The organism is Pseudomonas sp. MWU12-2345 (genome assembly GCF_023242385.1).
GTDB lineage: Bacteria > Pseudomonadota > Gammaproteobacteria > Pseudomonadales > Pseudomonadaceae > Aquipseudomonas > Aquipseudomonas gingeri_D.
In genome coordinates, this window is the sequence record NZ_JALLJA010000026.1 from 1 (window position 1) to 57,671 (window position 57,671).

A 57,671-nucleotide genomic window follows, 5' to 3' on the forward strand; every position below is an offset into this window, starting at 1 on the left:
ACAGAATTTCCCGTCAACGCTTATTTTCACTTTTCTGTCATAAGGCCGGTTTTCGGGCAACCAGACGAGGAATTCGACGTGTCACCAGCGGGACACGCAAGACCAATAGCAATGCACCGATAGAGGCATACACCGTCCATTCCTTCAGATCCGCCCGCACGATCCACAGCATATGCAGCAACCCCAACCCGAGAATCACATAAACCAGGCGATGCAACTTCTTCCAGCCCTTCCCCAGGCGACGCTGGCTGTAACGGTTCGACGTCACGGCAAGCGCCAGCAAACAGAGGAAACCCAACGCACCGACAATGATGTAGGGCCGCTTGCGCAACTCGACCGCCAGTTGCGACCAATCCAACCCGAGCACAAACACCAGATAAGCCACCAGATGCAGCACCACATAGGCAAAACACCACAAACCCAATTGTCGGCGCACCGCGATCCAGCCCGGCCAGCCACTGAGTTTCTGCAACGGCGTCATGCTCAAGGTCACCAACAACAGAATCAAGGTGCCCAAGCCCAACCGATCCACCATGACCTTTCCCGGATCCGGACCCAAGGCCAGGCTCCAGGCCTGATACAACCAGAGCAACGGCCAGATCGCCGCCGCAATAAAGACGCCCACACGCCAGAACGGATATCGCATCAGTAGTTCTTCCGCAGATCCAGGCCGGTATAGAGAGAGGCAACCTCATCCGAGTAGCCATTGAACATCTGCGTCTCACGCACATTGGGACTGAACAGTCCGCTGGGCAAACGCCGCTCCCGGGCCTGGGTCCAACGCGGGTGGTCGACGGTAGGGTTCACATTGGCATAAAAGCCATACTCATCCGAGGCAATGCTTTGCCAGGTGGTCTTGGGCTGCTCTTCCACCAGGCTGATGCGCACAATGGATTTCACGCTCTTGAACCCGTACTTCCACGGCACCACCAGACGCAACGGCGCACCATTCTGATTCGGCAGTTCCCGCCCATACATACCCACTGCCAGAATGGCCAAAGGGTTCATCGCCTCGTCCAGCCGCAAGCCCTCTACATAAGGCCAGTCGATCAGGGCGAAACCGGAACGCTGGCCCGGCATGCTCTTGGGATCCTGCAGGGTTTCGAAGCGAATGTATTTGGCCTTGGAGGTCGGCTCGACCTGCTTGAGCAGCGCCGAAATCGGAAAGCCGATCCAGGGAATCACCATGGACCAGGCCTCGACACAACGCAGGCGATAGATGCGCTCCTCCAACTGGTAAGGCTTCATAAAGTCCTCCAGGGCATAACGCCCCGGCTTGCCGACTTCACCGTCCACCACCACCGACCAGGGTTCGGTCTTCAGGGAGCCGGCGTTCTGCGCCGGATCGCCCTTGTCGGTGCCGAACTCATAGAAGTTGTTGTAGTGGGTCGCATCCTTGTAGGGGGTAATCGCCTCCCCCTTGACCGTCACCGCGCCCCATTTAGTCTCAGGCAGTTTCCCGGCAAACCAGGACGGCGCATTCCCCGCGTCCACATCGGCATAACGCGCCGCTTCGGCGGCACTGGCCCAACGCGGCAGACTGCCGATCGCCAGTGCGGCGACGGAAGCGCCTAGCAAGGTACGACGGGAAAGATAGAGGGATTCAGGCGTGACGTCCGATTCTTTGCAATCGGATCGCTTGGGAAGCTTGATAAACATGGCAACTCCGTAGCATTGGAGGACTGATGCACCAATAGACTACGGAGTCTGCGGGAAATTACATCACTCGCCGGCTTTGTGCCGACGAAGATGCAACAGGTACTGGATAGGACCCGAGGCCGCATAGGCGAGGAAGATCAGCAGCAGGATGCGTGGCGGATCGCTGAACACCACGGCGAACACCAGCACCACGGCGAGAATCGCGACAAACGGCACGCGCCCCTTGAGGTCCAGCTCCTTGAAACTGTTGTACTTGATGTTGCTGACCATCAGCATCCCGGCCGCCGCCACCAGCAAGGCCACCAGGAACGACATCTTCGAACCCTGGATCCCGTAGTCGCTGAACGCCCACACCGTCCCCGCCACCACGCCGGCCGCCGCCGGACTGGCCAGGCCGATAAAGTAGCGCTTGTCGGCGGTGCCGACCTGGGTATTGAAGCGCGCCAGACGCAATGCCGCGCCAGCCACATAGATGAAGGCCACCATCCAGCCGACCTTGCCCATATCCCCCAGCGCCCAGCCGAATGCCAGGAGTGCCGGGGCGACGCCGAAGGCGACCATATCGGACAACGAGTCATACTCGGCGCCGAAGGCGCTCTGGGTATTGGTCATGCGCGCCACGCGACCGTCCAGGCCGTCGAGGACCATGGCGACAAAGATCGCGATGGCGGAAAACGCGAAATACTTGCTCGCCCCCGCCGGGTCCCCGGCACTCGCGGCGCTCTGCGCACTCATCGCGCTGATGATGGCGTAGAAACCGGCGAACAGGTTCGCGGTGGTGAACAGGTTCGGCAACAGATAGATACCGCGATGGCGGACTTTCTGGCCGTCGGCGTCATGCCCCTCTTCGACATGTTCGTCGATGGGGAGCAGGCTTTCGGCTTCGGAGCCCTGACCAGGCTCTTCGGGACGTTCAGTCATGATATTACCTTGCAGCTAAATGAAGGGTTTCAACAGCACTCGGCGACTACGATGGGAGCGCAAAAATATCCCGCTTTATACCAGAAGCGCCCTGGCCTGCGGGAAAACCCGGGCCAGACAGGTCGATCAGCCCAGGACAACGTGAGGCAGGAATCGACTGCTGTCCTTGGTAATCAGGCTGTCGTCCTCACGAATGCCGATCCCGGCGGCCACATCCCCCACCACCCATGAACCGATCACGGTGTAGCTGTCGCCGAACTTCGGCAAAGGGGAAAACGCCTGCAGGATATAGGGCGCATCCGTGTAAGGCCCATCCTCAGCCACCACCTGGTCATCGCCGGTACGGATCTCGATGTTCGCCCCCTCACGGGAAAAGAACGGTTTGCGCACCCAGCCCTTGGGCACGGGCCGCCGCGGGTTCTGGTCGACATAAGCGGGCAACAGGTTGGGATGCCCTTCATGAAACTTCCACAGCAGCGGCAAAATGCCTTTGTTACTGACAATGGCTTTCCAGGCGGGTTCGATAAATTGCGTGTCGCAACCGGGCACCGCCTGGCCGAACACCTCGTGGAAGATATGTTCCCAGGCATGCAGCTTGAACAGCCGTTCGATCCAACGGCCGTCCAGATCGACAAAGCGACCCTGGGCGGTGAGGCCGATGTCCTCGATATCGATATGCCGTGCCTCGATCCCCGCATGCGCGGCCATCTTGCGCAGAAAATCCGTGGTCCCGCGATCCTCCTCCGATCCCGACATCGCCGAGAAGTAGAAAGCCCCACCGGCCGGAAAGGCCGCGAAGGCCCTGACCAGATCTTCGGCGATGGTGTTGAACTGATTCGCCTGCGCCGGCAGCACGCCCCGGGCGATCTGTTCCTCAAGCCAGAGCAACTGCACGGAACCGGCTTCGAGCAGACTGGTGGGGGTGTCGTAATTGGCTTCCAGGCACTTGGCCGGACCGCTGCCGTCATACGCCAGGTCGAAGCGGCCGTACAGATGCGGATGCCCCTGCTTCCAGGAATCGCGGACCAGATCGAAAAACGCCGGCGGAATGGCCAGGCCCGTCAGCAGTTCTTCACTGTCGACGACGCGCTCGACCACATCCAGGCACAGGTCATGCAGTGCCTTGGTCGGCGCTTCCAGGTCGCGGGTGATCTGCTCTTCGGTGAACAGGTAATAACCGCGCTCATCCCAATAGCGCTCGCCACCGATGGTGTGGAAACCGAACCCTTCGCGCTCGACACTTTCGCGCCAGTGCGGACGCTCTGCGATACCAATTTTTTTCACCCTGGCCGCTCCCCTCAACCGCCGGAACTGAAAATGCTGCTGCTCTTGCCGCCCCAACCACTGCGTGCGGTCGCCTGGCTGCCGAAGCCGCCACGCGAGACCGTCGAGGACACCGAGCCGGAACCGCTGCCCAGGCTTTTGCCGAGAGTGGCCGGCGTGTAGGTGTTGGTGGAACTGCTGCGGGCCTGGGTCGAACGGCTGAACGACTTGCCCTGCTCGATCTGCTGCGACAGCGTCGAACTGCCATAGCTACCGCGATTGTCGCGATTGTCGTAGATCGGCTGGGAATAGTAGCGCCCGCCGCCACCGCTGTTGCTGAGCAGATTGCCAAGCAACAAGCCGGTCAGCAGGCCGCCATTGCCACCGCCGCCCGACTGCACGGCCGCTTGTTGCTGGGCCTGTTCAAGGTCCTTGCGCGGCACATCACCGGACATCGCCAGTTCAAAGCCGCCCATCTTCGGCATGTACTTGCCGTCCGGGGTGATCTGGCAATAGCCGGGAACGAAGTCGCTGTCGCAGGAGGCCTGGTCGTCATAGGTCGGCGCGATACGCCGGTGATCGGCCAGCGCCTGCATGAAGGCGTCGGAACAGACCTCCACCGGCACTTTCGCCGCCACACACTCCTCGACCGACTTGAAGTTGCTCTTGGCGTTGAAGGCAACGGTATCCTGGGACGCACCGCAGGCGGAAAGCGCCAGCGGAAAGGTGCCGGCCAGCACCAGTTTTACGGAGCTACGGGTTCTCATCGAATCATCCTTATCCTTGCCCTGGGCTCAGGTCGACGGTGTCATGCAGGCCGAATTCAACAGGCCGACACTGATGGCTACCGAGGCCGAATAGATCGCCGCCGCCATCTCGCCGCGCACAATACGCCCGGACAGCCCCTTGAGCACCAGGCTGGTCACGACAAACGCCAGCAACTGCACCACGGCCGCGATCAACACCCAGACAACGACGTCGACGACACTGATGCTGTTGGCGATGATATTGCTGGCCGGCAGGGCAAAACCCACCAACGAACCACCCAGGGCCACCGCCGCGGCGGTATTGCCCTCACGGATCAGGGCGAACTCCTTGTGGGGAGTGATCAGGGTGTAGATGAACTGGAACAACACGAACAGAACAGCCGCCACCGCCATATAGATGATGAAGCCGAATACCGCGGTGGCGTTGAGCGACAGGCGCAGCGCTTCGAGCATGATGATTTCCTTGTCAGAGAACTTCGATATCGGTGATTTGCAGCGTCACGCCAACGGCGGTGGACAGGGTGATCACCCCCTCCTCGTCTTCCTCGACCGAAAAGAGCAGGAACTCCCGACGGTTGAGCAGGCCGATCTCGCGGGAATAGAGCATGCTCAGGTGCTTGATCGAGTAGGCACCGTCCGGGCTCTTGACGAACTCCTGCATGGGTGTGAGTTCGGTCTGCCCGTCCTCACCGCCCCATTGCCGCCCATACTCCTCGCCTTCGAGTTCGTAGAGCGGCATGCCGATCTTCGCATTCGGGCCGGTCAGTTGCAGCAACTGTTCCTTGCTGTTGATCGTGGTGACGTCGTGGTAGCCGAACAGGATAAGGTCCTGAATATCCTCGGCCGCGGGGCCGTCCATGACCACTTGCAGGAAATAATCCTCGTTATCGAGGTAAAACCGCTGCAAGCGCATCGACTGCCCGAGGTCGATATCGCCCACCGCCCAGACTTTCTCGTCATCGGGCACCACTACATGGGACTGCCCTTCAAGCATCAGCTTCAAGGAGCGATCCAGGCAGAGCATCCGCCCCGAGGCCAGCCCCAGGGGGTTGCCCGGCGCTACCGAGGTAGCCCCCGCGGCAGGCTTCGGCGCCTCGAAGCCCATGGCGCGCTTGATCCAACTCATCGTGTCTCTCCTTTCTGTCGCAACAACGCACCGGCCCGTTTTCCAGACGGCAAAAAGGGCAAAACGCTGACGCGCTTGCCCCAAGCCCCGAGCTTACTGACCCGAGCCGGGATTCTGCCTGGCCTTCAGACGCGCCAACACATCACTGCCGCTGCCCGACCTGGCGCCGATACCGGCGTCCTGCAGACGACGCTCCAGATCACCGCCGTTGGACTCGTCGGCCAATTCCTGCGCCGCATCCAGCTTGGCGTCGCGCTCATCCTGGCGTTGCTTGATACGCGCCAGCGAACCGACCGCCGTTTCCAGCTTGCCATTCGCCCCGCCGGTGGCCGCGGCGGTAGCAACACGGGCCTGCTGGACCGTCTCGCGGGCCTTGGCCATTTCGACCTGCTGCTTCAACCCCTTGATCTGGTTTTCCGCCTTGATCACCTGGGCATGCAGCATCTCGACCTGGGCGCCGAACTGATCGGCCAGGATTTTCTCCTGGTCGCGCAGGGCCTCGATCTCGGCCACCTTGTTGGCGCACTCGCCGGCCAGGCTTTCCACGCCCTTGTCCAGCGCGGCCATGGCCTTGCCTTCCCAGTTGGCGATGTCGTTGTTCAGGCCGTCGAGGCGCTGTTGCGACAGTTTGTAGCGGGCCTTGATGTCCACCAGGCCGTTCTTGGCCTTGGCCACGGCATTTTCGGCGTCGCGCTGTTCCTGCTCGAGGATACGAATGGCGTTGGCGTCGACAATGGTCTCACCCACCTCGGAAACACCACCACGAATGGCCGTTATGACTTTCTTCCAGATACTCATCGAAAACTCCTTGGGGACTTCATTAAACGTGGATGTGGTCTTCGAACGCTTCCACCGCACGGATCACGTTCTCGGCCAGGGTGAAGATTTCCTGGACGATCACGGTGATGGTGGAAGCCGCGCTCAGCGCGCCGAACATGCAGTAGACCTCGGTACCGTCGCCGACCCGCTCGATGCCCACGGAGGACAGAGGGAACAGGTCGCGACTACGCAGCACCAGGCCGTTGAAGACCGCTGGATCCTTGACCCGGCTCACTTCGACCAGGGTCGCGTCCACCAGGATCTGATCACCGGACACCGCCAGGTAGAGCGGCAGGTCGCCGAATTCGGTCATGCTCAGCTTGATGCTCTGCTCGGCGTTTTCGGCGAGGGTCAGCACAATCTCGCCACTGGAGACGACCTCCAGCTCCGACAGCGCCTTGTGCAGCGAGTTGATCGTCCAGTTGATGTTCTCAGTCATGAAAGCCTCCAGTTTGATCCGTTCACCCAGGAAGGGCTGGCGTAGCGCCTTTTCGATACCCCGCAGGGCCGTCGCATTCTCGGGAAGAATCCAGAATTCCCGCTTCACCAGCCCGGCGTCGCGCAGCCGCGTGCGCATATCGCGAACGTAGTCGGCGGTAGTCTTGGTCTTGGCCGGTGATGACGTTTTCTCGCCCGTGAGGGGCTTGTCATCCGCTGTTTTTTTACGGGGCATCTGTCCTCCGAAAAATCTTACATGTAAGTAAATTACGTCCTTTACCTGGAATGTTCAACATCTGACATGAAAGCTTTATGTGACAAAACAAAACGCCCCGACAAGTCGGGGCGTTTGGGTGCAGCCTTTACCGGCGCTCAGCCCCGAGGGGCCAGGCAGCCGGTTGAGCGTCGACTCAGTTCTTGGCTTTGTCGACGATCTTGTTCGCGCCGATCCACGGCATCATCGAGCGCAGTTGCTCGCCGATGATCTCGATGCCGTGAGCAGCGTTGTTACGACGCTTGGCGGTCATCGATGGGTAGCCGGTAGCACCTTCGCTGATGAACATCTTCGCGTATTCGCCGTCCTGGATGCGCTTCAGAGCGTTGCGCATGGCCTGGCGGGATTCGGCGTTGATGACTTCAGGACCGGTCACGTACTCGCCGTATTCGGCGTTGTTGGAGATCGAGTAGTTCATGTTGGCGATACCGCCTTCGTACATGAGGTCAACGATCAGCTTCAGTTCGTGCAGGCATTCGAAGTAGGCCATTTCCGGCGCGTAGCCCGCTTCAACCAGGGTTTCGAAACCGGCTTTGACCAGCTCGACGGTACCGCCGCACAGAACGGCTTGTTCGCCGAACAGGTCGGTTTCGGTCTCGTCCTTGAAGGTGGTTTCGATGATACCGGTACGACCACCGCCAACGCCGGCGGCGTAGGACAGCGCAACGTTCTTGGCGTTGCCCGAGGCGTCCTGGTAGATCGCGATCAGGTCAGGGATACCGCCGCCTTTGACGAACTCGGAACGCACGGTGTGGCCTGGAGCCTTCGGCGCGATCATGATCACGTCGAGGTCGGCGCGTGGCACGACCTGGTTGTAGTGGATCGCGAAGCCGTGGGAGAAGGCCAGGGTGGCGCCTTTCTTGATGTTCGGCTCGATTTCGTTCTTGTACAGCGCGGACTGGAACTCGTCCGGGGTCAGGATCATGACCAGGTCGGCAGCGGCAACAGCGCTGGCAACGTCGGTCACTTTCAGGCCATGGGCTTCAGCCTTGGCAACGGTGGCCGAGCCTTTGCGCAGGCCGACAGTCACGTCAACGCCGGAGTCTTTCAGGTTGCAAGCTTGTGCGTGACCCTGGGAGCCGTAGCCGATGATGGCGACTTTCTTGCCCTGGATGATCGACAGGTCGCAATCTTTATCGTAGTAAACCTTCATGAAATTCCCCTTTATATCCAGGCCGTTCAGGCCGTTTGCAAGTTGGTTTAGATGCTGAGTACTTTGTCGCCGCGCGCAATACCGGTGACGCCACTACGGACGGTCTCCAGGATCGAGGCGGTGCCGATGGACTGAATGAAGCTGTCGAGCTTGTCGCTGGTACCGGTCAGTTGAACGGTATAGACGCTGGCGCTGACATCAACGATCTGACCCCGGTAAATATCGGTGGTGCGCTTGATCTCGGCGCGCTGGGCGCCAGTGGCCTTGACCTTGACCAGCATCAGTTCGCGCTCGATATGAGCACTTTCCGAGAGGTCCACCAGCTTGACCACTTCGATCAGCTTGTTCAGGTTCTTGGTGATCTGTTCGATGACTTCGTCATGCCCGACAGTGGTCAACGTCAGACGCGACAGGGTCGGGTCTTCGGTCGGGGCCACGGTCAGGCTTTCGATGTTGTAGTTGCGTTGCGAAAACAGGCCAACCACACGGGACAGAGCGCCAGGTTCGTTTTCCAGAAGCAAGGAAATGATGTGCCGCATATTAGGTACGCTCCGTCTTGCTCAGCCACATATCGCGCATGGAGCCGTCTTTGATCTGCATCGGGTAGACGTGCTCGCTGGTGTCGACCTGGATATCGAGGAATACCAGGCGATCCTTCATGGCGAACGCTTCTTCCATCTTCGGCTTCAAGTCTTTCAGATCCGTGATACGGATACCGACATGACCGTAGGCTTCGACCAGCTTGACGAAGTCAGGCAGCGATTCCATGTACGAGTGCGAGTGACGGCTGCCGTAGCTCATGTCCTGCCACTGGCGGACCATGCCGAGCACACCGTTGTTCAGGCTGACGATCTTCACCGGCAGGCCGTATTGCAGGCAGGTCGACAGCTCCTGGATGTTCATCTGGATGCTGCCCTCACCCGTGACGCACGCGACGTCGGAGTCAGGGAAACTCAGCTTCACACCCATGGCCGCAGGGAAACCGAAGCCCATGGTGCCCAGGCCGCCGGAGTTGATCCAGCGGTTGGGCTTGTTGAACTTGTAGTACTGCGCCGCGAACATCTGGTGCTGGCCCACGTCGGAGGTCACAAAGGCATCGCCCTTGGTCACTTCGCACAGGGTCTCGATCACGGTCTGTGGCTTGATGATGCTGCCGTCGCCCTTGTCATAAGGGAACAGGCCGCGGTCGCCGCGCCATTCGTCGATCTGCTTCCACCAGCTGGCCACCGACTCCTTGTTCGGAGTCTCGCCGATTTCCTTGAGGGTCGCGACCATCTCGGTCAGCACGCTCTCCACCGGCCCAACGATAGGCACGTCTGCCTTGATGGTCTTGGAGATCGATGCCGGGTCGATGTCGATATGGATGATCTTGGCGTTCGGGCAGAACTTCGACGGGCCGTTGATCACCCGGTCGTCGAAGCGCGCGCCCACGGCCAGGATCACATCGGCGTGGTGCATGGTCAGGTTGGCGGTGTAGCTGCCGTGCATGCCGAGCATGCCGACGAACTGCCGGTCGGTGCCAGGGTAGGCACCCAGGCCCATCAGGGTATTGGTGACGGGCAGGTTGAGCATTTTCGCCAGCTCGGTCAGCGGCGCGGAGCCACCCCCGAGGATCACGCCGCCGCCCGCATAGAGCACCGGACGCTTGGCCGCCAGGAGCATTTCCGCCGCCTTGCGGATCTGGCCGGAGTGGCCACGTACCGCCGGGCTGTAGGAACGCAGCTTGGCTTTTTTCGGGAAGACGTATTCGAATTTCTCGGCCGGGTTGGTCATGTCTTTCGGGATATCGACAACGACAGGACCAGGACGACCGGATTGCGCCAGGTAGAACGCCTTCTTCATGACTTCCGGGATTTCCGAAGCGTGCTTGATCATGAAGCTGTGCTTCACGATCGGCCGGGAGATACCGATCATGTCGGTTTCCTGGAACGCATCGGTGCCGACCAGGGTGCTTGGCACCTGACCGGAGATGATCACCATCGGAATGGAGTCCATGTACGCCGTGGCGATACCGGTGATGGCATTGGTTGCGCCAGGACCGGATGTCACCAGGACCACGCCGGCTTTACCGGTGGCACGGGCGTAGCCGTCGGCCATATGGGTCGCGGCCTGCTCATGACGAACCAGGATGTGGGTGACATCCGGCTCCTTGAACAGGGCATCGTAGACATGAAGGAGAGCACCACCCGGGTACCCGTAGATGTACTTGACGCCTTCGTCACGCAAAAAGCGGACGAGCATCTCACCGCCAGATAAAAGCTCCACGTTGTTCACCTCTAAAACGCCAGAATACCGTCCACGCACACTGGAGGACGGGTCTTAATAGGTTTACTTCTCAGCAGAGCATGAGCGACGGTGGTCGCCGACTACGTCAGCACTGACTGAGCAAGTATTGGGAGTGCCCCAAATGTTGCGGGGGTTTCCCACCCAGCGCGAGGTAACGCGTTGCGGGTGTAACAGGTCGGCGCGGATGTGCGCCTCATGATCTGCCGAGTGGGCCTGCTTCTGGCAGCCCCTCTACAGCGGACTTTGGATTGTTCTGATTCGTCCGGTCCAAGTCAAGTTATCTTATGAGCTTTCTTCGAACTAAGCACATGACAACGCAGAAGAAAACCTTTCACAAGGGAATGTGCTACGTTGCTTATCGCATTGTCTGACAAGGAAACCTGATGCGTAGAAGCATTCTGATGGCGGGCCTGCTACTCGCCTTGAGCCCGCTGTGCCAGGCCGGGCCGATCTACAAATGGGTCGATGCCCAGGGCCAGACGCACTTCGATGCGCAGCCGCCGGCCGGGCAAACGGCCACCGTGGTGACCCCGGCGATCGGCAACGTCCCGGCGCCGCCACCGCGTCCCACCGTGCCCGCGAGCACGGCGGTGGGCGACCAGCAGGCCGTGGACGCCAGGGTCAAGAAGCAGATTGCCGATCAGGAAGTGGTGCGCAAAGCCTATTGCGAGAAAGCGCGGACCAACCTGGCCCAGCTGGAAAACAATGCGCGAGTGCGTGAAGAGGTCAATGGCGAAGTGCGCCGCCTGACCGATGAAGAACGCCAGACACGCTTGATAGAGACGCGCAAGAGCATCGAGGAAAACTGCTCGTAACTGTGGGAGCTGGCTTGCCAGCGATGACTGCCGGAAGATCGATGCAAGACTCAAGGGCCTCATCGCCGGCAAGCCAGCTCCTACAGGTCAGCGGGTCTCGGCAATCAGCTGGTCAAACTGCGCCAGCAACCGCTGCAAACCGCGCCCCTGCCCCGGCCGCTGGGCATAGACCATTTCGGCCATGGCCAGAATCCCGGACGCATTGGGCAGCGGCAGATCCGCCTCGAGGATCAGCTTCATCCTCGGCAGGAAAATCCATTGCAGCCACTGCTCGAACTCCAGGGTATCGACACTGAAGGGCTCGACACTGGCCAGGGCCTCGACGCTGGGCGGCTCCTCATCCCAGCAGCCCTGGGCCCGCAACTCCCGCTCGATCAGCAGGAGTTGCTCGGCAATCAACGGAAAACGTGCATCCATCAGTAACCAGCCTTGGCCTTCTGCTGCGCCTGGGCGGCACCCGCGGCATCACCCTGCTTGCTCCGCGCCTGGGCAATGATGCCCCAGAGGTTGGCTTGCAGATCCGGACGGCCGTTGGCGAAGCTCAGGCCGCGACGGGCCAGTTGCTCGGCTTGCGGCGCATCACCCTGGGCCATGCGCACCTGGGCCAGGCGATAAAGTACTTGCGGTTCACGCGGTGCCACGCGCTGGGCGCGCTCAAGGCTGGACGAGGCACCATTGAGGTCGCCACTGGATTGCTGCTGCTGGGCGGTGGTCAACAACGCCAGTACCGGACCGTCCAGTTGCTCGTCAGCGGACAAACCACCGCTGTTGTTGTTCGACGGAATACCGCTCGGCGCCACCGGGCTCGGCATGTTGTAAGCGCCCTGATTGACCGGCGGGTTGTACGCGCCCTGGTTATAGGCACCCGAGTCACCCGGCACGGCCTGGATCGGCGCGTTATTCGAAGGGCCTGGGGTAATCGGCCCAGGGGTGAACGGCTCGGTACTGATCGGTGCCGAGGTTGTCGCCCCACCACCCGGAATCATCACCACCACGCCGGAATCCTGCGGCACCGCCTGGGTCTGGCTTGGCACCGGCCCCTTGGTGACGGTCTTGCGGAAACCGCCAGTGGACGAGATCCGCTCGTTGTTGGAGACCGCGGTCCCCGAATCGACCACCGGGATCGAACCCCGTGGCACGCTGGAACAACCACCCAGCACGGTCAGTGCGGCAAAAGCTGGAATCCACCACTTGTTCACGTCAAACCCTCTTCGCTCAATTCAACCAGCCCTTGACCCAATCCATCACTTCGGTGGCCGGCGCAGGGGCCACGCCACCACACGACGCACCGGGTACCGGTTCACTGCCGCGAATATACGGCATCTGCACCGCGCCCGGGCAATTGGCATCGGAGCCTTGCCCGGTATGCGGATCGACCCAGGCCTGGACCACGTTATCCGGCTGCGGCATATCCAATGGCAGCGGATCGGCCTTGCGCATGAAACTGGTCCAGACCTGCAAGGCGCCACTGGCACCGGTGAACGGTGTCTTGCCGTTGTCATCGCGACCGAGCCAGACCACCGCCAGCAGGTCCTGGCCGAAACCGGCGAACCAGCTGTCCCGCGAGTCGTTACTGGTACCGGTCTTGCCGGCCAGGGTCAGGGTCTTGGGCAGGACGTTGTAGACCCCGCTCCCGGTACCCTCGCGCATCACCCGCTGCATGGCCGCCTGGATCAGGTAGATCGAGCCCGCGTCGAAACGCTGCTGGATCTGGAACGGATAACGTTTGAGCGGCTGGCCCTCGGCCGTCAGGACACTGCGAATCCCGCGCATCGGCGTATTGAAGCCGCCGTTGGCCAGGGTCTGGTACATGGTCGCGATATCCATCGGCGTCATGCTCGCGGCGCCCAGCAACATCGACGGAAAGGCCGGGAACTCGCGGGTGACACCGAGGCGTCCGAGGGTCTTGAGGACATTCGGCACGCCGACCTCCAGGCCCAGTCGAGCGGTCGCCAGGTTGTAGGAGTGCGCCAGGCCCTGATAAAGGAAAACCGTGCCGTGGGAACGACGCTCAAAGTTCTTCGGTGTCCAGACCTGTCCGTCAGCGCCTTTCACCGAGAAGGCTTCGTCCGACAGCCAGCTGGTCAGCGTGTACTGGCTGGGTTTCTCCAGCGCCGTCAGATACACCGCCGGTTTGATCAACGAACCGACCGGGCGTACCGCGTCCAGTGCCCGGTTGAACCCGGCAAAGCTGGACTGGCGGCTGCCGATCATGGCCTGGATCTCACCGGTTTCCGGGTTGGTCACCACCATGGCCGCCTCGATATCGTCGCTGCCCTTGCGCCCGGCCAGGCGCTTGAAGGTGTCGTTGACCGAAGCCTCGGCCTTCATCTGCAGGATCGGGTCGAAGCTGGTGAAGATACGCAGGCCTTCCTCGGTCAAGTCTTCGTCGCGGTAGTCTTCGCGCAGTTGCCGCTTGACCAGGTCGAGGAAGCCGGGGAAGGAACTGTCCGCCAGACTGCCACGGGCGGTCACCCCCAACGGCATTTTCTTCGCCGCCGCGACTTGCTCGGCGCTGGCCACGCCCTGCTGCTCCAGCAGGTCGAGCACCAGGTTACGTCGTTCCAACGCGCGATCCGGGTAACGTCGCGGGTTGTAATAGGACGGCCCCTTGACCATGCCCACCAGCAACGCCACCTGATGCAACTTCAGCTCCGCCAGGGGCTGGCTGAAGAAGAACTGGCTGGCCAGGCCGAAGCCGTGCACCGCGCGCTGGCCGTCCTGGCCGATAAAGACCTCGTTGAGGTAGGCCTCGAGAATCTCTTTCTTGTCGTAATGCAGCTCCAGCAGCATGGCCATCATGGCCTCGGTGAGCTTGCGGCTCAGGCTGCGTTCGTTGGTCAGGAAGAAGTTCTTGACCAACTGCTGGGTCAGGGTACTGCCGCCCTGGCGCATCTGTCCGGCCGAGGTATTGACCCAGATGGCCCGGGCAATCGACTTGGGCGAGACGCCGAAGTGATGATAGAAATCCCGATCCTCGACCGCCACCAGGGTGTCGAGCAGGTACGGCGGCACCTGGTCGATCTTGATCAGGATGCGGTCTTCGAGGTTCTTCGGGTACAGGCCGCCGATCAGCAGCGGCTCAAGGCGCACCACCGAAAGCTTCGCGCCATTGAGCGAGGACAGCTCGGCCACATAGTCGCCGGAGAAGCGCACCCGCACCGGCTGGGCCGACTCCATGCCTTCATAGAACTGGAAGCCACGGGTGTTCAGGTCCACGGTATTGCCGTTGACCGCCGCCGCCCCCGGGCCATTGGCCACGGGTTCACGACGATAACCGAGGGCATCGAGTTCGGTGAGGAAGTCTTCCTTGCTCAGTTTCTGGCCGGCGAACAGCTCCAGCGGCCGGGCATAGACCTTGGCCGGGATGGTCCAGCGCTTGCCGGAGAACTTCTCCTGCACGATGGCATCGAGGTAGACGGCAAAACCGGCCAGCACGACGAGGCCCACCAGGCTGAGCTTGATCGCCCAGCCAAGCCAGGGGCGCAGGCGGCCGGCGGGAGGTTTGGATTTGGCGCGGGAACGGGGGGATCGGGTACGAGTCATGGCGGCGGATTATACGCACTTTATTGATGATCAACATGTACGTCCGGCGGTTTGCACCTGAGCCCGCAGCGGCCATAATGACCGCTTTGAATTTACCGCCCTCTTGAAGGATCACCAGTGAGCCAGTCCCTGATTACCGCCCTGCAAAACCCGGCCCTCTACCCGCATCCGGTGGAAGGCTTCCAGGTTATCGAAACCCATATTTCCTGGGTCCTGCTCACCGGGCCCTATGCCTACAAGATCAAGAAACCGGTCAACTTCGGCTTCCTCGACTTCACCGAACTGAGCGCTCGCGCACATTTCTGCGCGGAAGAGCTGCGCCTGAACCAGCGCCTGACCCACGACCTGTACCTGGAAGTCCTGCCGATCACCGGCAGCGTCGAGGCCCCCGTCCTGGGCGGCAGCGGCCCGGCCATCGAATATGTGCTGAAAATGCGCCAGTTTCCGCAGAGCCAGTTGCTGAGCACCCTGCAGGCCAACGGTGAACTGACCACCGTGCACATCGATGAAATGGCCCAACAGATCGCCGCGTTCCACCAGAGCGCCCCCGAAGTGCCGAAAGATCACTACCAGGGCACTCCAGAAGCGGTCATGGACCCGGTCCGGCAGAACTTCGAACAGATCCGCCCCTTCCTCAGCGAAAAGGCCGACCTGCTGCAACTCGACGCCCTGCAAGCCTGGGCCGAAACCAGTTTCGAGCGCCTCAAGCCGCTGCTGGCCCAGCGCAAGGCAGAAGGCTTCATTCGTGAATGCCACGGCGACATCCACCTGGGCAACGCCACCGTCATCGACGGCAAGGTGGTGATCTTCGACTGCATCGAGTTCAACGAACCTTTCCGCTTCACCGACGTCTACGCCGACACCGGCTTCCTCGCGATGGACCTCGAAGACCGCGGCCTCAAGAGCCTGGCCCGACGCTTTATCAGCCAGTACCTGGAACTGACCGGCGACTACCAGGGCCTGGCCCTGCTGAACTTCTACAAGGCCTATCGTGCCCTGGTGCGCGCCAAGGTCGCGCTGTTCAGCATGCCGGCCGAAGATCCGGTGCAACGCGCCAGCAGCATGCGCCAGTACCGCAACTACGCCAATCTGGCGGAAAGCTACAGCACCATTCCGTCGCGCTTCCTGGCCATCACCAGTGGCGTCTCCGCCGTCGGCAAGAGCCACGTCGCCCTGCGCCTGGTGGAAGCCCTGGGCGCCGTACGCCTGCGCTCGGATGTCGAACGCAAACGCCTGTTCGGCGACCAGCAAGTCGAAAACAACGTCGGCGACGGCATCTATAGCCGCGACGCCAGCGTGAGCACCTACCGGCGCCTGCATGAAATCGCCGACACCGTCCTGCGCGCCGGCTTCCCGGTGGTGATCGACGCCACCTATCTCAAGCGCGAGCAACGCAACGCCGCCGCCCAGGTTGCCGAAGCCACTGGCGTACCGTGCCTGATCCTCGATTGCAACGCCCCACAGGCCGTGATCGAAAGCTGGCTGGCCCGGCGCCAGGCCGATGCCGTCGACCCATCCGACGCTACACTGGAAGTGATCGCCGCCCAGCAAGCCAGCCGCGAGGCCCTGAGCGCCGATGAAGTACTGCGCACCAAGCGTGTCGAAACCCATGAAAGCGGGAGCCTCGACGCCCTGGTCGAGCAGATTCGCCAGCGTCTGCCGGGCCTGTAAAAACTATTTCAGCCGTGGGGCCGCAAGTGCTTCACGGCTGAAACATAGTGGCATTATACTGGCGTCATAATTCCAACAGGAGACGTCTCATGAGCCATCCCAAGCTGCTCGACTCACCTTTGTTTGCCCTGCTGCACAAGGATGACATTGCCGGCTTCAACAAGGCCCGCCCCAAGGACGGTCCGATCGACATGCGCGGCGGTGACTTCCGTGGCCTGGACCTGCGCGAACTGAATGCCGAGGGGATCGACTTCACCGATGCCTACTTCCGCTCCGCCGATCTGCGTGGCGTAGATCTGCAGAAATCCATCCTGGTCGGTGCCAGCGTGGCCCATGCGCAGATTTCCGGCGCTTACTTCCCCGTGGAACTGACCCCGGCCGAGATTCTCATGTCGATGCAGTTCGGTACGCGTCTGCGCTACAGCGCCTAGCCCTCGCGGAGGGGCTCGAGGATGGCGGCAGCGCTTGCCGTCTGGTGCCTGCTCACGGCCTCGACAAGGCTCCTGCTGTACGATTTTTCCCTTTGCGCGCCATCCCTGTGCTGCCGGCCAGCGCTGGAGAAAGCCGCGGCTTAGAAGCATTTGCACCAACGCCGAGCAAAGAACCACGTTTTTCCTACTGACCGCCTACACTCCTTTTCAGGCTTGCCTACTCTCGTCCACGCAGCGTTCGGCCGTCGCAAGGAGGCTTGATGAACGATGAACTGCAACACCTGAAGAACCTTGGCAAGACGTCGGCGCAATGGCTGCACGCGGTGGGTATCCATAGCGCATCGGATTTGCGTCGACTGGGAGCGGTGGATGCCTACCGCGCGGTACGAACCCGCGGATTCCGGGCATCGAAAGTGCTGTTGTATGCGATCGAAGGCGCCTTGATGGACATTCATTGGAACGATATCCCTCAAGAACGCAAAGAAGCCTTGAATAAACAGTTGGACGCGATATCGTCGCGTCATAAAAACTGATTTCGCAGGTTTGGCATGTATCTACTCGGGGAGCAACCGGCCTACGCCGAAGAACTGATCAATCGTCTGCAGACGATTCCGGCACAGCTGCTCAAAGGTTTGCCCCCCTGCGCGGCCCCCCTGGAGCTTGAGCAAATCGCTGACCTCGGTGCCTTGCTGCCCGCCGATCAGGTGTTCCTGATCGACAGCGGCCTGCTGCATGCCCGGGTCGACGAGCGTGCATTATTCTATTTGCATGAAGGCGACCTGGTCGGATTGCGCCAGGGCATCGACTGGCCGCGCTGCGTGCTGAGCAGCGACAACCCGCTGCGTCTGATTCCCTACCGGCGCACCGACCTCTTCACCCATATCTACGCCGACGAAAGCCGCGCCGAAGCGCTGCTGCGTTACCTGATCGGCCAGACCGCCCTGCTCTCCGACGCCGTCACCCGCCTGAAACAGCCGGAATTTCGCAGCAGCAACGGCTTCCAGCAGGTGGCCAGTGGTGAAGTGATGATCCGCCAAGGTGACGATGCCGACCATGTCTTCATCATTACCGACGGACACGCCGAGGCCTTTGTCGACGGGCACAAGGTCGGCGATGTGCCCAAGGACGAGATTTTCGGCGCCATGGCGGTGTTCACCGGCGAGAAACGCAGCGCCAGCGTGATCGCCAGCCAGCCGTGCACGGTCATGCTGATCCCCAAGGAGCAATTCCTCAGCCTGACCCAGAGCAACCCGCGCATCGCCCACAGCCTGATCGAAAGCATGGCCCGACGCATCGATTTGCTGAACAAGGAAGTCACGCGCCTGAGCGCCATCGGCACGGCGCGCTGAACCACCGCGACACTCGATCACTCATCCGGCGTCGCACCCTGGACGAACGGTCGAGAAAAAGACATTGACTTAGAAATGAGAATCGTTATGATTATCACAGCTGATCGCGAGATCGGTTGGATTTTCTGGAAGGCCCTGGTTCGGACTCTCAGATTATCTCCTCATCAGGCTAATCACGGTTATTGACCCGGCTTTTTGCCGGGTCTTTTTTTGCCTGTCCGAAAGCCAGCCGACAAAAATTCCCGCCCTCCTGGTGCGTCAGGCCTCCCCGGGCTCCGGCGCGACCGGAGATTCCAGTCGCGCCAGCAACTCATCCAGCAAGCCGGAAGCCCCGAGCCGCACGTGATCGGCGTTGACCCAGGCGGCGCCGAAACGCGCGCGCGCCAGTTCGATATAGGTCCGCGCATCATCGAAGGTGCGGATGCCGCCGGAAGCCTTCAGCCCCACCAGCCCGCCCCGCTCGGCAATGGCTTCAAGCATGATGCGCACGGCCTGTTCGGTCGCATTGACCAGGACCTTGCCGGTACTGGTCTTGAGAAAGTCGGCGCCGGCGGCAATCGCGCCCTGGCTGGCCTGGCGGATCATCTGCGGGTCGCGCAACTCACCGGTCTCCAGGATCACCTTGAGTTTGGCCCGCCCCTGGCAGGCATCACGACAGGCGGCGACCATGCTCAGGCCGGTCTGCGCATCGCCCATCAACAACGAGCGATAGGGATAGACCAGGTCCACCTCATTGGCGCCGGCGGCGATCGCCTCCAGGGTTTCAGCGACCACCGAGGCGACATTCGGTCCGCCATGGGGGAAGTTGACCACCGTGGCGACCCGGATCGCCTGCCCGCCCTGCGCATCGAGAGCCCGTCGCGCCAGGGCGACAAAACGTGGAAACACGCACACCGCCGCCACCGGCCCGAATGGCGTCTGCGCCCGCTGGCAAAGCGAAAGGATGCGCTCGTCATCGTCATCGCCACTCAGCGAGGTCAAGTCGAGCAGGCCAATGGCCTGGCGTGCCAGTTGTTGATCGGCCTCATTCATCTGCTTCATCTTCACTCCCAATCCGGATCGTTGCATAAACCTGACAAGCGTCCGAGGCGCCTCCTCGGCGGTCCTGGCTGCCGGATGAGGCGAAATACGCTATGGGCAGCAGGATAAAGGACTCGTCCGCGCCAAGGCATGTGTCAACCAAAGACCGGGACTCGACCCACATCAGAACAAGATGCGTCCTACCCACTACTGGTAGCCGATACTCGGCAAGGCTTTCAGGGATTCAGGATGCTGGCTGGTGGTATCGACCCCGACCAATTTAGACTCCGCCCCCAGGACACTGACCCATTCCGACAACGCCCCGCCGGCGCTGACCCAGCGTAGCGGCAGTTCGGTCGCCAGGACGGCATGGCTGAGCGCCAGCCCGGCGACGAGGACAAACAGGTGCGAGGCTCCCTAAAGGATCAACATGAAATTTCTCTGCGACTCGAACACCCTCGCCGACAACAGCAGTCGTGGTTTTGATGTGGACGGGCGGCCGCTGTTGGCCGTGCGCCGCGAGGGCCGGGTCTATGTCTATCAGAATCGCTGCCCGCACCGCGGCATCCCCCTGGAATGGCGTCCCGACCAGTTTCTCGACCCCAGCGCCAGCCTGATCCAGTGCGCAACCCACGGCGCGCTGTTCCTGATTGAAAGCGGTGAGTGCGTGGCCGGACCTTGCGCCGGGCAGTCACTGCTGGCGATCCCTTGCACGGAAGACGCGCAGGGCATCTGGCTGACGCCGTGAGCCGCTAGAGCCGCACCGGCAACCGGCGATCGACGCGGATCTCCTCCGACGTCAGGCTCACCCCATAGGCCAGCACCTCGACCCCGGCCGCCACGGCTTCACGCAGGGCCGCGGCATAACCCGGATCAATCTCCTCGGCCGGCCGCACCGCCTCGATGCCGGTCAGGTTCACGCAATACAGCTGCACCGCCCGCACACCTGCGCGTGCCAGGGTGGCCAGCTCGCGCAGATGCTTGGCGCCGCGCTGGGTCACCGCATCCGGAAAGGCCGCCACCGCCGTACCGTCGAAGCCGAGGGTGACGCTTTTGACTTCGACAAACGCCGGCCCCGTCGGATAGTCGAGACGAAAGTCGATCCGGCTGTTCTCCTGACCGTAGGCCACTTCACGTTTCAAAGCGGTAAAACCGTTCAGTTCGCTGATGACCCCGGCACGCAGGGCCTCCTCGACCAAAGGGTTGGCCCGCGCGGTATTCACGCAGGCCAACCGCCCTTGGGGGGTTTCACCGATCTCCCAGGTGCCGGGCAACTTGCGCTTGGGGTCATTGGAGCGACTGAACCAGACTTGCCCGCCCGGCACCATGCAATTGAGCATCGAGCCGGTATTGGGACAGTGAATGGTCAGCAACTCGCCGGAGGCGGTTTCGATGTCCGCCAGGAAACGTTTGTAGCGCTGGATCAGACGACCTTCTTCGAGGGCAGGAGAAAAATGCATCAGCCTTGCCAGCTCCGCAGACCCCGGGCAATCCGCTCCACCGCCTGCTCAAGGCGCGGCAGGCTCTGGGTGTAGGCAAACCGCACATGATGGCTGGCCAGGTGACGACCGAAGTCCAGCCCCGGGGTAAAGGCCACATGTTCGGTTTCGAGGAAATGTCGGCAGAACGCGAAGGCATCACCGCCGAACGCGCTGATATCGGCGTACAAGTAGAAAGCGCCCTGGGGCTCCACGGCGATCCCGAAACCCAGCTCGCGCAACGCCGGCAAGAGGAAGTCGCGACGACGACCGAACTCGGCCCGGCGCTCTTCGAGAATGCTCAGGGTCGCCGGTTCGAAACAGGCCAGCGCCGCATGCTGGGCCATGCTCGGCGCACTGATGTAGAGGTTCTGCGCGAGTTTTTCCAGGTCCGCCACCGCTTCCGGCGGCGCCACCAGCCAGCCCAGCCGCCAGCCGGTCATGCCGAAATATTTGGAAAAGCTGTTGAGCACAAAGGCGCTGTCATCGACTTCCAGCACGCTGGCCGCATCGCAGCCGTAGGTCAGGCCGTGATAGATCTCGTCCACCACCAGATGGCCATGACGCTCCTTGACCGCCGCCGACAGCGCCCCCAGTTCGTCCCGCGTCAGCAGGGTCCCGGTGGGGTTGGCCGGCGATGCCACCAGGGCGCCGACACTGTCCTGGTCCCAATGCCGCGCCACCAGGTCGGCGGTGAGCTGATAACGCACCTCAGGCCCGACCGGCACCAGTTGCGCCGCCCCCTCGACCAGGCGCAGGAAATGCCGGTTGCACGGGTAGCCCGGATCGGCCAGCAGCCAGTGTTTACCGGGGTCCACCAGCAAACTGGTGGCCAACAGCAGCGCACCGGAACCACCCGGAGTGATCAAAATACGCTGCGGATCGATATCCAGCCCGTAACGCTGCTGATAAAAACCTGCTATCGCCTCACGCAATTGCGGCAGCCCACGTGCCGCCGTATAACGGGTCTTACCCGCCTCCAGCGCGGCCTGGCCGGCGCGGATGATCGGCGCGGCGGTGGTGAAGTCCGGCTCACCGATCTCGAGGTGGATCACATCATGCCCGGCGGCCTGCAACTCATTGGCGCGCGCCAGCAGCGCCATCACATGAAAGGGTTCGATTGCGCGGCTGCGCGCGCTGTAGTGCTGAGTCATGGGCCTTCCTTGATTGGACGGGGAATGGGCGATAGACCGATTCTACCCAACCTCGATCACCCTGGAATGTTTAAAGCATCCTACGTTCCCCGGAAGATTGACTAAAATAAACAATTAACCATTGCTTCATGAAGCTGACGTCTTCCATCCGGCATATATTGGCCCGCTTCTTGTAGGAGGGGGACGTTCAGTCACGACGTTCGACTCGACAAGTCCAGCCTCGACAACCGGGAGTAGCGCACCCCGATTCGATCTGGTAAGTTCGCCCGCTTGCAGCCGCAGGGCCGGCAGGTGTCGGTGATGTTGAAATCCTGCGCAATGGATTAGAAGAGTAGAGGCGGTCCATTCATGCCCACCCAAGCAAAGCAGCAAAGCACTGAGCCAAAGATCGGCGGCTTCGAACCCTATGTTGAAAGCAAGGGCGAGGAGTACATGGGCGAGCCCATGCGCAAGCACTTCACCAAGATCCTGCAGAAATGGAAGCAGGAATTGATGCATGAAGTCGACCGTACCGTTGATCATATGAAGGACGAAGCGGCGAACTTCCCTGACCCGGCTGACCGTGCCAGCCAGGAAGAAGAGTTCAGCCTCGAACTGCGCGCCCGCGACCGCGAGCGCAAACTGATCAAGAAAATCGACAAGACCCTGCAGCTCATCGAAGACGAAGAGTATGGCTGGTGCGAGTCCTGTGGCGTCGAGATCGGCATCCGCCGGCTGGAAGCCCGACCGACCGCCGACATGTGCGTCGACTGCAAGACCCTGGCGGAAATCAAGGAAAAACAGGTCGGCAAGTAGTCCCTGCCGAAACCTGAGCAAACGGAGCGTGCGAACGCTCCGTTTTCATTTGTGTCGCCGACGCGGCTTATCGCCTACGGATTCTCCAGTAATATCCGAACCATGACTGCCACCCCCGCCTATATCGGACGCTTCGCCCCCACGCCCAGCGGCCACCTGCATTTCGGTTCACTGGTCGCCGCCCTGGCCTCGTACCTCGACGCCCGCTCGGTCGGCGGACGCTGGCTGCTGCGCATGGAAGACCTCGACCCGCCGCGCGAAGAACCCGGCGCCCAGGCCTCGATCCTCGATACCCTGCAACGCTACGGCTTCGAATGGGACGGCGAACTGGTCCGCCAGAGCGAACGTCACGACGCCTATGCCCAGGTCCTCGAGCGCCTGTTCAGCCAGGGCCTGGCCTACGCCTGCACCTGCTCGCGCAAGGAGTTGGAGCCCTACCTGGGGATCTACCCGGGTTTGTGCCGCAATCTCGGCCACGGCATCGAGAATGCCGCCATTCGCCTGCGTGTGCCGGAGCTGAGCTATCGCTTTGAAGACCGGGTACAAGGTTCGTTCCAGCAGCATCTGGGCCGTGAGGCCGGCGATTTTGTGATCCGCCGCCGCGACGGGCTCTACGCCTACCAACTGGCGGTGGTGCTGGACGACGCCTGGCAAGGGGTGACCGATATCGTCCGCGGCGCCGACCTGCTGGACTCCACGCCACGCCAGCTCTACCTGCAGGAGCTGCTCGGACTGCCGCAGCCGCGTTACCTGCACGTGCCGCTGATCATCCAGCCGGATGGCCACAAACTCGGCAAGTCCTACCGCTCGCCGCCGCTGGCAGCCGACCAGGCGACACCCTTGCTGATGCGCGCCCTGCGTACACTGGGGCAACACCCGCCCGCCGCACTGGAACAGGGCACGCCGCGGGAGGTGCTGGACTGGGGTATCGGCCATTGGGATGCCACACTGATTCCCAGGACAGCCACCCTGGCCGAAGCGCAATTGCACTGACGCCCCTTGCAGGTTGGCGCCCATCCGTTACCATCGCCGCACGTTTTCGGGCACGCACACAATAAAGAGAGGCCGGGATGTACATCTATCGCTTGGTCCTGCTGCTGGTGGTCGGGATCTACCTGTTCTCGCCGGCCATCATGGACTGGTGGATCGACGCCACCGGCGCCTGGTATCGCCCTTATCTGCTCTGGCTGATCCTGATCGTCGTGACCTTCATCCTGCAGAGCCAAAAAGATGCCGATGAGCTTTAGCCTGACCCAGATGCTGCTGATCAGCGCCGCGTACCTGCTGGCGTTGTTCGGCGTGGCCTGGATCAGTGAACGCGGGGTGATCCCACGCTCGATCATCCGCCACCCGCTGACCTACACCCTGTCCCTGGGCGTCTACGCCAGTGCCTGGGCGTTTTATGGCACGGTGGGCCTGGCCTACCAGTACGGCTACGGCTTTCTCTCCAGTTACCTCGGGGTTTCCGGCGCCTTCCTGCTGGCGCCGGTGCTGCTCTACCCGATCCTGAAGATCACCCGCACCTACCAGCTCTCGTCCCTGGCCGACCTGTTCGCCTTCCGCTTCCGCAGCACCTGGGCCGGCGCCCTGACCACGGTATTCATGCTGATCGGCGTGCTGCCGCTGCTGGCGTTGCAGATCCAGGCGGTGGCCGACTCCATCGGCATCCTCACCCGCGAACCGGTGCAGCACCGGGTAGCCCTGAGCTTCTGCGCGCTGATCAGCCTGTTCACCATCTTCTTCGGCTCGCGGCATATCGCCACCCGGGAAAAACACGAAGGCCTGGTGTTCGCCATTGCCTTCGAGTCGGTGATCAAGCTGATCGCCATCGGCGGGGTTGGCCTCTACGCCTTGTACGGAGTGTTCGACGGCCCGCAGCAGCTCGAGCTCTGGCTGCTGCAGAACCAGACCGCCCTGGCCGCGCTGCACACGCCGTTGCAGGAAGGTCCGTGGCGCACCCTGCTGCTGGTGTTCTTCGCCTCGGCCATTGTGATGCCGCACATGTATCACATGACCTTCACCGAGAACCTCAACCCGCGCTCCCTGGTGAGCGCCAGCTGGGGCCTGCCGCTGTTCCTGCTGCTGATGAGCCTGGCGGTGCCGCTGATTCTCTGGGCCGGACTCAAGCTCGGCGCCACCACCAACCCGGAATACTTCACCCTCGGCATCGGCATTGCCGCCAACAACGAGGCCCTGGCCCTGCTGGCCTACGTCGGCGGACTCTCGGCCGCCAGCGGGCTGATTATCGTCACCACCCTGGCGCTCTCGGGCATGGCCCTGAACCACCTGGTGCTGCCGCTCTACCAGCCGCCGGCCGAAGGCAATATCTATCGCTGGCTGAAGTGGACGCGCCGTGCCCTGATCGTTGCCATCATCATGGCCGGCTATGGTTTCTACCTGCTGCTGGGCGCCGAGCAGGATCTCGCCAACCTCGGCATCGTCGCCTTCGTCGCGACCCTGCAATTCCTCCCCGGCGTGCTCTCGGTGCTGTACTGGCCGACCGCCAACCGGCGTGGTTTCATTGCCGGCCTGCTGGCGGGGATCCTGGTCTGGCTGGTGACCATGCTGCTGCCGTTGGTCGGCAATCTGCAGGGCTTCTATGTGCCGCTGCTGAACATGATCTATGTGCTCGACGACACCAGCTGGCATATGGCGGCCATCGCCTCCCTGGCGGCCAACGTGCTGATGTTCACCCTGATCTCGCTGTTCACCAGTGCCAGCCCCGAAGAGGCCAGCGCCGCCGAAGCCTGCGCGGTGGACAACGTGCGGCGCCCGCAACGCCGCGAGCTGCACGCCGCCTCTCCGCAGGAATTCGCTACCCAGCTGGCCAAGCCGCTGGGGGCCAAGGCCGCGCAGAAAGAGGTCGAACAGGCCCTGCGCGATCTCTACCTGCCCTTCGACGAGCGTCGCCCCTACGCCCTGCGCCGCCTGCGTGACCGCATTGAAGCCAACCTGTCCGGGCTGATGGGCCCGAGCGTGGCCCAGGACATGGTGGAAACCTTCCTGCCCTACAAGGCCGGTGGCGAAAGCTATGTCACCGAAGACATCCACTTCATCGAAAGCCGCCTGGAAGACTACCACTCGCGTCTCACCGGCCTTGCCGCCGAACTCGACGCCCTGCGCCGCTACCACCGCCAGACCCTGCAGGAACTGCCGATGGGCGTCTGTTCGTTGGCCAAGGACCAGGAGATCCTGATGTGGAACAAGGCCATGGAAGAGCTCACCGGGGTCGCCGCGCAACGCGTGGTCGGCTCACGCCTGGGCACCCTCGGCGAGCCGTGGAAGGATTTGCTGCAGGGTTTTATCAACCTGCCCGACGAACACCTGCACAAACAGCACCTGGCCCTCGACGGCCAGACCCGCTGGCTGAACCTGCACAAGGCCGCCATCGACGAGCCACTGGCGCCGGGCAACAGCGGCCTGGTGCTGCTGGTCGAGGACCTCACCGAAACCCAGATGCTCGAAGACAAGCTGGTGCACTCCGAGCGGCTGGCGAGCATCGGTCGGCTGGCGGCCGGCGTGGCCCACGAGATCGGCAACCCGATCACCGGCATCGCCTGCCTGGCGCAGAACCTGCGCGAAGAGCGCGAGGACGACAGCGAACTGACCGAAATCAGCGGGCAGATCCTCGAACAGACCAAACGCGTCTCGCGCATCGTCCAGTCGCTGATGAGCTTCGCCCACGCCGGCAGTCACCAGCACAACGACGAAGCCGTCTGTCTGGCCGAGGTCGCCCAGGATGCCATTGGTCTGCTGGCCTTGAACCGGCGCAACTTCGAAGTACAGTTCTTCAACCTGTGCGATCCCGAGCACTGGGTCGACGGCGATTCCCAACGCCTGGCCCAGGTGCTCATCAACCTGCTTTCCAATGCCCGAGACGCCTCACCCGCGGGTGGTGCGGTGCGGGTCAAGAGCGAAGCTTTCGAACACACCGTCGACCTGATCGTCGAGGACGAAGGCACGGGTATCCCGAAGAACATCATGGACCGATTGTTCGAACCCTTCTTCACCACCAAGGATCCAGGCGAGGGCACCGGTCTGGGCCTTGCTCTGGTCTATTCCATCGTTGAAGAGCATTATGGACAAATCACCATCGACAGCCCGGCTGACATCCAAAGCCAACGTGGCACCCGTATCCGGGTCACCCTGCCGCGTCATGTCGAAGCGACGTCCGCTGTGAACTGAGACCGTCGAGAGAACCGAATCAATGCCGCACATTCTGATCGTCGAAGACGAAACCATTATCCGCTCCGCCCTGCGTCGCCTGCTGGAACGTAATCAGTACCAGGTCAGCGAAGCCGGTTCGGTGCAGGAAGCCCAGGAACGTTTCAGTATCCCCTCGTTCGACCTGATCGTCAGCGACCTGCGCCTGCCCGGCGCTCCCGGCACCGAGCTGATCAAGCTCGGCCAGGGCACCCCCGTGCTGATCATGACCAGCTACGCCAGCCTGCGCTCGGCCGTGGACTCGATGAAGATGGGCGCGGTGGACTACATCGCCAAGCCGTTCGACCACGACGAGATGCTCCAGGCCGTGGCCCGCATCCTCCGTGATCGCCAGGGCAACCAAGGCGCGCCGGCCGAGAAAGTCGCCGGCAAGGGCAATGGCGCGGCGGAAAAAGCCGGTGCCAACAACACCAATGGCGAAATCGGCATCATCGGCTCCTGTCCGCCGATGCAGGACCTCTACAGCAAGATCCGCAAAGTCGCGCCCACCGACTCCAACGTCCTGGTCCAGGGCGAGTCGGGTACCGGCAAGGAGCTGGTGGCCCGCGCCCTGCACAACCTGTCCAAGCGCGCCAAGGCGCCGATGATCTCGGTCAACTGCGCGGCGATTCCCGAAAGCCTGATCGAATCCGAACTGTTCGGCCACGAAAAAGGCGCCTTCACCGGGGCCAGCGCCGGTCGCGCCGGCCTGGTGGAAGCGGCGGACGGCGGCACGCTGTTCCTCGACGAAATCGGCGAGCTGCCCCTCGAAGCCCAGGCACGCCTGCTGCGGGTATTGCAGGAAGGCGAGATCCGCCGGGTCGGCTCGGTGCAGTCGCAGAAAGTCGATGTGCGCCTGATCGCCGCGACCCACCGCGACCTCAAGAGCCTGGCCAAGATCGGCCAGTTCCGCGAAGACCTTTACTACCGCCTGCACGTGATCGCCCTGAAGCTGCCGGCCTTGCGCGAGCGCGGCGCCGACGTCAACGAGATCGCCAATGCTTTCCTCGCCCGCCAGAGCGCACGGGTGGGTCGTACCGACCTGCGCTTCGCTCCCGACGCCGAGCAAGCCATTCGCCATTACTCCTGGCCGGGTAACGTCCGTGAACTGGAGAATGCGGTCGAGCGCGCGGTGATCCTGTGCGAAAGCCCGGAAATTTCCGCCGACCTGCTGGGCATCGACATCGAGCTCGGGGATCTGGAAGAGGAAGAATTCATCGGCCTGGCGCCGCAGCAGGCCAGCGCCAGTAACGCCAGCCATGAGCCGACCGAGGACCTGTCACTGGAAGACTACTTCCAGCACTTCGTCCTCGAGCACCAGGACCATATGACCGAGACCGAGCTGGCACGCAAACTCGGGGTCAGCCGCAAGTGCCTGTGGGAACGGCGCCAGCGCCTGGGCATTCCACGGCGCAAGACCGGGGTGGCCAGCGAGAGCTGAGCCGGGGGCGCCTCCACAGGTAACACCGCACCTTGTGAAAAAACTGTTACCCCGGGATTTTCACGTAACAAAAGCCGGGTCTATCGGTAACGAAGATCCGGTTTTTTTTCGCCTGAAAAAAACCATTTTCTCGGGAAAACCCAATGTTTACGGGGTTTCGAAAAAGTTGGCACGGCACCTGCTATAGCTTTGGTACAAGAACAATAACAAGCACTGCACCAGACAATAAAAACAAGACGTATCGACTCACGCACAATAAAAACAACACGGCGAGAGGCGTAGCTAACTGATTCTTTTGGAGAAGTACTGTAATTGGGGCTTGCCCCGCGACCAGGCCGAGAACAACAAAAACTGCCCTCAAAGCAGCGCCTGAACTGGTTGGATCCTCTGGATCATTACACTGCAGCGATCAAAGCAATCCGTTTGCTCTTGGCTCCCGATTGGGAGAGCCCACTGGCTTGAAGCCTAGTGGCACAGGGCGATCAACAAAAACAAGAAGCCCGAAACCATAATAAAAATAGAGCACGCAACTACTTCTGGGGGAGCTTCGGCTCCCCTTGTAGTTTCCGCGATACCGACCCGCCCGCACCACGCCTCCCCTCGATTGATTGATTGGCAGCCTTCGCAACGCCTGCAACAGGCCCTCTGCAGGGTCCCTGGCCGATACTGCGGCGGCTTCCTACACCATCCCTCGACTAAATGCTAGAATCCTCGCCCATCGTGCGGTCATTCTTTGAGGTGGCCGAATATTCCTTCAAACAGTGCCTCCCATGCTGAAGAAGCTGTTCCAGTCATTACGTTCTCCCTCGCGTCGAACGCAACATAAACGCAGCACCCCTGAAGTGCTCAACAGCAGCCAACACTCGCTGCAAAAGGCCCAGTTCAGCCGGTATGCGGTGAATATCGTCGAACGCCTGCAGAATGCCGGCTACCAGGCCTATCTGGTCGGCGGTTGCGTGCGCGACATGCTGCTCAATATCACGCCCAAGGATTTCGACGTCGCCACCAGCGCCACGCCGGAACAGATCCGCGCCGAATTCCGCAACGCCCGGATCATCGGTCGTCGCTTCAAGCTGGTGCATATCCACTTCGGTCGCGAAATCATCGAGGTCGCGACCTTTCGCGCCAACCACCCGCAGGACGAAGACGAGGACAGCAATCAGTCCTCGCGTAACGAAAGCGGGCGGATTCTGCGCGACAACGTCTACGGCACCCTCGAAGACGACGCCCAGCGCCGCGACTTCACCATCAACGCCCTGTATTACGATCCGGTCAGCGAACGCATCCTCGACTACGCCAACGGCGTGCACGATATCCGCAACCGCCTGATCCGCCTGATCGGCGACCCGACCCAGCGTTACCAGGAAGACCCGGTACGGATGCTGCGGGCCGTGCGTTTCGCCGCCAAGCTGGACTTCGGCATCGAGAAGCACACCGTCGCGCCGATTCGCAAGCTGGCACCGATGCTCCGCGAGATCCCGTCGGCGCGCCTGTTCGAAGAAGTGCTCAAGCTGTTCCTCTCGGGATATGCCGCCGACACCTTCGAAATGCTGGTCGACCTCAAGTTGTTCGAACCGCTGTTCCCGGCCAGTTTCGAGGCCCTGGAACACAACCCGACCTACACCCACACGCTGATCAGCGAAGCCTTGATCAACACCGACCTGCGTATCCAGCAGAACAAGCCGGTCACTCCGGCGTTCCTGTTTGCCGCGCTGCTCTGGCCGGCCCTGCCTGGCCGGGTATTGCGTTTGCAGGCGAAGGGCATGCCGCCGATTCCGGCGATGCAGGAAGCCGCCCACGAGTTGATCAGCGAACAGTGCCAGCGCATTGCGATTCCAAAGCGCTTCACCCTGCCGATCCGCGAAATCTGGGATATGCAGGAACGCCTGCCACGGCGCAGCGGCAAACGTGCCGACCTGTTGCTGGACAACCCACGCTTCCGCGCCGGCTACGACTTCCTGCTGCTGCGCGAAACCGCCGGCGAAGAGACCGATGGCCTGGGCGAATGGTGGACGGACTACCAGGATGCCAATGATGCCGGTCGACGCGACATGATCCGTGACCTGGGCAGCAAGGACGACGGTACCGGCAGCGGTCCGCGCAAACGTCGACGCAGCACCGCCGGCAAGCGCAAGCGTGCCGCCGGTACGGACGAGTAAGTCGATGGAACACGTGTATATCGGGCTGGGCAGCAACCTGGCGGACCCGGCGGAGCAATTGCGCAACGCCGTCCAGGCCCTGGGGCAACTGCCCGACACCGTGCTGGCGGGCGTTTCCGCGTTCTACCAGAGCGATTCGCTGCTGCCCGGTCAGCCGCGCTACACCAATGCCGTCGTCGCCCTCGACAGCGACCTGACGCCCCTGGCGCTGCTGGATGCGCTGCAAGCCATCGAAATCGACCAGGGTCGCGAACGGCATGAGCGCTGGGGGCCGCGTACCCTTGACCTGGATATCCTGCTGTTCGGTGAGCGGCTGATCGACGAGCCGCGCCTGAAAGTCCCGCATTACCATATGCAGGCCCGGGCGTTCGTGCTCTACCCCCTGGCGGAACTGGCTCCGGCAGATTTGCAGCTGGCCGATGGCCGCAGCCTCAAGGCGCTGCTGGCGGATTGCCCGTTCGTCGGCCTGGAACGCCTGCAGCCCTCCCACTGCTGAATCGCATCAGTTACGCCGGTAACACTCCCGGCGTAACATTGCGGTAACACACACGATTGACTTCCCCAGTTCTCCTCACGACTATAGGCGTCCCGTTGCCGCCTCTGCGGCGTTTGAAGGGCGCAATCCAGGCTTTGCAAGCACGACATCAGAACGTGCGCCTGTATACACGACGAATCACGCGCGTTACTCGCAGTCATTTGCACGGCGCCTAATGAGGACTTTTTCATGCCAGACATTACCCTGACCACCCTGCAAGGCCTCAAGCAAAAGGGTGAAAAAATCACCATGCTGACCTGCTACGACGCCACCTTCGCCCACGCCAGCTGCGCGGCCGGTGTCGAAGTGCTGCTGATCGGCGATTCGCTGGGCATGGTTACCCAAGGGCATGACAGCACGCTGCCCGTTACCGTCGCCGATATCTGCTATCACACGGCCAGTGTCAAACGCGGCAACCAGGGGGCCTTCATCATTGCCGACCTGCCGTTCATGGCCTACGCCACCCTCGAGCAGACCTTTCACAACAGCGGCCTGTTGATGCAGGCCGGTGCGCATATGGTCAAGGTCGAAGGCGCCGCCTGGCTCGCCGAATCCATCCGCCAGTTGGCCGAACGCGGCGTCCCGGTGTGCGTGCACATGGGCCTGACCCCACAGTCGGTGAACATCTTCGGCGGCTACAAGGTCCAGGGCCGCGGCGAAGCCCAGGCCCGGCAGATGCGCGCCGACGCCATCGCCCTGGAACAGGCCGGCGCGGCCATGATCCTGCTTGAATGCGTGCCGAGCGAACTGGCCGCGGAAATCACCCAGGCGGTGAAGGTCCCGGTGATCGGCATCGGTGCCGGCAGCGCCACCGACGGCCAGGTCCTGGTCCTGCACGACATGCTCGGCCTGTCCATCAGCGGTCGCGTGCCCAAGTTCGTGAAGAACTTCATGGCCGGCCAGGACAGCCTGCATGGCGCCCTGAGTGCCTACGTCAGTGAGGTCAAGGCCGTCACTTTCCCTGGGATCGAACACGGATTCAGTGCATGAACACAGTCAAGACCGTTCTCGAACTGCGCGCCGCCGTGGCGCGCGCCCGCGGCGAAGGCAAGCGCATCGGTTTCGTACCGACCATGGGCAACCTGCACAGCGGCCACGCGGCCCTGGTGACCAAGGCTGCGCAACGGGCGGACTTCGTGGTGGCGAGCATTTTCGTCAACCCGCTGCAATTCGGCGCCAACGAAGACCTAGACAAGTACCCACGGACCCTCGCCGCCGACCAGGAAAAACTGCTCCAGGCCGGCTGCCATCTGCTGTTCGCCCCCAGCGTCGAGGAAATGTACCCCGGCGGCATGGGCGGCCAGACCCGCGTCAGCGTCCCGCAGCTCTCCGAAGGCCTGTGCGGCGCCAGCCGTCCCGGGCATTTCGAAGGCGTGGCGACCGTGGTCAGCAAGCTGTTCAACATGGTCCAGCCGGACCTGGCGGTGTTCGGTCAGAAAGACTTCCAGCAACTGGCGGTGATCCGGCAGTTGGTGCATGACCTGAACATGCCGATCCAGATCATCGGCGAACCCACCGTGCGCGCCGCCGACGGCCTGGCGCTGTCCTCGCGCAACGGCTTTCTCGACGAACAACAGCGGGCCAAGGCACCCGCGCTGTATCGCAGCCTGAAGCAGATCGCCGAGGCCATCGAACAGGGCGAACGCGACTACCCCAAGCTACTGGCCGAACAGACCCGGCAGATCGAAAGCGCCGGCTTCCGGCCCGACTACCTGGAAATCCGCCACGCCCTGAACCTGCGCCCGGCGACGCCCGAGGACCGTGACCTGGTGATCCTGGTCGCCGCCTTCCTCGGCACCACGCGCCTGATCGACAACCTGCACCTGAACCTCGACAGCCCGGCCTGACCGCCCGATTGCCCGGCCCCACGGCTTCGGGCAAACTGCCGCCGCCCGGCGCCACGCAGCACACATGCGTGGCGCCGCACGAGGATCCGACCGAGGAAACACCCCATGCACGCCATCATGCTCAAAGCCAAACTGCATCGCGCCGAAGTCACCCACGCGGTGCTCGATTACGAAGGTTCCTGCGCCATCGACGGCGAGTGGCTGGACCTGGCCGGGATCCGTGAATACGAACAGATCCAGATCTACAACGTCGACAACGGCGAGCGTTTCACCACCTACGCCATTCGCGGCGAGGAAGGCTCGCGGATCATCTCGGTCAACGGTGCCGCCGCCCACAAGGCCGGCGTCGGCGACCGGGTGATCATCTGCGCCTACGCCCATTACAGCGAAGCCGAACTGGTGGATTTCAAACCGCGCATGCTGTACATGGCCCCGGGCAACGAACTGAGCCACACCAGCCACTCGATTCCGGTGCAGGTCGCCTGATCACCATCCAAACGTATACGCGAAAACGCCTTTCGTCCCCGAGAGTGCGAAAAAGTACCGAGTAAAGGTCAGACAAAGCCAAGACAGATGCAGGCGCGAGCGGTACTGTAATCGCCCCTGCCTCATTCAACCGTGCTGATGCAGGTTGCCGGACACTGCCAGAGACAAAAGCAGGACGTTCCGGCGTTTCTGGTGTCCAAAAAGCCAAATGTCCAAAAGGCAGCTCTCGTAAAAGGAAACCCGCAGCGATGGCGTACTACCGCACTCCTCACGACGTGACCACCCTGCCCGCCTGGCAGGCGCTGAACCAACACCGCGACAACATGCACGATTTCAGCATGCGCGAAGCTTTCAATGCCGATCCGCAGCGCTTCAATCAGTTCACCCTCAGCAGCTGCGGGTTGTTCCTCGACTACTCCAAGAACCTGATCACCCAGGAAACCCGCAACCTGCTGGTGGGCCTGGCCAATGAAGTCGACCTGCAAGGCGCGATCAAGTCGCTGTTTGCCGGTGAACTGGTCAACGCCTCCGAAGGTCGCCCGGCCCTGCACACCGCCCTGCGCCGCCCGGTGGGCGACAAGCTCTCGGTCAACGGCGTCAACGTGATGCCCGACGTGCACAAAGTGCTGAACCAGATGACCGAGCTGGTCGGAAAAATCCACGACGGCCTGTGGCGCGGCTACAGCGAAAAACCGATCACCGACGTGGTGAACATCGGTATCGGTGGTTCGTTCCTGGGGCCGGAGCTGGTGTCCGAGGCGTTGCTGTCCTACGCCCATAAAGGTGTGCGCTGCCATTACCTGGCGAATATCGATGGCAGTGAGTTCCATGAGCTGTCGGCGAAGATCCGCGCCGAGACCACCCTGTTCATCGTCTCGTCGAAAACCTTCACCACCCTTGAAACCCTGAAGAACGCCCGTGCCGCCCGTGACTGGTACCTGGCCCAGGGCGGCTCCGAAGCGGAGCTGTACAAGCACTTCATCGCGGTCTCGAGCAACAACGCCGCGGCCGTGGCCTTCGGCATCCGTGAAGAGAACATCTTCCCGATGTGGGACTGGGTCGGCGGGCGTTACTCGCTGTGGTCGGCCATCGGCTTGCCGATCGCCCTGGCCATCGGCATGTCGAACTTCAAGGAGCTGCTGTCCGGTGCCTACACCATGGACCAGCATTTCCAGACCGCGCCGTTCGAACAGAACATGCCGGTGCTGCTGGCCCTGCTGGGTGTCTGGTACGGCAACTTCTGGGGTGCGCAGAGCCATGCGATCCTGCCGTACGACCACTACCTGCGCAACATCACCAAGCACCTGCAGCAGCTGGACATGGAATCCAACGGCAAGAGCGTGCGCCAGGACGGCACGCCGGTGTCCACCGATACCGGTCCGGTGATCTGGGGCGGCGTCGGCTGCAACGGCCAGCATGCATACCACCAGTTGCTGCACCAGGGCACCCAGTTGATCCCGGCCGACTTTATCGTGCCGATCGTCAGCTTCAACCCGGTTGCCGACCACCATCAGTGGCTGTACGCCAACTGCCTGTCCCAGAGCCAGGCGCTGATGCTCGGCAAGACCCGCGACGAAGCGGAACGCGAGCTGCGTGACAAGGGCCTGAGCGAAGCCGAGGTGCAGAAACTGGCACCGCACAAGGTGATCCCGGGCAACCGTCCGAGCAACACCCTGGTGGTCGAGCGTATCAGCCCGCGTCGTCTCGGCGCCCTGGTGGCGATGTACGAACACAAGGTCTTCGTGCAGAGCGTGATCTGGGGCATCAACGCCTTCGATCAGTGGGGCGTGGAGCTGGGCAAGGAACTGGGCAAGGGCGTCTACAACCGCCTGACCGGCAGCGAAGAGTCCTCGGCCGAAGATGCTTCGACCCAGGGCCTGATCAACTACTTCCGCGGTCGTCATCGCGGTTGATAGCAGCCTCCCGGGCAGGCCCATCTACCCGGGACACCACCGAACCTGTAGGAGCAGGGCTTGCCCGCGAAGCTTTTGGCGGCTTCGAAGGCCCCTTCGCGGGCAAGCCCTGCTCCTACAAGGACCGTGTTAAGACAGTGGCATCCCGGGCGTCTGGGCCCGGGATGCCAGTCGGTGCAGGTTCGACTCTTTATCCGCTTGAACCCCGCCACAACAGAGCGCACCCTTGAGACTTGTCGTAGACAAGAACAAGGAAACGCCATGTTCGATCTTCGCACCTTCCCCAAGGCCGACGCCGTGCGTCAGGCCGCGCAATTGAGTCAGGACGACTACCGGCGCCTCTACCGCCAGTCCATCGAGCAACCCGATACCTTCTGGGCCGAACAGGCCAAACGTTTTCTCGACTGGTCCAGACCCTGGGACAGCGTCCAGCACTGGGACCTGCATACCGGCCAGGCCAGCTGGTTCGCCGGCGCGCAATTGAATGTCAGCCATAACTGCATCGACCGCCATCTCGACAGCCGTGGCGACCAGATCGCCCTGGTCTGGGAAGGCGACAACCCCAGCGAATCGGCGCAGATCACCTACCGCAAACTGCACCACAACGTCTGCCGCCTGGCCAATGTGCTCAAGGCCCGTGGCGTGAAGAAAGGCGACCGGGTGTGCATCTACATGCCGATGATTCCCGAAGCCGCCTACGCCATGCTCGCCTGCGCGCGCCTCGGCGCCATCCACTCGGTGGTCTTCGGCGGTTTTTCCCCCGACGCCCTGCGCGACCGCATCCTCGATGCCGACTGCCGCACGGTGATCACCGCCGATGAAGGCGTGCGCGGCGGCAAATACGTACCCCTCAAGCAGAATGTCGACCAGGCGCTGCTCAGTTGCCCGAATGTCAGCACCGTGCTGGTGGTGGAACGCACCCAGGCCGAGGTGAACTGGGTCGCGGACCGCGACCTCTGGTACCACGAAGCCCTGCACGGTATCAGCGCCGACTGCCCCTGCGAGCCGATGGACGCCGAAGACCCGCTGTTCATCCTCTACACCTCCGGCAGCACCGGCAAACCCAAAGGGGTATTGCACAGCACCGGCGGCTACCTGCTGCAGGTCGCCATGACCTTCCAGTACGTGTTCGACTATCGCCCCGGCGAAGTCTTCTGGTGCACCGCCGATGTCGGCTGGGTCACCGGCCACAGTTATATCGTCTACGGCCCGCTGGCCAACGGCGCGACCAGCCTGATCTACGAAGGCGTGCCGAACTATCCGGACTCCTCGCGTTTCTGGCAGGTCATCGACAAGCACCAGGTGAATATCTTCTACACCGCGCCCACCGCCCTGCGCGCCCTGATGCGCGAAGGCCCGGCACCGCTGGAAAACACCTCGCGGGCCAGCCTGCGCCTGCTCGGCAGTGTCGGCGAGCCGATCAACCCGGAAGCCTGGGAGTGGTATTTCAACGCCGTCGGCGAGCAACGCTGCCCCATCGTCGACACCTGGTGGCAGACCGAGACCGGCGGCATCATGCTCACCCCGCTGATCGCCAACAGCCGGATCAAACCCGGCTGCGCGACCCAGCCGATGTTCGGCGTACTGCCGGTCCTGCTGGATGAGCAAGGTCAGGAAATCAGTGGCGCCGGCAGCGGCGTGTTCGCCCTGAAAAGCAGTTGGCCGGGGCAGATCCGCAGCGTCTATGGCGACCCGCAGCGTATGCTCGAAACCTATTTCAAGCCCTACCCCGGTTACTACTTCACGGGCGACGGCGCCCGCCGCGACGAGGACGGCGACTACTGGATCACCGGTCGTATCGATGATGTGATCAACGTCTCCGGCCACCGTATCGGCACCGCCGAAGTGGAAAGCGCCCTGGTGCTGCATGACAGCGTCGCCGAAGCCGCCGTGGTCGGTTATCCCCACGACCTCAAGGGCCAGGGCCTGTATGCCTTCGTCACCCCGATGAAAGGCGTCGAGGCAGACGACACGCTGAAAAAAGCGCTGTTGGCCCTGGTCGGCAAGGAAATCGGCAGCTTTGCCAAGCCGGACCTGATCCAGTGGGCCCCGGCCTTGCCGAAAACCCGCTCGGGCAAGATCATGCGGCGTATCCTGCGCAAGATCGCCAGCAACGAGCTGGACAGCCTCGGCGACACCTCGACCCTGGCCGACCCGAGCGTGGTCGACGGCCTGATCGAGCAGCGCCTCAATCCCTGAACCCCGGGCGGTGGACGTTGTTCGCCGCCCTATTGACCGAGCCAGCATGGAATTCCTTCGCCGCCGCATCGAAACCCAGCTTATGAGCCTGACCGGCCTGTCCCTGGGCATGCTCGACCTGGAAAACCCCAAGGGCGACCCCGGCCTCTTCGGCCCGGACTCGGTGAGCTGGCAGGTGCATGGCGACTTCAGCAGCATGCTGATCGGCGGCATCAGCGCGCTGATGCTGCAAGCCCTGCACCCGCTGGCCCTGGCCGGGGTCTGGGACCATTCGAACTTTCGCCAGGACATGCTCGGGCGCTTGCGGCGCACCAGCCAGTTCATTGCCGGGACCACCTTCGGCTCGCGCAAGGACGCCGAGTGGTTGATCGACAAGGTCCGCACCATCCACCTGCAGGTGGTCGGCACCGCGCCGGATGGCCGGCCTTACGCCGCCAGCGACCCGGAGCTGTTGACCTGGGTGCATGTGGCCGAGGTCAGCAGCTTTCTCAAGGCCCATCTGCGCTACCGCAACCCGCAGCTGTCGCCGGCGGACCAGGACCGCTACTACGATGAAATCGCCGTGATCGCCGAACGCCTGGGCGCACAGGATGTACCCCGCTCACGCCAGGCCATCGCCGACTACCTGCAACGCATGCGCCCGCAACTGCTCTGCGATGCCCGCAGCCGCGAAGTGTTGCGCCTGCTGCTGGCCGCCCCCGCCCCGAGTCGTCTGGCCCAACCGTTCGGCAGCCTGATGATGCAGGCCGGTATCGACCTGCTGCCGGACTGGGCCGGCGAGATGCTCGGCCAGTCGCAAAACCCGCTGCAACGCCAGGTCATCCGGGCCGGCGTCAAGCGCAGCGCGCGGTTGTTGCGCTGGGCCATGCGCAACGGTTCCGCCCAGCGCGCCAAACGCCGCATGGGCCTGATCCCCTGAAGGCTGGTAAACTCCCGCGCCAAATCCGACCCCAAGGCGCCGAGCATGTCTTCCTTGAACCAGGCGCTGCGCGCCGCCCTCGATCATCGCCAGGCACTGCTCGCCGAGCTGCACGGCCAGGGCACCGATTGCTATCGCCTGTTCCACGGCAGCCAGGAAGGTGCCGGCGGCCTGACCATCGACCGCTACGGCCCGCAGTTGATGGTACAGACCTTCCACCAGACCCTGGAACGCGACGACCTGCTCGCCCTGCACGCGGCCATCAACCAGCATCTGGAACTGGACACCCTGCTGGTCTACAACGACCGCTCCAGGGGCAACTCGCGGATCGATCGTGAAGACCCGGTCTATCGCGCCGACGAAGCCGCCCTCGCCGACCTGGTCGGTCATGAGGGCGGCCTGAACTACCGCGTCCGTGGCCGTCACCCCGGCCAGGACCCACTGCTGTTCCTCGACCTGCGCAACGCCCGCGCCTGGGTCCGCCAGCACAGCGCCGGCAAGAGCGTGCTGAACCTCTTCGCCTACACCTGCGGCGTCGGCCTCAGCGCCGCCGCCGGCGGTGCCCGGGAGGTCTGCAACCTGGACTTCGCCGAAGGCAACCTGGCGGTCGGCCGGGAGAACGGCCTGCTCAACCCGCACCTGCCGGAGATGGACTTCATCCAATCCGACTACTTCCCCGCCATCCGCCAGCTCGCCGGCCTGCCCATCAGCCAGCGGCGCGGGCAGAAGCTGCCCAGCTACCAGCGCCTGGAACAGCGCCAGTACGACCTGGTGCTGCTCGACCCGCCCGCCTGGGCCAAGAGCGCCTTCGGCACCGTCGACCTGCTGCGCGACTACCAGAGCCTGCTCAAGCCGGCCCTGCTGGCGACCGCCGACAACGGCGTGCTGATCTGCTGCAACAACCTGGCGAAAGTCAGCCTGGAAGACTGGCGCGAACAGGTCCTGCGTTGCGCGGAAAAAGCCGGGCGTCCGGTGCGTGAATGGCAAGTGCTGGCCCCTGCCGCCGACTTCCCTTCCCGCGACCTGCAACCGCCATTGAAGACCCTGGTTTTGCACCTGTAGGAACCACTCGCAAATACCCGCTTTTACGCAGCAACAAGGGGCTTGCTTCGGAACCGCAAACGCATGCCATACTCCAAGGCACCTCCACCAAGAGAGACGACGCCTCACATGCCCAAAGGATTGAAACGCGCCCTCGGCGCCTTGTTGACCGGCCTCGCGCTGTACACCGTGCTCGGGTTCCTGATCATCCCCGGTGTTGGCCTGCGTATCGCCAACCAGCAACTGGCGCACTACGCCACGGTGCCCGCCAGCCTGCAGCGCCTGGAGTTCAATCCTTTCAGTCTCGAGCTGACCCTATGGGGACTGAATATCGGTGAACCGGGCAAGGAACAGGTCGCGTTCGAGCGTCTCTACGTCAACCTGCAGATCGACAGTCTCTGGACCCACGCCCTGCACCTGGTCGACATCCAGCTGGACAAGCCCAACACCGAGGTGACATTCAGCAAGGACGGCACCCTGAACCTCGCCCAGCTGTTCAAGCTGCCGCCCAGCGAACCGACCCCGGCCGCCCCCAATAGCAAGCCCTTCCCGGTGCGCATCGACCAGATCGAACTGGCCGGCGGGCGCTTGCATTTCCAGGACCTGCGCCCCAGCGAGCCGATCGAGTTCACCTACACCCCGATGGACCTGGCGCTGAAGAACCTCAGCACCCTGCCTGAAGACAACGCCGCCATGACCCTGGTGGCCATCGGTGGCGATAGCGGACGGATCGACTGGAAAGGCAACTTCAGCCTGGTGCCAGTGGCTTCCGAGGGCTCGCTGAAGATCAGCGACAGCCATATGAAAGGCTGGTGGCCCTATGTGCGCGATGCCCTGCCACTGGTACTCGAGGACGGTGTCATCAACCTCAGCACCGACTACAAGTTCAGCCTCGCCAAAGACACCGAGCTGCTGCTGAGCAACACCGCCGTCAGCGTCGCGCCCTTCGCCATGAAGGCGCCGGATGGGCGCCCGCTGGTACGCCTGGAGCGCCTGGACGTCAGCGAAACCAGCGTCGACCTGGCCAAGCAGCAGGTCGTGGTCGGCAAGATCCGCAGCAACAAGCTCGAAACCTGGGCCGCCCGCGAGAAGGACGGGCAACTCGATTGGCAGAAACTCTTCGCCTCACAACCGGCCAAACCGGCGCCCAAGGAAGCACCGGCGGCTTCCGACACGGCCAAGACCGAACCGCCAGCGCCGAGCAAGCCCTGGCAGGTCCTGCTCAAGGATGTGCAACTGCGCGACTACCGCGTGCACCTGGCCGACCGCGCGCCGAAAACCCAGGTGGCCCTGGAGCTCGGTCCGCTGAACCTGGACCTGGAAAACTTCGACAGCCTCAACCAGTCACCCTTCACCCTCAAGCTCGACACCGGGCTGGGCAAGCAGGGCAAGATCCTCGCCAGCGGCGAAGTCAACCTGAACCCGATCAGCGCCAAGCTCAAGGTCAACACCCAGGACATCGACCTGCGGGTGGCCCAGGCCTATGTCGAGCCGTTCATTCGTCTGGAAGTGCGCAGCGGCATGCTCGGCAGCGACCTCGCGGTCAACCTGAAAAGCGTCGACCCGCTGGCCTTCAGCGTGACCGGCAAGGCCCAGGTCGACCAGTTGCACACCCTCGACACCCTCAAGAGCCGCGACTTCGTGAAGTGGCAGAAGCTGACGATCGATGGCCTGAGCTATCAGCACGGTGACAGCTTGTCGATCGACAAGGTCAACCTGCTGCAACCCTATGCCCGCTTCATGATCAACGATGATCGCACCACCAACATCGATGACCTGCTGATCCCGCAACCGCCGGCGAGCAAGTCGGCGGAAAAAGCCAAGGCGCAACCCACGGCATCCAGCAGCAAGCCGCTGGGTATCCACGTTGGCGGTATTGCCATCAATGACGGCTCGGCCAACTTTGCCGACTTCAGCCTGACCCCGCACTTCGCCACGGCGGTCCAGCAGCTCAACGGCCAGATCGGCACCATCGACAGCCGCCAGCCGAAACCGGCCGGCGTCGATATCAACGGCAAGGTCGATCGTTATGCGCCGGTCACCATCAAGGGCGCGGTGAACCCGTTCGACCCGATGGCCAGCCTGGATATCGCCACCAGCTTCAAGCGCGTCGAGCTGACCACGCTGACCCCCTACTCCGGCAAGTTCGCCGGCTACCGCATCCGCAAGGGCCGGCTCAATCTCGACGTGCACTACCTGATCACCAAGGGCCAGCTGAAAGCCGAAAACAAACTGGTGGTCGAACAACTGCAACTGGGTGAGAAGGTCGACAGCCCGGATGCCGTGGACCTGCCGATCAAGCTGGCGATTGCCCTGCTCAAGGACTCCGACGGCAACATCTCCATCGAACTGCCGGTGAGCGGCGACCTCAACAACCCGCAGTTCAGCGTGATGCCGATCATCTGGCAGACCCTGCGCAACCTGATCGTGCGGGCCGCCACCGCGCCCTTCAAGTTCATTGGCGGGCTGATCTCCGGGGGCGACGCCCAGGACCTCAGCAACGTGTCCTTTGCTCCCGGCTCCAGCGAGCTGAGCAGCGATGCCCAGTCGTCCCTGACCAAGCTGGCGGCGGCCCTGAAGGAGCGTCCCAACCTGCGCCTGGAAATCGAAGGCACCGCGGCCCAGAGCAGTGACGGCGCGTTGATCGCCCAGCAGCGCCTGGATCGCGAATACCAGGCCACCTACTACAAGATGCTCCAGCGTCGCGGCGACAAGGTGCCGGCCCAGGCCTCGATGCTCCAGGTGCCGGAAGGAGAGAAAGCGCCGATGCTCGAGGGCATCTACCGCACCCTGCTCAAGCAGCAACCGCCTGCCGAGTGGGCCAAGCTGGGTAACGACGAACGTAGCGCCAAACTGAAGGCCGGGGTGATCACAGCCTGGAGCGGCAATGAGCCGCTGCTGCGCAAGCTCGGCCAGGACCGCGCCAGCAGCATCAAGGACTTCCTGGTGGACAAGGGCCAACTGGCCGATGACCGCGTGTACCTTATCGACGCCAACCTCGGCGATGCGCAGAAAGATGGCAGTGTCGTGACCCCGTTGCATCTGGATAGCGAGTAAGCATGCTCAAACCGCTGATGTTCGGCCTGGCGCTGGCGTTGCTCGCCGGCCAGGCCCAGGCCGACACCCTGCGTTGCGGCAGCCAGTTGATCAGCGTGGGGGATCGCAAGTCGGAAGTTCTCGGCAAATGCGGCGAGCCGCGCTCCCAGGACCTGGTGGGCTATCAGCGCAGCTTCGACCGGCGCACCGAGGTGCAGATCGAAGAGTGGGTCTATCCGCAGAGCGGTGGCATGGTCCAGTACCTGCGCTTTGTCGGTGGACGCCTGGAGCGTATCGACAGCAAGCGCGGTAACTGACAACCCATAATAAAACAGGCCCCGACACACTGCGTCGGGGCCTGTAGTTGGTCACTCCCTGTGACCCATCGCCTGAACCTCGAGGCTCGGCAAGCGTACTGCAACACTACTTGCTTCACCCTAAAGCGGGTTCAAGCGAGATCCTTGTGCGTTACTCGGTTTTCAAGCCAGCGGCCGAAACGTCTTTGACCCCTTTGATTTTCTTGGTGATGCTCACCGCGGTATCTTTCTGTGCGGAAGTCACCGGGGTCATGGACGACAGGGAAACCACACCTTTGTTGGTTTCAACCTTGATGTCGGTACCCGGGATGCCTTTTTCGGTGACCAGGTCAGCTTTGACCTTGGTGGTGATCCAGGTGTCGGAAGTTTCTTCCTTGGCCTTGGTGACTTCACCAGCCGCGACAACCATTGGAGCCTGAGAAGTCGGTTGAGCGGCAAATGCGGCATTGGCCAAGGTCAGGGTCAGAGCGGTGGCAGTGGCGGCAGCGATAGCGAACTTCTTCATACAAATAACTCCTGTTCTTCTGGAAAAGTCTGCGCCTGGATCCTGGCGGCAGGGTTATCTGTTAGGTTGCAGGCGCTGTGCCAACCCACGAAAACAAAATAAAACTATAAAAATCAACAAGTTAAAACAAACCATAAAAATCGGAATCGTGCAGATTGCATGACCGGCCGCCAAACTGCATGCAAGTTGCGGGTTTGCGCGGCGAGCCCCCCACTGAGATATCGGGCTTTTCCAGCGCCCATAAAAAAGCACCCCGAAGGGTGCCTTTTTCAGCGAGAAGTCAAAGCGCGATTAAACGCCCGACGCCTTGGCTGCTGCAACGTCCTTGATGGACAGCTTGATACGGCCGCGGTTGTCCACGTCCAGTACCAGCACTTCCACTTCCTGGCCTTCTTTCAGGATATCGGTCACTTTCTCTACGCGAGCGTCGCTCAGCATCGAGATGTGAACCAGACCGTCCTTGCCTGGCAGGATGTTGACGAATGCGCCGAAGTCGACGATGCGCTCAACCTTACCGACGTAGATCTTGCCGATTTCAGCTTCCGCGGTGATGCCCAGGACGCGCTGACGAGCCGCTTCAGCCGCTTCCTTGGTTTCGCCGAAGATCTTGATCGAGCCGTCGTCTTCGATGTCGATCGAAGCCTTGGTCTCTTCACAGATCGCACGAATGGTCGCGCCGCCTTTACCGATGACATCACGGATTTTGTCGGTGTCGATTTTCATCGCGATCATGGTCGGAGCATTTTCCGACAGCTCGGTGCGGGACTGACCAATGATCTGGTTCATCTGGCCGAGGATGTTCAGGCGCGCTTCCAGGGCTTGGCCCAGGGCGATCTCCATGATCTCTTCGGTGATGCCCTTGATCTTGATGTCCATCTGCAGCGCGGTGACGCCTTTGGCGGTACCGGCTACCTTGAAGTCCATGTCGCCGAGGTGGTCTTCGTCACCCAGGATGTCGGTCAGGATGGCGAATTTCTCGCCTTCTTTGACCAGACCCATGGCGATACCGGCAACCGGCGCCTTCATCGGCACACCGGCGTCCATCAGGGCCAGGGAAGCGCCACAGACCGAAGCCATGGAGCTCGAACCGTTGGACTCGGTGATTTCCGAAACCACGCGGATGGTGTACGGGAATTCAGCGGCATCCGGCAGCATGGCCTGGACCGAACGACGGGCCAGACGACCGTGACCGATTTCACGACGACCCGCGCCGCCCATGCGACCACACTCACCGACCGAGAACGGCGGGAAGTTGTAGTGCAGCATGAAGGGGTCTTTTTTCTCGCCTTCCAGGGTATCCAGCAGCTGTGCATCACGGGCAGTACCCAATGTTGCAACAACCAGCGCCTGGGTTTCACCACGGGTGAACAGGGCCGAACCGTGGGTCTTGGGCAGAACACCGACTTCGATGTTCAGCGGACGTACGGTCTTGGTGTCGCGGCCGTCGATACGTGGCTTGCCGTTGACGATGTTTTCGCGAACGGTGCGGTATTCGATTTCGCCGAAAGCGGCTTTCACTTCGCTGGAGGAAGGCTGGCCTTCTTCACCGGACAGTTTGGCAACCACCTGGTCTTTCAGCTCGCCCAGACGCGCGTAACGGTCGGCCTTGACGGTGATGGTGTAGGCCTGGGAGATCGCGTCGCCGAACTCGGCACGGATCGCGCCCAGCAGGGCAGTGGCTTCTGGAGCGGCAGCCCAGGTCCAGGTTGGCTTGGCAGCTTCGGCGGCCAGTTCCTTGACAGCCTGGATAACCACTTGGAATTCGTCGTGGGCGAACAGCACGGCGCCCAGCATCTGGTCTTCGGTCAGCTCCTTGGCTTCCGATTCAACCATCAGTACCGCTTCCGAGGTACCGGCAACGACCATGTCCAGGCTCGAGGCTTTCTGTTGTTCGTAAGTCGGGTTCAGCAGGTAGCCGGTGCTTTCGTGGAAAGCCACGCGCGCGGCGCCGATCGGGCCATCGAAAGGAATACCGGAGATGGCCAGGGCCGCCGAGGTACCGATCATCGCAGCGATGTCCGGATCGGTCTTCTTGCTGGTGGAAACGACGGTGCAGACAACCTGCACTTCGTTCATGAAACCTTCAGGGAACAGCGGGCGGATCGGACGGTCGATCAGGCGCGAAGTCAGGGTTTCTTTTTCGGAAGGACGGCCTTCACGCTTGAAGAAGCCACCAGGGATCTTGCCGGCGGCGTAGGTTTTTTCCTGGTAGTGCACGGACAGCGGGAAGAAGCCTTTGCTTGGATCCGCTTGCTTGGCACCGACAACGGTCACCAATACGCTGACGTCGTCGTCAACGGTGACCAATACTGCGCCGGAAGCCTGACGGGCGATACGGCCTGTCTCGAGGGTGACGGTCGACTGACCGAACTGGAATTTTTTGATGACCGGGTTCACGGTGTCCTACCTTCTTTTGTGGCTCTTGGGGAACTTGTCTTCTTGCGAAATTCTTGGGCAACGCCGGGAATCGGCCCGACTGTCATTGTCCGGATGCTGTCTTCGGGTAAAGCAGGTGCTCAGATAAAACTTGAGGCTGGAAGCTTGCCATGCGCCGGCGGGAAACCCGCTGACGCACAGCAAACAACCAACCTCATAGCGCAATCGCTGATTAGCGACGCAGACCCAGGCGACCGATCAGAGCGCTGTAACGGCTCACGTCCTTGCCTTTCAGGTAGTCCAGCAGCTTACGACGCTGGTTAACCATGCGGATCAGACCACGACGGGAGTGGTGGTCTTTACCGTTGGCCTTGAAGTGACCTTGCAGTTTGTTGATGTTGGCGGTCAGCAGTGCAACTTGCACTTCTGGCGAACCAGTATCACCAACGGCTTGCTGGTAGTCGGTAACGATTTGAGCTTTTTCTTCAACGCTGAGAGCCATGAGGCAATCCTTTTATCAAGAAACTGTTTCAAAAAAACAGTTTCAACAGGCCAGGGACAAATCCCTGTATCTATAAATGAGTAGTGACCGTGCCTGTTGACAGCCACCCTCTCCAGCCTGCTTTGACACAGGCTGGTTTCCGGTCATTCTGACCGAATCAGCCGACGCGGCGCGATGCGCCCGTCTTCGCTCACTTCACCGATACCGATAAAGCGACCGTTATGATCCTGTACCCGCACCATGCCGAACTTCGGCGCGTCCGGGGCACGTACCGGTTGGCCGTTGAGCCAATAGAACGCACTGTGCTCGGAAAAGTGCAGCAGCGGCCAGTCTAGCAGACCGCTGTCCGAAGGCATGAGGAAGCGATCAACCGCCTCGTTGCCGCCTTCGGCATGCACCGCCTCGAGCTCTTCCAGCGTGACGGTCTGGGCCAGGGTGAAAGGGCCGGCCTGGGTCCGTCGCAATTCTGCCACGTACGCGCCACAACCGAGCTTCTCACCGATATCCTCCACCAGGGTACGAATATAGGTGCCCTTGCTGCAGTCCACCGCCAGCCGCGCAGTATCACCTTCGCAGGCGAGCAATTCCAAGCGCGCAATAGTAACAGAACGCGGTTCGCGCTCCACTACTTCACCGGCACGGGCGAGCTTGTACAACGGCTGTCCGTCCCGCTTGAGCGCCGAGTACATCGGCGGTATCTGACTGATTTGACCGCGAAATTCCGGCAACACCGCTTCGATATCGGCACGACCAACGGTCACCGGGCGCGTCTGCAAAACCTCGCCTTCGGCGTCCGCGGTGGTGGTGGTCTTGCCCAGTTGCGCGAGGGTTTCATAACCCTTGTCGGAATCGAGCAGATACTGCGAGAACTTGGTGGCCTCGCCGAAACACAACGGCAGCACGCCGGTGGCCAACGGATCGAGGCTGCCGGTATGGCCGGCCTTCTCGGCGTTGAGCAACCAGCGGACCTTCTGCAAGGCAGCGTTGGAAGTGAACCCCAACGGCTTGTCCAGCAGAATGATGCCGCTGACATTACGACGGATACGCTTGACCTGAGCCACCGATTACTCCCGACCGTCTTCTGGAAGGGTGTCTTCTGGAGCCGCGCCGTCGACATGTTGATTGTCTTCGGCCACGGCGCGCTCGATCAGCGCCGACAGGTGGGCACCACGCACGACGCTTTCGTCGTAGTGGAAGTGCAACTGCGGCACGCTGCGCAGTTTCATCTCGCGAGCCAGTTGCATGCGCAGGAAACCCGCCGCCGCGTTGAGCACCTTGATGCTCTGGGCGATGTCTTCCGGGTTGTCCTGGCCCATCACGGTGATGAAGATCTTCGCGTGGCCGACGTCACGGCTGACGTCGACGGCGGTAATGGTGACCAGGCCGACGCGCGGGTCTTTGACTTCACGACGGATCAGCTGCGCGAGCTCACGCTGCATCTGGTCGCCGATACGTTGGGTACGGCTGTATTCTTTTGCCATGTCTTGTTACCTGTAGCTGCCCTGCGGTGAAACCCGCGGGTCTGAAAGCGGCAAACGCCCGGCCTGGCAGAAGCCGGACCGGGCGTTGCGTTTAGAGTCCTGACGCCGTGCCGCGCATTTCAATGCGACGGCTCGGCGTGGCCCTTGAAGTGCGCGAGTCAGAGGCTGCGAGCAACCTGGACCTTCTCGTAGACTTCGATCTTGTCACCGACCTTGACGTCGTTGTAGCTCTTCACGCCGATACCGCATTCCATGCCGGCACGCACTTCGGAAGCGTCATCCTTGAAGCGGCGCAGGGATTCCAGCTCGCCTTCGAAGATAACGATGTCTTCACGCAGTACACGGATTGGACGGTTACGGTGAACAACACCCTCGATCACCATGCAACCGGCGATCGCGCCAAACTTCGGCGAGCGGAACACGTCACGCACTTCAGCGGTACCCAGGATGTTCTCGCGAACATCGCTGCCCAGCATACCGGTGAGGGCTTTCTTGACGTCTTCGATGATGTCGTAGATCACGTTGTAGTAACGCATATCCAGACCTTCCTGCTCGACGATCTTCCGTGCGCCAGCATCGGCACGCACGTTGAAGCCGAACAGTACAGCGTTGGAGGCCAGTGCCAGGTTGGCGTCGGACTCGGTGATACCACCGACACCGCCACCGACAACACGCACTTGCACTTCGTCGTTACCCAGGCCGTTCAAGGCGCCGTTCAACGCTTCCAGCGAACCACGGACGTCGGATTTGAGGACGATGTTAAGCGTCTTCTTCTCTTCCTGGCCCATGTTCTCGAAGATGTTCTCAAGCTTGCCGGCGTGTGCACGGGCCAGTTTGACTTCGCGGAACTTGCCTTGACGGAACAGAGCCACTTCACGGGCTTTCTTCTCGTCGGCAACCACGCTCATCTCGTCGCCAGCGTCCGGGGTACCGTCCAGGCCGAGGATCTCGACCGGGATGGAAGGACCGGCTTCCTTGATCGGCTTGCCGTTCTCGTCGAGCATGGCCCGTACACGGCCATAGTTCGAACCGACCAGGACCATGTCGCCTTGGCGCAGGGTACCGTCTTGAACCAGAACGGTAGCCACCGGGCCACGACCTTTGTCGAGACGCGATTCAACCACGACGCCACGGCCAGGAGCCGACGGAGTCGCTTTCAGTTCAAGCACTTCGGCTTGCAGCAGGACCGCTTCGAGCAACTCGTCCACGCCGGTACCGACTTTCGCCGAAACCGATACGAACGGGGTGTCGCCGCCCCACTCTTCCGAGGTCACGCCATGAACCGACAGTTCGCTACGGATGCGATCGAGATCGGCGCCCGGCTTGTCGATCTTGTTCACCGCAACCACCAGTGGAACACCGGCGGCCTTGGCGTGCTGGACAGCTTCAATGGTCTGCGGCATTACGCCGTCGTCCGCTGCAACCACCAGGATCACGATGTCAGTGGCCTTGGCACCACGGGCACGCATCGCGGTAAACGCGGCGTGGCCCGGGGTGTCGAGGAACGTGACCATGCCGCGATCGGTTTCAACGTGGTACGCACCGATGTGCTGGGTGATACCACCGGCTTCGCCGGCCGCTACCTTGGCACGACGGATGTAGTCGAGCAGCGAGGTCTTACCGTGGTCAACGTGGCCCATGACGGTCACGACCGGTGCACGGGAGAATGCTTCACCTTCGAACTTCAGGGACTCGGCCAGGGAATCTTCCAGGGCGGTGTCGCTGACCAGGGTCACTTTGTGGCCCAGTTCTTCAGCAACCAGCTGGGCAGTTTCCTGGTCCAGTACCTGGTTGATGGTGGCCGGGGTACCCAGCTTGAACATGAACTTGATGATTTCAGCAGCCTTGACCGACATCTGCTGGGCGAGATCGCCAACAGTGATGGTCTCGCCGATCTTCACTTCACGCACGATAGGGCCGGTTGGGCTCTGGAAACCGTGGGCGTTGCGTTTCTTCAGCTTGGCCTTGCCGCGACCGCCACGACGGAAACCGTCGCTTTCTTCGTCGGTAGTGCGCGGAGCCACACGTGGCGCCGGCGCCTTTTCCTTGACCGAAGCACGGTGCGGGGCGTTCTTGCGTTCGCCATCGCCACTGCCGCTACGACGATTGCTATCGTCGGCACGTGGCTTGTCCGGGCGACGCGGTTCTTCGCGCTTGCGCTCGACGGCTGGTGCAGGAGCGGCCGCCGCGACTTCACGGACAGGCTCGGCAGCGACAACAGGTGCCTGGGCAACGGCTTCGACCACCGCAGCGTTACCCGGAGCAGCAGCAGGCTGGCGGCGCGCTTCTTCTTCGGCGCGACGCTTGGCTTCTTCTTCAGCCTTTTGACGAGCCGCATTCTCTACGGCACGACGTTCTTCCAGCTCGCGCTTGCGCTCGGCTTCGATTTCTTCCGGGCTGCGTTGTACGAAGACTTTCTTCTTGCGTACTTCAACGCTGATGCTTTTGCTACCGGCAACACGCAGGGTGCTGGTGGTCTTGCGCTGCAAGGTAATCTTGCGCGGCTCTTCCACTTTAGCCTTGTGGCTGCTTTTCAGGTGAGTCAGCAGCGATTGCTTCTCACTGTCGGTCACATGTTCCTCGGCGGCGGTGTGTGGCAGACCTGCCTCACGCATCTGCTGCAACAGGCGCTCTACCGGTGTTTTGACCTCATCGGCCAGTTGTTTCACCGTGACTTGCGTCATGCACTTCTCTCCTCAGGCCGCGCCTAATTACTCGAACCAATGGGCTCGGGCGGCCATGATCAACTTGCCGGCACGATCATCGTCAATGCCGTCGATGTCGAGCAGGTCGTCAATAGACTGCTCGGCCAGGTCTTCGCGGGTAATTACGCCGCGCACCGCCAGTTCCATCGCCAAATCCTTGTCCATACCCTCAAGCGAGAGCAGGTCTTCGGCCGGATGGGCGTCTGCCAGCTTTTCCTCAGTAGCGATGGCTTTAGTCAACAAACGATCCTTGGCCCGAGCGCGAAGCTCGTTGACGGTGTCTTCGTCAAAGCCATCGATGTTGAGCATTTCTTCCAACGGTACGTAGGCAATCTCTTCCAGGCTGGTAAAGCCTTCATCAACCAGTACCTGCGCCAGATCTTCGTCGACTTCCAGCTCGTCGATGAAGTTGCGCAGAATGTCACCGGTCTCTGCTTGCTGCTTAGCCTGGATGTCCGATTCGGTCATCACATTCAGGGTCCAGCCGGTCAACTGGCTGGCCAGACGCACGTTCTGACCACCGCGACCGATGGCCTGAGCGAGATTGTCTGCGCCGACGGCGATGTCCATCGCGTGGGCATCCTCGTCAACGATAATTGCCGCGACTTCCGCCGGCGACATGGCGTTGATCACGAACTGCGCCGGGTTGTCGTCCCACAGGACGATGTCCACGCGCTCGCCGCCCAACTCGCCGGAGACGGCCTGGACGCGCGAACCGCGCATACCAATGCACGCGCCTTGCGGGTCGATGCGTTTGTCCTTGGAGCGGACCGCGATCTTGGCGCGCGAACCCGGGTCACGGGACGCGGCCATCACTTCGATCAGGCCTTCGGCGATTTCCGGCACTTCGATACGGAACAGCTCGATCAGCATTTCCGGCGCGGTACGCGACAGGATCAACTGAGGGCCGCGGTTCTCGGTGCGGATTTCCTTGAGCAGGGCACGCACGCGCACGCCGACGCGGAAAGTCTCGCGGGAAATGATGTCTTCGCGGGCCAGCAGCGCTTCGGCGTTGTTGCCCAGGTCAACGATAACGTTGTCACGGGTAACTTTCTTCACGGTGCCGGAGATGATTTCCCCCAGGCGCTCGCGATAGGCGTCGACGACCTGTGCACGCTCGGCTTCGCGAACCTTCTGCACAATGACTTGCTTGGCGGTCTGAGCGGCGATGCGACCGAATTCGATGGACTCGATCTTGTCTTCGACGACGTCGCCAACCTTGGCGCCTGGGTGGGTTTCTGCGACTTTGCTCGGCCAGGTCTCGATCGCCGGATCATCAAGATCGGCTTCCTCGACGACTGTCCAGCGACGGAAAGTCTCATAGGCACCGGTGTGGCGGTTGATTTCCACACGCAGGTCAACTTCGTCTTCAAAGCGCTTCTTGGTAGCGGTCGCCAGAGCAATCTCCAGCGCCTCAAAAATCACGCTTGCCGGTACACCCTTTTCGTTGGATACCGACTCAACAACCAGCAATACTTCTTTGCTCATCGTACGCCTCGCCTTTCGCAAGCCATTGGATCCGCGGGATCCGCGTCTCAGTCAAAACTGGGAATAATGTTGGCCTTGTCGATCAAATCGATCGGCAACAGGAACTCATGGTCTTCCACCTGCACCACGATGTCCTGCTCTTCCACTCCACGCAGAAGGCCCTGAAAATTACGTCGACCTTCGAACGGCGAGCGCAACTTTATCTTCACTTGTTCGCCGGCATGCGAGGCAAACTGTTCAAGGGTGAACAGCGGGCGTTCCATGCCAGGAGAGGAAACCTCAAGGGTGTATTCATTGGTGATGGGGTCTTCGACGTCCAGGACACCACTGATCTGGCGGCTGACGATGGCACAGTCGTCCACCAGCACACCGCCTTCTTTATCGATATAAACGCGCAACACGGAATGGCGACCTTGAGCCGAATACTCAATACCCCAGCATTCATAGCCAAGGGCCACGACCACCGGGGCCAACAAGGCCTGCAACTGTTCTAGCTTGCTCGACACCTGAACCCCCTCGTGCATCTCTGTGCATGCAATAGAAATAAACAAAAAATGGGCGAATCGCCCATCCCTGAAACGCCGTCGAACAGCGGCGTCATGAAGTACCCAGCCAACAAAAAGCCCCTGAAAAGGGGCTCCGCTAAAACTGGTTGCGGGGGCCGGATTTGAACCGACGACCTTCGGGTTATGAGCCCGACGAGCTACCAGACTGCTCCACCCCGCGACAAAGCTGGGGCGGAAGTATACGACCGATCCCTTGCAGGGTCAATGTAACCTTCCACCTACAAGAAAGCCCGCAACAGCGGGCTCTCCTGATAATTGGTACCGAGAAGGGGACTCGAACCCCTACACCCTATGGGCACAACCACCTCAAGGTTGCGTGTCTACCAATTCCACCACCTCGGCAATACAACGTTTACAGCATGAAACCCATTTTACTTCTGCTCTGGAGCCTTGGGTACATCAGTCGGTGAGGCCGACTTTGGTTCCTGGAGCACCGGTACATCATCAGATGCCGGTTTCTGCTTTGGCACTTCCAACACCGCTGGGTTTGGCAAACCTACTTGAGTCAGCTCATGAGCTTTCTCTTTAGCAAAGTAACCTAACCCCAAGCTGGTTATGAAGAAACCTGCGGCAAGTATAGCAGTAAACTTACTAAGAAAGGTAGAGGAACCTTGGCTTCCGAACACAGTATTTGAAGCACCTGCCCCGAAAGACGCACCAGCGTCCGCACCTTTACCCTGTTGCAGCAATACCAGAGCGACAACGCCCAGGGCACCCAACAGATGAAGAACGACTACGACTGTTTCCAGCATTTTTTCAGTTTCCCGCGGCGCGACAGATCGCACCGAACTCATCTGCATTCAGGGAAGCCCCACCAATGAGCCCCCCATCGATATCCGGCATGCCGAACAGTTCGACCGCATTGGCCGCCTTCACGCTGCCGCCGTATAGAAGCCGCACACCTTGTGCGACCTCAGAATTCTTTGCCGCCAACTGCGCGCGAATGGCGGCGTGCACATCCTGCGCCTGTTGCGGCGAAGCTGTCAGCCCGGTGCCAATGGCCCAGACCGGTTCGTAAGCGATGACAGCCTTGGCAAAAGCGCCGACACCCAGCTCCTCGATAATACTGTCCAGCTGACGCGAAACCACTTCCAGCGTCTTGCCGGCCTCACGCTGCTCCAGGGTTTCCCCTACACAGAGCACCGGAATCAAACCACAGGCCTGCGCTGCCGCAAACTTGCGAATGAGGACCGCATCCGACTCACCCATGATCAGGCGACGTTCGGAATGCCCTACCAGCACCAGGGAACACCCTGCATCGAGCAACTGACTCGGTGCAACTTCACCGGTCAAGGCGCCCTGCTGGGGCTCCACCGCCGAGTTCTGCGCACCCACCAGAATCGATTTGCCTTCCAAGCCTTCAACCACTTGGCTGATATGCAGGCAAGACGGGAATACCGCCACATCGACACCGCTCGGCAAGGCCAGGTCACGCAGGCCGTTGATCAGCTCGACGACGCTGGCGCGGGTACCGTGCATCTTCCAGTTACCAGCTACCATTGGGCGACGCATGCTGTACCTCGCAGGTCAAAGTGGGCGCAGATGTTACCCAACCACATCCTCACTGGCAAGCCGAAATCAGGCGCAAACTTCAGTCACCAGTTTTGCCAGTGCATCGGCGTGACCACGGACCATCGCTTCGTCCTCGCCTTCGACCATTACCCGCACCAACGGCTCGGTACCGGACTTGCGCAACAGCACCCGGCCGCGACCGTTCATGGCCTCGGTGACACGCTCGCAAGCCTGCATCACCTTCGGGTGTTTGACCGGGTCGACGCCGCCGGCAAAACGCACATTGACCAGCACCTGCGGGCACTTGCGCAGCGCCTGGCGCGCCTGGGCCAGACCTTCACCACGGCGGCGCAGGGCCATCAGGGTTTGCAACGCGGCGATGATCGCATCACCGGTAGTGGTGTGATTCAGGCAGAGAATATGCCCGGAGTTTTCCCCCCCCACCAGCCAGTTGCGCTCCAGCAACTCGGCAATCACATAACGGTCGCCGACATTGGCGCGCACGAACGGGATATCCAGCTCCTTGAAGGCCAGCTCGAGCCCCAGGTTGCTCATCAAGGTACCGACCACACCGCCGTTCAGCTTGCCACGCTCGGCCATATCCCGGGCAATGATGAACACCAGTTCGTCACCATCCACCACGGCGCCGGTGTGATCGACCATCAGCACCCGATCGCCGTCGCCGTCGAAGGCGATGCCCAGGTCCGCCTGCTCGGCCAGCACCGCCGCCTGCAGCGACTTCATATGGGTCGAACCGCAGTTGTCGTTGATGTTCAGACCGTTGGGCGCCGCCGACAGGGCGACGACCTGCGCGCCCAGTTCGCGAAACACACTCGGCGCGACCTTGTAGGTGGCGCCGTGGGCACAGTCGATAACAATCTTCAGGCCCGCGAGATTGGTCCCCGACGGCACGCTGCTCTTGCAGAATTCGATATAGCGACCGGCCGCGTCATTGATCCGCGAGACCTTGCCGAGCTTTTCCGACTCGACCACGGTCATCGGCGCATCGAGCAATTCCTCGATCATCAGTTCGACATCGTCCGGCAGCTTGGTGCCCGCGCCAGAGAAAAACTTGATGCCGTTGTCGTCATGGGGGTTGTGCGACGCGCTGATCACGATCCCCGCCTCGGCATGAAAGGTCCGGGTCAGGTAGGCGATGGCCGGCGTCGGCATCGGCCCCAACAGCATCACATCGGCGCCGGCAGCAGAAAGACCGGCTTCCAGGGCGGACTCGAACATATAGCCGGAGATCCGCGTGTCCTTGCCAACCAGCACCTTGCAGGCACCCAGTTTGCGGAACGCCATGCCGGCGGCCCAACCGAGCTTGAGCATGAAGTCCGGGGTGATCGGGTACTGCCCTACGCGCCCACGAATACCGTCGGTGCCGAAGTATTTTTTCTTCATCAGAACTCCATCGTTCTTATTGTGCAGCGTCGACGGCAGCAATCATGCGCACCACGTCGACCGTTTCGGCGACATCGTGCACACGAAGAATCCGTGCGCCCTTGCTTATCGCCAATGCCGCCAGGGCCAGGCCGCCATAGAGGCGCTCACCGACCGGGCGACCAAGGGCCTGGCCTATCATGCTCTTGCGCGAGACGCCGACCAATAGCGGCCGCCCCAGGGCATGCAAGGCTTCCATATGCTTGAACAGACTCAGGTTGTGCGCCAGGGTCTTGGCAAAGCCAAACCCCGGGTCGAGCACAATGCGCTCGGCGGCGATACCGGCTGCCGCACACTGCTCCATGCGCTCGGCGAGAAAAGCCACCACCTCGCCCGTGACATCATCGTAATGGGGGTTGTCCTGCATATTGCCCGGCTCGCCGAGCATATGCATCAGACAGACCGGCAAGCCAGTCGCAGCAGCGGCCTGCAGGGCACCGTCACGCCGCAACGAGCGCACGTCATTGATCAGGCCCGCGCCCAAGCGAGCGCTCTCGAGCATGACCTGCGGCGTGGACGTATCGACCGAGATGATCACATCCAGTTCCCGATGGATACGCTCGACCACCGGCGCGACACGCTCCAGCTCCTCCAGAGGAGAAACCACGGGCGCACCGGGACGGGTCGACTCGCCACCGATATCGATCAGCGTCGCCCCCGCCTCGACCATGGCCTGCGCATGGCGCAAGGCGGCATCGAGGTGATTGAAACGACCACCATCGGAAAAGGAATCAGGGGTGACGTTGAGGATGCCCATGACATGCGTCCGGGCCAAATCAAGAACCCGGTTGCCGCAAGGCAACCGGGTCGAGGACTGAACAGAAGTCATTTCAAACCTTAATGATCAGCCGCGGGGCCGCCGATCGGCGTTTCTGGTCGTTCGTTCTGGACCACCGGCGGAGTACCCGAGGTGCCCGAACCGCCTTCCCAATCGCGTGGTTCACGCGGCGGGCGACCAGCCATGATGTCGTCGATCTGCTCGGCATCGATGGTTTCGTACTTCATCAGCGCGTCCGCCATGGCGTCGAGCTTGTCGCGGTTATCCGTCAGGATCTGCTTGGCCGTGCCGTAGCACTGGTCAATGATGCTGCGCACTTCCGAATCGATCAGCTTGGCCGTTTCGCCGGAGAAGCTGGCGTTCTGACCGCCGCCGCCACGACCCAGGAATACTTCCTGGTCTTCCTCGGCGTACATCAGCGGACCCAGTTTCTCGGACAGGCCCCACTTGGTGACCATGTTCCGGGCAATCTGGCTGGCACGCATGATGTCGTTGGAGGCGCCGGTGGTGACACCGTCGAAACCCAGGGTCATCTCTTCAGCGATACGGCCGCCATACAGCGAGCAGATCTGGCTGATCAGCGCACGCTTGGACAGGCTGTAGCGATCTTCTTCCGGCAGGAACATGGTCACACCCAGCGCACGACCGCGCGGGATGATAGAGACCTTGTAGACCGGATCATGCTCGGGCACCACACGACCGACAATGGCGTGACCGGCCTCGTGATACGCGGTGTTCTGTTTTTCCTTCTCGGACATGACCATGGATTTGCGCTCGGCGCCCATCATGATCTTGTCTTTCGCCAGTTCGAACTCTTTCATCTCGACGATGCGCTTGCCGGCACGCGCGGCGAACAGGGAAGCCTCGTTCACCAGGTTGGCCAGGTCGGCACCGGAGAAGCCCGGCGTACCCCGCGCAATCACCGCCGGCGCGACGTCGTCGCCCATTGGCACTTTACGCATATGCACTTTGAGAATCTGTTCGCGACCGCGGATATCCGGCAAGCCGACCACGACCTGGCGGTCGAAGCGACCAGGACGCAGCAGGGCCGGGTCGAGTACGTCAGGACGGTTGGTGGCGGCAATCACGATGATGCCGTCGTTCATCTCGAAACCGTCCATCTCCACCAGCAACTGGTTGAGGGTCTGTTCGCGCTCGTCGTGACCGCCACCCATGCCGGCACCACGGTGACGACCGACCGCATCGATTTCATCGATGAAGATGATGCAAGGCGCGTGTTTCTTCGCCTGCTCG

At 61.8% G+C, this 57,671-nt stretch carries 53 protein-coding genes, 2 tRNA genes and 1 pseudogene (1 of these 56 running past the window's edge); 22 read left to right on the forward strand and 34 right to left on the reverse strand.

Annotated elements, in window-relative coordinates:
- Positions 1-37: 37 nt before the first annotated feature.
- The 12 genes from msrQ to M5C71_RS31285 form a co-directional block, all read right to left on the reverse strand.
- Positions 38-646: a protein-methionine-sulfoxide reductase heme-binding subunit MsrQ gene (gene msrQ, locus M5C71_RS31230; protein WP_248769531.1), complete on the reverse strand. Its 609-nt coding sequence runs from the start codon at positions 644-646 to the stop codon at positions 38-40.
- The gene (msrP, locus tag M5C71_RS31235) at positions 646-1,659 is read right to left on the reverse strand and encodes a protein-methionine-sulfoxide reductase catalytic subunit MsrP (protein WP_152737599.1); all 1,014 of its coding nucleotides are present in this window, start codon (positions 1,657-1,659) and stop codon (positions 646-648) included. Before msrP ends, msrQ begins: the two co-directional genes overlap by 1 nt.
- Before the next feature lie 63 nt (positions 1,660-1,722).
- Positions 1,723-2,580, reverse strand: a complete 858-nt coding sequence (gene pssA / locus M5C71_RS31240; RefSeq protein WP_100939556.1) for a CDP-diacylglycerol--serine O-phosphatidyltransferase — start codon at positions 2,578-2,580, stop codon at positions 1,723-1,725.
- 126 nt (positions 2,581-2,706) lie between these two features.
- A complete protein-coding gene (locus M5C71_RS31245; RefSeq protein ID WP_248769532.1) occupies positions 2,707-3,864 on the reverse strand; it encodes a glutathionylspermidine synthase family protein in 1,158 nt (385 codons plus the stop codon).
- A gap of 14 nt (positions 3,865-3,878) precedes the next feature.
- Positions 3,879-4,610 carry a DUF1190 domain-containing protein gene (locus M5C71_RS31250; protein ID WP_248769533.1) on the reverse strand — a complete coding sequence of 244 codons (732 nt, stop codon included), beginning with the start codon at positions 4,608-4,610 and terminating at the stop codon, positions 3,879-3,881.
- A gap of 27 nt (positions 4,611-4,637) precedes the next feature.
- A complete protein-coding gene (locus tag M5C71_RS31255) occupies positions 4,638-5,063 on the reverse strand; it encodes a DUF350 domain-containing protein (protein ID WP_103495454.1) in 426 nt (141 codons plus the stop codon).
- Positions 5,064-5,076: 13 nt separating this feature from the next.
- Positions 5,077-5,736, reverse strand: a complete 660-nt coding sequence (locus tag M5C71_RS31260; protein ID WP_152737602.1) for a DUF2491 family protein — start codon at positions 5,734-5,736, stop codon at positions 5,077-5,079.
- Between the two features lie 93 nt (positions 5,737-5,829).
- Positions 5,830-6,534: a PspA/IM30 family protein gene (locus M5C71_RS31265; RefSeq protein ID WP_248769534.1), complete on the reverse strand. Its 705-nt coding sequence runs from the start codon at positions 6,532-6,534 to the stop codon at positions 5,830-5,832.
- A gap of 22 nt (positions 6,535-6,556) precedes the next feature.
- On the reverse strand, positions 6,557-7,228 hold the full coding sequence (locus M5C71_RS31270; RefSeq protein ID WP_103495457.1) for a YjfI family protein: 672 nt from the start codon (positions 7,226-7,228) through the stop codon (positions 6,557-6,559).
- Between the two features lie 175 nt (positions 7,229-7,403).
- A complete protein-coding gene (gene ilvC / locus M5C71_RS31275; protein ID WP_003212125.1) occupies positions 7,404-8,420 on the reverse strand; it encodes a ketol-acid reductoisomerase in 1,017 nt (338 codons plus the stop codon).
- Between the two features lie 47 nt (positions 8,421-8,467).
- Positions 8,468-8,959 carry an acetolactate synthase small subunit gene (gene ilvN / locus M5C71_RS31280; RefSeq protein WP_003176102.1) on the reverse strand — a complete coding sequence of 164 codons (492 nt, stop codon included), beginning with the start codon at positions 8,957-8,959 and terminating at the stop codon, positions 8,468-8,470.
- 1 nt (position 8,960) lies between these two features.
- A complete protein-coding gene (locus M5C71_RS31285) occupies positions 8,961-10,685 on the reverse strand; it encodes an acetolactate synthase 3 large subunit (protein WP_103495488.1) in 1,725 nt (574 codons plus the stop codon).
- A gap of 404 nt (positions 10,686-11,089) precedes the next feature.
- On the opposite strand from M5C71_RS31285, the gene M5C71_RS31290 reads away from it, so the two are divergent.
- A complete protein-coding gene (locus M5C71_RS31290) occupies positions 11,090-11,521 on the forward strand; it encodes a DUF4124 domain-containing protein (RefSeq protein WP_248769535.1) in 432 nt (143 codons plus the stop codon).
- 87 nt (positions 11,522-11,608) lie between these two features.
- Here the strand turns inward: M5C71_RS31290 and M5C71_RS31295 are convergent, their stop codons facing one another.
- From M5C71_RS31295 to mrcB, 3 genes are read right to left on the reverse strand one after another with little or no spacing between them, the layout of a single operon-like run.
- Entirely contained in the window at positions 11,609-11,938 is a 330-nt protein-coding gene (locus M5C71_RS31295; RefSeq protein ID WP_103495459.1) for a YqcC family protein, read from the reverse strand.
- Positions 11,938-12,720 carry a tetratricopeptide repeat protein gene (locus M5C71_RS31300; protein ID WP_248769536.1) on the reverse strand — a complete coding sequence of 261 codons (783 nt, stop codon included), beginning with the start codon at positions 12,718-12,720 and terminating at the stop codon, positions 11,938-11,940. Before M5C71_RS31300 ends, M5C71_RS31295 begins: the two co-directional genes overlap by 1 nt.
- 16 nt (positions 12,721-12,736) lie before the next feature.
- Positions 12,737-15,067: a penicillin-binding protein 1B gene (gene mrcB / locus M5C71_RS31305; protein ID WP_248769537.1), complete on the reverse strand. Its 2,331-nt coding sequence runs from the start codon at positions 15,065-15,067 to the stop codon at positions 12,737-12,739.
- Between the two features lie 117 nt (positions 15,068-15,184).
- Between mrcB and M5C71_RS31310 the strand changes: the two genes are divergently transcribed.
- The 4 genes from M5C71_RS31310 to M5C71_RS31325 all read left to right on the forward strand — a co-directional run bounded on the left by M5C71_RS31310 (position 15,185) and on the right by M5C71_RS31325 (position 18,518).
- Positions 15,185-16,738 carry a bifunctional aminoglycoside phosphotransferase/ATP-binding protein gene (locus tag M5C71_RS31310; RefSeq protein ID WP_248769538.1) on the forward strand — a complete coding sequence of 518 codons (1,554 nt, stop codon included), beginning with the start codon at positions 15,185-15,187 and terminating at the stop codon, positions 16,736-16,738.
- An 89-nt stretch (positions 16,739-16,827) separates the two neighbouring features.
- Complete coding sequence (locus tag M5C71_RS31315; protein WP_103495463.1) at positions 16,828-17,169, forward strand: pentapeptide repeat-containing protein; 342 nt, start codon at positions 16,828-16,830, stop codon at positions 17,167-17,169.
- A 260-nt stretch (positions 17,170-17,429) separates the two neighbouring features.
- The gene (locus M5C71_RS31320; protein WP_100939569.1) at positions 17,430-17,702 is read left to right on the forward strand and encodes a TfoX/Sxy family protein; all 273 of its coding nucleotides are present in this window, start codon (positions 17,430-17,432) and stop codon (positions 17,700-17,702) included.
- Between the two features lie 15 nt (positions 17,703-17,717).
- Positions 17,718-18,518, forward strand: a complete 801-nt coding sequence (locus M5C71_RS31325) for a cyclic nucleotide-binding domain-containing protein (RefSeq protein ID WP_103495464.1) — start codon at positions 17,718-17,720, stop codon at positions 18,516-18,518.
- 258 nt (positions 18,519-18,776) lie between these two features.
- On the opposite strand, the gene deoC is transcribed toward M5C71_RS31325, so the two are convergent.
- Together deoC and M5C71_RS31335 are read right to left on the reverse strand one after the other, a co-directional pair.
- Positions 18,777-19,559, reverse strand: coding sequence for a deoxyribose-phosphate aldolase (deoC, locus tag M5C71_RS31330; RefSeq protein ID WP_248769539.1), 783 nt, complete (start codon positions 19,557-19,559; stop codon positions 18,777-18,779).
- Between the two features lie 189 nt (positions 19,560-19,748).
- Positions 19,749-19,943, reverse strand: a pseudogene (locus tag M5C71_RS31335) (hemin ABC transporter substrate-binding protein); the annotation flags it as partial.
- Positions 19,944-19,968: 25 nt separating this feature from the next.
- Between M5C71_RS31335 and M5C71_RS31340 the strand changes: the two are divergent.
- On the forward strand, positions 19,969-20,286 hold the full coding sequence (locus tag M5C71_RS31340) for a Rieske (2Fe-2S) protein (protein ID WP_152737610.1): 318 nt from the start codon (positions 19,969-19,971) through the stop codon (positions 20,284-20,286).
- 4 nt (positions 20,287-20,290) lie between these two features.
- Here M5C71_RS31340 and sfsA read toward each other — a convergent pair whose 3' ends face one another.
- Both sfsA and M5C71_RS31350 read right to left on the reverse strand, forming a co-directional pair.
- Entirely contained in the window at positions 20,291-20,998 is a 708-nt protein-coding gene (gene sfsA / locus M5C71_RS31345; protein WP_248769540.1) for a DNA/RNA nuclease SfsA, read from the reverse strand.
- Positions 20,998-22,170 carry a pyridoxal phosphate-dependent aminotransferase gene (locus M5C71_RS31350; protein ID WP_248769541.1) on the reverse strand — a complete coding sequence of 391 codons (1,173 nt, stop codon included), beginning with the start codon at positions 22,168-22,170 and terminating at the stop codon, positions 20,998-21,000. Before M5C71_RS31350 ends, sfsA begins: the two co-directional genes overlap by 1 nt.
- Positions 22,171-22,518: 348 nt before the next feature.
- Between M5C71_RS31350 and dksA the strand changes: the two genes are divergently transcribed.
- The 16 genes from dksA (at position 22,519) to M5C71_RS31430 (ending at position 43,061) form a co-directional block, all read left to right on the forward strand.
- The gene (dksA, locus tag M5C71_RS31355; protein ID WP_100939578.1) at positions 22,519-22,965 is read left to right on the forward strand and encodes an RNA polymerase-binding protein DksA; all 447 of its coding nucleotides are present in this window, start codon (positions 22,519-22,521) and stop codon (positions 22,963-22,965) included.
- Positions 22,966-23,067: 102 nt separating this feature from the next.
- Positions 23,068-23,958: a tRNA glutamyl-Q(34) synthetase GluQRS gene (gene gluQRS, locus M5C71_RS31360; protein WP_103495469.1), complete on the forward strand. Its 891-nt coding sequence runs from the start codon at positions 23,068-23,070 to the stop codon at positions 23,956-23,958.
- Between the two features lie 77 nt (positions 23,959-24,035).
- A complete protein-coding gene (locus tag M5C71_RS31365; RefSeq protein WP_003176118.1) occupies positions 24,036-24,212 on the forward strand; it encodes a hypothetical protein in 177 nt (58 codons plus the stop codon).
- A complete protein-coding gene (locus tag M5C71_RS31370; RefSeq protein WP_247263093.1) occupies positions 24,196-27,150 on the forward strand; it encodes a sensor histidine kinase in 2,955 nt (984 codons plus the stop codon). Before M5C71_RS31365 ends, M5C71_RS31370 begins: the two co-directional genes overlap by 17 nt.
- A 22-nt stretch (positions 27,151-27,172) precedes the next feature.
- Positions 27,173-28,609: a sigma-54 dependent transcriptional regulator gene (locus M5C71_RS31375; RefSeq protein ID WP_248769542.1), complete on the forward strand. Its 1,437-nt coding sequence runs from the start codon at positions 27,173-27,175 to the stop codon at positions 28,607-28,609.
- A 770-nt stretch (positions 28,610-29,379) separates the two neighbouring features.
- Positions 29,380-30,768 carry a polynucleotide adenylyltransferase PcnB gene (locus M5C71_RS31380; protein ID WP_218226360.1) on the forward strand — a complete coding sequence of 463 codons (1,389 nt, stop codon included), beginning with the start codon at positions 29,380-29,382 and terminating at the stop codon, positions 30,766-30,768.
- A 4-nt stretch (positions 30,769-30,772) separates the two neighbouring features.
- Positions 30,773-31,264, forward strand: a complete 492-nt coding sequence (gene folK / locus M5C71_RS31385; RefSeq protein ID WP_103495473.1) for a 2-amino-4-hydroxy-6-hydroxymethyldihydropteridine diphosphokinase — start codon at positions 30,773-30,775, stop codon at positions 31,262-31,264.
- Between the two features lie 228 nt (positions 31,265-31,492).
- A complete protein-coding gene (gene panB, locus M5C71_RS31390) occupies positions 31,493-32,293 on the forward strand; it encodes a 3-methyl-2-oxobutanoate hydroxymethyltransferase (protein ID WP_103495474.1) in 801 nt (266 codons plus the stop codon).
- Positions 32,290-33,150, forward strand: coding sequence for a pantoate--beta-alanine ligase (panC, locus tag M5C71_RS31395; RefSeq protein WP_152737615.1), 861 nt, complete (start codon positions 32,290-32,292; stop codon positions 33,148-33,150). Before panB ends, panC begins: the two co-directional genes overlap by 4 nt.
- Before the next feature lie 105 nt (positions 33,151-33,255).
- Positions 33,256-33,636: an aspartate 1-decarboxylase gene (gene panD / locus M5C71_RS31400; protein ID WP_040064140.1), complete on the forward strand. Its 381-nt coding sequence runs from the start codon at positions 33,256-33,258 to the stop codon at positions 33,634-33,636.
- Between the two features lie 248 nt (positions 33,637-33,884).
- Positions 33,885-35,549 (forward strand): glucose-6-phosphate isomerase, encoded by a 1,665-nt coding sequence (pgi, locus tag M5C71_RS31405; protein ID WP_103495476.1) that lies wholly within the window; start codon positions 33,885-33,887, stop codon positions 35,547-35,549.
- 261 nt (positions 35,550-35,810) lie between these two features.
- Positions 35,811-37,748, forward strand: a complete 1,938-nt coding sequence (gene acs, locus M5C71_RS31410; RefSeq protein ID WP_248769543.1) for an acetate--CoA ligase — start codon at positions 35,811-35,813, stop codon at positions 37,746-37,748.
- 46 nt (positions 37,749-37,794) lie between these two features.
- On the forward strand, positions 37,795-38,667 hold the full coding sequence (locus M5C71_RS31415) for an oxygenase MpaB family protein (protein ID WP_248769544.1): 873 nt from the start codon (positions 37,795-37,797) through the stop codon (positions 38,665-38,667).
- Positions 38,668-38,712: 45 nt separating this feature from the next.
- Entirely contained in the window at positions 38,713-39,729 is a 1,017-nt protein-coding gene (locus M5C71_RS31420; protein ID WP_248769545.1) for a class I SAM-dependent methyltransferase, read from the forward strand.
- Positions 39,730-39,837: 108 nt separating this feature from the next.
- On the forward strand, positions 39,838-42,765 hold the full coding sequence (locus tag M5C71_RS31425) for a DUF748 domain-containing protein (RefSeq protein ID WP_248769546.1): 2,928 nt from the start codon (positions 39,838-39,840) through the stop codon (positions 42,763-42,765).
- Between the two features lie 2 nt (positions 42,766-42,767).
- Positions 42,768-43,061 (forward strand): DUF2845 domain-containing protein, encoded by a 294-nt coding sequence (locus M5C71_RS31430; protein ID WP_152737621.1) that lies wholly within the window; start codon positions 42,768-42,770, stop codon positions 43,059-43,061.
- Positions 43,062-43,212: 151 nt separating this feature from the next.
- Here the strand turns inward: M5C71_RS31430 and M5C71_RS31435 are convergent, their stop codons facing one another.
- From M5C71_RS31435 to ftsH, 15 genes are all read right to left on the reverse strand, one after another.
- The gene (locus M5C71_RS31435) at positions 43,213-43,566 is read right to left on the reverse strand and encodes a BON domain-containing protein (RefSeq protein WP_152737622.1); all 354 of its coding nucleotides are present in this window, start codon (positions 43,564-43,566) and stop codon (positions 43,213-43,215) included.
- 291 nt (positions 43,567-43,857) lie between these two features.
- Positions 43,858-45,963: a polyribonucleotide nucleotidyltransferase gene (pnp, locus tag M5C71_RS31440; protein WP_103495483.1), complete on the reverse strand. Its 2,106-nt coding sequence runs from the start codon at positions 45,961-45,963 to the stop codon at positions 43,858-43,860.
- Between the two features lie 211 nt (positions 45,964-46,174).
- Complete coding sequence (gene rpsO, locus M5C71_RS31445) at positions 46,175-46,444, reverse strand: 30S ribosomal protein S15 (protein WP_002555121.1); 270 nt, start codon at positions 46,442-46,444, stop codon at positions 46,175-46,177.
- Positions 46,445-46,587: 143 nt separating this feature from the next.
- Positions 46,588-47,505 carry a tRNA pseudouridine(55) synthase TruB gene (gene truB, locus M5C71_RS31450; protein ID WP_103495484.1) on the reverse strand — a complete coding sequence of 306 codons (918 nt, stop codon included), beginning with the start codon at positions 47,503-47,505 and terminating at the stop codon, positions 46,588-46,590.
- 3 nt (positions 47,506-47,508) lie between these two features.
- Entirely contained in the window at positions 47,509-47,925 is a 417-nt protein-coding gene (gene rbfA / locus M5C71_RS31455) for a 30S ribosome-binding factor RbfA (RefSeq protein ID WP_100939594.1), read from the reverse strand.
- Positions 47,926-48,083: 158 nt separating this feature from the next.
- The gene (gene infB / locus M5C71_RS31460; protein ID WP_103495486.1) at positions 48,084-50,609 is read right to left on the reverse strand and encodes a translation initiation factor IF-2; all 2,526 of its coding nucleotides are present in this window, start codon (positions 50,607-50,609) and stop codon (positions 48,084-48,086) included.
- Positions 50,610-50,636: 27 nt separating this feature from the next.
- Positions 50,637-52,118: a transcription termination factor NusA gene (gene nusA / locus M5C71_RS31465; protein ID WP_100939596.1), complete on the reverse strand. Its 1,482-nt coding sequence runs from the start codon at positions 52,116-52,118 to the stop codon at positions 50,637-50,639.
- Between the two features lie 47 nt (positions 52,119-52,165).
- Complete coding sequence (rimP, locus tag M5C71_RS31470) at positions 52,166-52,624, reverse strand: ribosome maturation factor RimP (protein ID WP_177102043.1); 459 nt, start codon at positions 52,622-52,624, stop codon at positions 52,166-52,168.
- A gap of 143 nt (positions 52,625-52,767) precedes the next feature.
- Positions 52,768-52,844 (reverse strand) — tRNA-Met (locus M5C71_RS31475).
- Between the two features lie 96 nt (positions 52,845-52,940).
- Positions 52,941-53,026: transfer RNA gene (locus M5C71_RS31480), tRNA-Leu, on the reverse strand.
- A gap of 29 nt (positions 53,027-53,055) precedes the next feature.
- Positions 53,056-53,436 carry a preprotein translocase subunit SecG gene (secG, locus tag M5C71_RS31485; protein ID WP_100939598.1) on the reverse strand — a complete coding sequence of 127 codons (381 nt, stop codon included), beginning with the start codon at positions 53,434-53,436 and terminating at the stop codon, positions 53,056-53,058.
- Positions 53,437-53,440: 4 nt separating this feature from the next.
- Positions 53,441-54,196 (reverse strand): triose-phosphate isomerase, encoded by a 756-nt coding sequence (gene tpiA / locus M5C71_RS31490; protein WP_152737623.1) that lies wholly within the window; start codon positions 54,194-54,196, stop codon positions 53,441-53,443.
- Positions 54,197-54,262: 66 nt separating this feature from the next.
- A complete protein-coding gene (gene glmM / locus M5C71_RS31495) occupies positions 54,263-55,600 on the reverse strand; it encodes a phosphoglucosamine mutase (protein WP_177102011.1) in 1,338 nt (445 codons plus the stop codon).
- 16 nt (positions 55,601-55,616) lie between these two features.
- Entirely contained in the window at positions 55,617-56,468 is an 852-nt protein-coding gene (gene folP, locus M5C71_RS31500; RefSeq protein ID WP_248769547.1) for a dihydropteroate synthase, read from the reverse strand.
- Between the two features lie 8 nt (positions 56,469-56,476).
- A protein-coding gene (gene ftsH / locus M5C71_RS31505; RefSeq protein ID WP_152737626.1) for an ATP-dependent zinc metalloprotease FtsH crosses the window boundary here: on the reverse strand, positions 56,477-57,671 show its 3' portion. 716 nt of this gene lie beyond the right edge of the window; the window shows 1,195 of its 1,911 coding nt (coding positions 717-1,911); its start codon lies off the right edge, out of view; its stop codon occupies positions 56,477-56,479.

Bases quoted from the DNA above. Each gene is read 5' to 3' on its own strand.
- msrQ (WP_248769531.1), bottom strand. From the start codon at position 646: ATGCGATATCCGTTCTGGCGTGTGGGCGTCTTTATTGCGGCGGCGATC.
- msrP (WP_152737599.1), bottom strand. From the start codon at position 1,659: ATGTTTATCAAGCTTCCCAAGCGATCCGATTGCAAAGAATCGGACGTC.
- pssA (WP_100939556.1), bottom strand. From the start codon at position 2,580: ATGACTGAACGTCCCGAAGAGCCTGGTCAGGGCTCCGAAGCCGAAAGC.
- M5C71_RS31250 (WP_248769533.1), bottom strand. From the start codon at position 4,610: ATGAGAACCCGTAGCTCCGTAAAACTGGTGCTGGCCGGCACCTTTCCG.
- M5C71_RS31255 (WP_103495454.1), bottom strand. From the start codon at position 5,063: ATGCTCGAAGCGCTGCGCCTGTCGCTCAACGCCACCGCGGTATTCGGC.
- M5C71_RS31260 (WP_152737602.1), bottom strand. From the start codon at position 5,736: ATGAGTTGGATCAAGCGCGCCATGGGCTTCGAGGCGCCGAAGCCTGCC.
- M5C71_RS31265 (WP_248769534.1), bottom strand. From the start codon at position 6,534: ATGAGTATCTGGAAGAAAGTCATAACGGCCATTCGTGGTGGTGTTTCC.
- M5C71_RS31270 (WP_103495457.1), bottom strand. From the start codon at position 7,228: ATGCCCCGTAAAAAAACAGCGGATGACAAGCCCCTCACGGGCGAGAAA.
- ilvC (WP_003212125.1), bottom strand. From the start codon at position 8,420: ATGAAGGTTTACTACGATAAAGATTGCGACCTGTCGATCATCCAGGGC.
- ilvN (WP_003176102.1), bottom strand. From the start codon at position 8,959: ATGCGGCACATCATTTCCTTGCTTCTGGAAAACGAACCTGGCGCTCTG.
- M5C71_RS31290 (WP_248769535.1), top strand. From the start codon at position 11,090: ATGCGTAGAAGCATTCTGATGGCGGGCCTGCTACTCGCCTTGAGCCCG.
- M5C71_RS31295 (WP_103495459.1), bottom strand. From the start codon at position 11,938: ATGGATGCACGTTTTCCGTTGATTGCCGAGCAACTCCTGCTGATCGAG.
- mrcB (WP_248769537.1), bottom strand. From the start codon at position 15,067: ATGACTCGTACCCGATCCCCCCGTTCCCGCGCCAAATCCAAACCTCCC.
- M5C71_RS31315 (WP_103495463.1), top strand. From the start codon at position 16,828: ATGAGCCATCCCAAGCTGCTCGACTCACCTTTGTTTGCCCTGCTGCAC.
- M5C71_RS31320 (WP_100939569.1), top strand. From the start codon at position 17,430: ATGAACGATGAACTGCAACACCTGAAGAACCTTGGCAAGACGTCGGCG.
- M5C71_RS31325 (WP_103495464.1), top strand. From the start codon at position 17,718: ATGTATCTACTCGGGGAGCAACCGGCCTACGCCGAAGAACTGATCAAT.
- deoC (WP_248769539.1), bottom strand. From the start codon at position 19,559: ATGAAGCAGATGAATGAGGCCGATCAACAACTGGCACGCCAGGCCATT.
- M5C71_RS31340 (WP_152737610.1), top strand. From the start codon at position 19,969: ATGAAATTTCTCTGCGACTCGAACACCCTCGCCGACAACAGCAGTCGT.
- sfsA (WP_248769540.1), bottom strand. From the start codon at position 20,998: ATGCATTTTTCTCCTGCCCTCGAAGAAGGTCGTCTGATCCAGCGCTAC.
- M5C71_RS31350 (WP_248769541.1), bottom strand. From the start codon at position 22,170: ATGACTCAGCACTACAGCGCGCGCAGCCGCGCAATCGAACCCTTTCAT.
- dksA (WP_100939578.1), top strand. From the start codon at position 22,519: ATGCCCACCCAAGCAAAGCAGCAAAGCACTGAGCCAAAGATCGGCGGC.
- gluQRS (WP_103495469.1), top strand. From the start codon at position 23,068: ATGACTGCCACCCCCGCCTATATCGGACGCTTCGCCCCCACGCCCAGC.
- M5C71_RS31365 (WP_003176118.1), top strand. From the start codon at position 24,036: ATGTACATCTATCGCTTGGTCCTGCTGCTGGTGGTCGGGATCTACCTG.
- M5C71_RS31370 (WP_247263093.1), top strand. From the start codon at position 24,196: ATGCCGATGAGCTTTAGCCTGACCCAGATGCTGCTGATCAGCGCCGCG.
- M5C71_RS31375 (WP_248769542.1), top strand. From the start codon at position 27,173: ATGCCGCACATTCTGATCGTCGAAGACGAAACCATTATCCGCTCCGCC.
- M5C71_RS31380 (WP_218226360.1), top strand. From the start codon at position 29,380: ATGCTGAAGAAGCTGTTCCAGTCATTACGTTCTCCCTCGCGTCGAACG.
- folK (WP_103495473.1), top strand. From the start codon at position 30,773: ATGGAACACGTGTATATCGGGCTGGGCAGCAACCTGGCGGACCCGGCG.
- panB (WP_103495474.1), top strand. From the start codon at position 31,493: ATGCCAGACATTACCCTGACCACCCTGCAAGGCCTCAAGCAAAAGGGT.
- panC (WP_152737615.1), top strand. From the start codon at position 32,290: ATGAACACAGTCAAGACCGTTCTCGAACTGCGCGCCGCCGTGGCGCGC.
- panD (WP_040064140.1), top strand. From the start codon at position 33,256: ATGCACGCCATCATGCTCAAAGCCAAACTGCATCGCGCCGAAGTCACC.
- pgi (WP_103495476.1), top strand. From the start codon at position 33,885: ATGGCGTACTACCGCACTCCTCACGACGTGACCACCCTGCCCGCCTGG.
- acs (WP_248769543.1), top strand. From the start codon at position 35,811: ATGTTCGATCTTCGCACCTTCCCCAAGGCCGACGCCGTGCGTCAGGCC.
- M5C71_RS31415 (WP_248769544.1), top strand. From the start codon at position 37,795: ATGGAATTCCTTCGCCGCCGCATCGAAACCCAGCTTATGAGCCTGACC.
- M5C71_RS31420 (WP_248769545.1), top strand. From the start codon at position 38,713: ATGTCTTCCTTGAACCAGGCGCTGCGCGCCGCCCTCGATCATCGCCAG.
- M5C71_RS31425 (WP_248769546.1), top strand. From the start codon at position 39,838: ATGCCCAAAGGATTGAAACGCGCCCTCGGCGCCTTGTTGACCGGCCTC.
- M5C71_RS31430 (WP_152737621.1), top strand. From the start codon at position 42,768: ATGCTCAAACCGCTGATGTTCGGCCTGGCGCTGGCGTTGCTCGCCGGC.
- M5C71_RS31435 (WP_152737622.1), bottom strand. From the start codon at position 43,566: ATGAAGAAGTTCGCTATCGCTGCCGCCACTGCCACCGCTCTGACCCTG.
- rpsO (WP_002555121.1), bottom strand. From the start codon at position 46,444: ATGGCTCTCAGCGTTGAAGAAAAAGCTCAAATCGTTACCGACTACCAG.
- rbfA (WP_100939594.1), bottom strand. From the start codon at position 47,925: ATGGCAAAAGAATACAGCCGTACCCAACGTATCGGCGACCAGATGCAG.
- infB (WP_103495486.1), bottom strand. From the start codon at position 50,609: ATGACGCAAGTCACGGTGAAACAACTGGCCGATGAGGTCAAAACACCG.
- nusA (WP_100939596.1), bottom strand. From the start codon at position 52,118: ATGAGCAAAGAAGTATTGCTGGTTGTTGAGTCGGTATCCAACGAAAAG.
- secG (WP_100939598.1), bottom strand. From the start codon at position 53,436: ATGCTGGAAACAGTCGTAGTCGTTCTTCATCTGTTGGGTGCCCTGGGC.
- tpiA (WP_152737623.1), bottom strand. From the start codon at position 54,196: ATGCGTCGCCCAATGGTAGCTGGTAACTGGAAGATGCACGGTACCCGC.
- glmM (WP_177102011.1), bottom strand. From the start codon at position 55,600: ATGAAGAAAAAATACTTCGGCACCGACGGTATTCGTGGGCGCGTAGGG.
- folP (WP_248769547.1), bottom strand. From the start codon at position 56,468: ATGACTTCTGTTCAGTCCTCGACCCGGTTGCCTTGCGGCAACCGGGTT.